37 protein-coding genes, 1 tRNA gene and 11 pseudogenes (2 of these 49 cut by a window edge) are annotated in these 57671 nt (G+C 30.6%); 21 read left to right on the forward strand and 28 right to left on the reverse strand.

All coding sequences use genetic code 11. The features are described from left to right. Together TERY_RS17250 and TERY_RS33405 are read right to left on the reverse strand one after the other, a co-directional pair. Positions 1-92 (reverse strand): annotated as a pseudogene (locus TERY_RS17250) (IS701 family transposase) (it extends 1178 nt beyond the left edge of the window). 714 nt (positions 93-806) lie between these two features. Next, positions 807-1889 (reverse strand): annotated as a pseudogene (locus TERY_RS33405) (IS630 family transposase). A gap of 102 nt (positions 1890-1991) precedes the next feature. On the opposite strand from TERY_RS33405, the gene TERY_RS33410 reads away from it, so the two are divergent. Further along, positions 1992-2270, forward strand: coding sequence for a cytochrome P450 (locus TERY_RS33410; RefSeq protein WP_155994471.1), 279 nt, complete (start codon positions 1992-1994; stop codon positions 2268-2270). Here TERY_RS33410 and TERY_RS30975 read toward each other — a convergent pair. Then, positions 2217-3137 (reverse strand): annotated as a pseudogene (locus tag TERY_RS30975) (IS630 transposase-related protein). The gene TERY_RS33410 and the pseudogene TERY_RS30975 sit on opposite strands and share 54 nt — an antisense overlap. A gap of 98 nt (positions 3138-3235) precedes the next feature. On the opposite strand from TERY_RS30975, the gene TERY_RS33415 reads away from it, so the two are divergent. After that, positions 3236-3454, forward strand: coding sequence for a cytochrome P450 (locus TERY_RS33415; RefSeq protein WP_370497261.1), 219 nt, complete (start codon positions 3236-3238; stop codon positions 3452-3454). Between the two features lie 355 nt (positions 3455-3809). Here the strand turns inward: TERY_RS33415 and TERY_RS17260 are convergent, their stop codons facing one another. Both TERY_RS17260 and TERY_RS37295 read right to left on the reverse strand, forming a co-directional pair. After that, the gene (locus TERY_RS17260) at positions 3810-4013 is read right to left on the reverse strand and encodes a hypothetical protein (protein ID WP_044136890.1); all 204 of its coding nucleotides are present in this window, start codon (positions 4011-4013) and stop codon (positions 3810-3812) included. A 1334-nt stretch (positions 4014-5347) separates the two neighbouring features. Next, entirely contained in the window at positions 5348-5488 is a 141-nt protein-coding gene (locus TERY_RS37295) for a hypothetical protein (RefSeq protein ID WP_370497393.1), read from the reverse strand. A gap of 651 nt (positions 5489-6139) precedes the next feature. Between TERY_RS37295 and TERY_RS17265 the strand changes: the two genes are divergently transcribed. Together TERY_RS17265 and TERY_RS17270 are read left to right on the forward strand one after the other, a co-directional pair. Beyond that, positions 6140-6637, forward strand: coding sequence for a hypothetical protein (locus tag TERY_RS17265; protein ID WP_044136891.1), 498 nt, complete (start codon positions 6140-6142; stop codon positions 6635-6637). After that, complete coding sequence (locus TERY_RS17270) at positions 6606-9815, forward strand: glycerol-3-phosphate acyltransferase (protein ID WP_370495732.1); 3210 nt, start codon at positions 6606-6608, stop codon at positions 9813-9815. The genes TERY_RS17265 and TERY_RS17270 overlap by 32 nt, the downstream gene beginning before the upstream one ends. Before the next feature lie 325 nt (positions 9816-10140). Here the strand turns inward: TERY_RS17270 and TERY_RS30990 are convergent, their stop codons facing one another. Genes TERY_RS30990 through TERY_RS37305 form a run of 3 tightly spaced genes read right to left on the reverse strand, consistent with a single transcriptional unit; the run spans position 10141 to position 11036 of the window. After that, the gene (locus TERY_RS30990) at positions 10141-10641 is read right to left on the reverse strand and encodes a transposase family protein (RefSeq protein WP_011613008.1); all 501 of its coding nucleotides are present in this window, start codon (positions 10639-10641) and stop codon (positions 10141-10143) included. An 11-nt stretch (positions 10642-10652) separates the two neighbouring features. After that, positions 10653-10805 (reverse strand): helix-turn-helix domain-containing protein, encoded by a 153-nt coding sequence (locus tag TERY_RS37300; protein ID WP_370497263.1) that lies wholly within the window; start codon positions 10803-10805, stop codon positions 10653-10655. A 30-nt stretch (positions 10806-10835) separates the two neighbouring features. Beyond that, positions 10836-11036, reverse strand: coding sequence for a hypothetical protein (locus TERY_RS37305; RefSeq protein WP_370495728.1), 201 nt, complete (start codon positions 11034-11036; stop codon positions 10836-10838). A 685-nt stretch (positions 11037-11721) separates the two neighbouring features. On the opposite strand from TERY_RS37305, the pseudogene TERY_RS37310 reads away from it, so the two are divergent. After that, a pseudogene (locus tag TERY_RS37310) lies at positions 11722-11950 on the forward strand (DDE transposase family protein); the annotation flags it as partial. Between the two features lie 42 nt (positions 11951-11992). Here TERY_RS37310 and TERY_RS17285 read toward each other — a convergent pair. Next, positions 11993-13262 (reverse strand): annotated as a pseudogene (locus tag TERY_RS17285) (IS701 family transposase). A gap of 92 nt (positions 13263-13354) precedes the next feature. On the opposite strand from TERY_RS17285, the pseudogene TERY_RS37315 reads away from it, so the two are divergent. Beyond that, positions 13355-13597: pseudogene (locus TERY_RS37315) on the forward strand (transposase family protein); the annotation flags it as partial. A 188-nt stretch (positions 13598-13785) separates the two neighbouring features. On the opposite strand, the pseudogene TERY_RS17290 reads toward TERY_RS37315, so the two are convergent. Next, a pseudogene (locus TERY_RS17290) lies at positions 13786-14793 on the reverse strand (IS630 family transposase). Between the two features lie 104 nt (positions 14794-14897). Here TERY_RS17290 and TERY_RS17295 point away from each other — a divergent pair. Continuing rightward, the gene (locus TERY_RS17295; protein ID WP_011613010.1) at positions 14898-15158 is read left to right on the forward strand and encodes a transposase family protein; all 261 of its coding nucleotides are present in this window, start codon (positions 14898-14900) and stop codon (positions 15156-15158) included. A 780-nt stretch (positions 15159-15938) separates the two neighbouring features. On the opposite strand, the gene TERY_RS33420 is transcribed toward TERY_RS17295, so the two are convergent. The 3 genes from TERY_RS33420 to TERY_RS35295 are packed head-to-tail and all read right to left on the reverse strand — an operon-like array spanning position 15939 to position 16673. Next, positions 15939-16322, reverse strand: coding sequence for a transposase family protein (locus TERY_RS33420; protein WP_011613011.1), 384 nt, complete (start codon positions 16320-16322; stop codon positions 15939-15941). Next, positions 16323-16511, reverse strand: a complete 189-nt coding sequence (locus TERY_RS35290) for a hypothetical protein (RefSeq protein ID WP_011613012.1) — start codon at positions 16509-16511, stop codon at positions 16323-16325. 18 nt (positions 16512-16529) lie between these two features. Then, positions 16530-16673, reverse strand: coding sequence for a helix-turn-helix domain-containing protein (locus tag TERY_RS35295; protein ID WP_370495735.1), 144 nt, complete (start codon positions 16671-16673; stop codon positions 16530-16532). A 678-nt stretch (positions 16674-17351) separates the two neighbouring features. On the opposite strand from TERY_RS35295, the gene TERY_RS37320 reads away from it, so the two are divergent. Continuing rightward, positions 17352-17483 (forward strand): transposase family protein, encoded by a 132-nt coding sequence (locus TERY_RS37320; RefSeq protein WP_370495737.1) that lies wholly within the window; start codon positions 17352-17354, stop codon positions 17481-17483. Positions 17484-17938: 455 nt separating this feature from the next. Beyond that, complete coding sequence (locus tag TERY_RS28520; protein WP_081432477.1) at positions 17939-18073, forward strand: transposase family protein; 135 nt, start codon at positions 17939-17941, stop codon at positions 18071-18073. Between the two features lie 1077 nt (positions 18074-19150). On the opposite strand, the gene TERY_RS17310 is transcribed toward TERY_RS28520, so the two are convergent. Then, positions 19151-19363: a hypothetical protein gene (locus TERY_RS17310; protein WP_044136893.1), complete on the reverse strand. Its 213-nt coding sequence runs from the start codon at positions 19361-19363 to the stop codon at positions 19151-19153. Between the two features lie 420 nt (positions 19364-19783). On the opposite strand from TERY_RS17310, the gene TERY_RS26430 reads away from it, so the two are divergent. Continuing rightward, positions 19784-20752: a methylglyoxal synthase gene (locus tag TERY_RS26430; protein ID WP_011613013.1), complete on the forward strand. Its 969-nt coding sequence runs from the start codon at positions 19784-19786 to the stop codon at positions 20750-20752. A 283-nt stretch (positions 20753-21035) separates the two neighbouring features. Here TERY_RS26430 and TERY_RS17320 read toward each other — a convergent pair whose 3' ends face one another. After that, positions 21036-21317: a hypothetical protein gene (locus TERY_RS17320; protein ID WP_011613014.1), complete on the reverse strand. Its 282-nt coding sequence runs from the start codon at positions 21315-21317 to the stop codon at positions 21036-21038. Positions 21318-22687: 1370 nt separating this feature from the next. Between TERY_RS17320 and TERY_RS35300 the strand changes: the two genes are divergently transcribed. Together TERY_RS35300 and TERY_RS17330 are read left to right on the forward strand one after the other, a co-directional pair. Continuing rightward, positions 22688-22834, forward strand: coding sequence for a hypothetical protein (locus tag TERY_RS35300; RefSeq protein ID WP_196797103.1), 147 nt, complete (start codon positions 22688-22690; stop codon positions 22832-22834). Positions 22835-23272: 438 nt separating this feature from the next. Beyond that, entirely contained in the window at positions 23273-24310 is a 1038-nt protein-coding gene (locus TERY_RS17330) for an IS630 family transposase (protein ID WP_011610772.1), read from the forward strand. 285 nt (positions 24311-24595) lie between these two features. Here the strand turns inward: TERY_RS17330 and TERY_RS17335 are convergent, their stop codons facing one another. After that, positions 24596-25777, reverse strand: a complete 1182-nt coding sequence (locus TERY_RS17335) for a tetratricopeptide repeat protein (RefSeq protein WP_011613015.1) — start codon at positions 25775-25777, stop codon at positions 24596-24598. 607 nt (positions 25778-26384) lie between these two features. Here TERY_RS17335 and TERY_RS31030 point away from each other — a divergent pair. The 5 genes and pseudogenes from TERY_RS31030 to TERY_RS17365 all read left to right on the forward strand — a co-directional run bounded on the left by TERY_RS31030 (position 26385) and on the right by TERY_RS17365 (position 33969). Further along, positions 26385-27203: pseudogene (locus tag TERY_RS31030) on the forward strand (IS630 transposase-related protein). Between the two features lie 575 nt (positions 27204-27778). After that, positions 27779-28738, forward strand: coding sequence for a glycosyltransferase (locus TERY_RS17340; RefSeq protein ID WP_011613016.1), 960 nt, complete (start codon positions 27779-27781; stop codon positions 28736-28738). Positions 28739-29248: 510 nt separating this feature from the next. Next, a pseudogene (locus tag TERY_RS26435) lies at positions 29249-30518 on the forward strand (IS701 family transposase). A gap of 348 nt (positions 30519-30866) precedes the next feature. Continuing rightward, a pseudogene (locus TERY_RS31035) lies at positions 30867-31907 on the forward strand (transposase). Positions 31908-32379: 472 nt separating this feature from the next. Then, a complete protein-coding gene (locus TERY_RS17365; protein ID WP_044137735.1) occupies positions 32380-33969 on the forward strand; it encodes a hypothetical protein in 1590 nt (529 codons plus the stop codon). Positions 33970-34905: 936 nt separating this feature from the next. On the opposite strand, the pseudogene TERY_RS31040 reads toward TERY_RS17365, so the two are convergent. Continuing rightward, positions 34906-35696: pseudogene (locus TERY_RS31040) on the reverse strand (IS630 transposase-related protein). A 1314-nt stretch (positions 35697-37010) separates the two neighbouring features. After that, positions 37011-37781, reverse strand: a complete 771-nt coding sequence (locus TERY_RS17380; protein WP_011613019.1) for a helix-turn-helix domain-containing protein — start codon at positions 37779-37781, stop codon at positions 37011-37013. Positions 37782-38055: 274 nt separating this feature from the next. Between TERY_RS17380 and TERY_RS17385 the strand changes: the two genes are divergently transcribed. Both TERY_RS17385 and TERY_RS17390 read left to right on the forward strand, forming a co-directional pair. Further along, positions 38056-38958: a DALR anticodon-binding domain-containing protein gene (locus tag TERY_RS17385; protein WP_011613020.1), complete on the forward strand. Its 903-nt coding sequence runs from the start codon at positions 38056-38058 to the stop codon at positions 38956-38958. 390 nt (positions 38959-39348) lie between these two features. Beyond that, entirely contained in the window at positions 39349-39774 is a 426-nt protein-coding gene (locus TERY_RS17390) for a DCC1-like thiol-disulfide oxidoreductase family protein (protein ID WP_011613021.1), read from the forward strand. 657 nt (positions 39775-40431) lie between these two features. Here the strand turns inward: TERY_RS17390 and TERY_RS17395 are convergent. The 6 genes from TERY_RS17395 to bchI all read right to left on the reverse strand — a co-directional run bounded on the left by TERY_RS17395 (position 40432) and on the right by bchI (position 45476). Continuing rightward, positions 40432-41238, reverse strand: a complete 807-nt coding sequence (locus tag TERY_RS17395; protein WP_011613022.1) for a hypothetical protein — start codon at positions 41236-41238, stop codon at positions 40432-40434. A gap of 329 nt (positions 41239-41567) precedes the next feature. After that, a complete protein-coding gene (gene ruvC, locus TERY_RS17400) occupies positions 41568-42059 on the reverse strand; it encodes a crossover junction endodeoxyribonuclease RuvC (RefSeq protein ID WP_011613023.1) in 492 nt (163 codons plus the stop codon). Positions 42060-42278: 219 nt separating this feature from the next. After that, on the reverse strand, positions 42279-42407 hold the full coding sequence (locus tag TERY_RS31045) for a GUN4 domain-containing protein (protein WP_081432559.1): 129 nt from the start codon (positions 42405-42407) through the stop codon (positions 42279-42281). Between the two features lie 174 nt (positions 42408-42581). Then, positions 42582-42800, reverse strand: coding sequence for a hypothetical protein (locus TERY_RS33430; protein WP_155994473.1), 219 nt, complete (start codon positions 42798-42800; stop codon positions 42582-42584). Positions 42801-43370: 570 nt separating this feature from the next. Next, the gene (locus tag TERY_RS17405) at positions 43371-43673 is read right to left on the reverse strand and encodes a hypothetical protein (protein ID WP_044136896.1); all 303 of its coding nucleotides are present in this window, start codon (positions 43671-43673) and stop codon (positions 43371-43373) included. Positions 43674-44411: 738 nt separating this feature from the next. Beyond that, positions 44412-45476, reverse strand: a complete 1065-nt coding sequence (gene bchI / locus TERY_RS17410) for a magnesium chelatase ATPase subunit I (RefSeq protein WP_370495744.1) — start codon at positions 45474-45476, stop codon at positions 44412-44414. A 776-nt stretch (positions 45477-46252) separates the two neighbouring features. On the opposite strand from bchI, the gene dapB reads away from it, so the two are divergent. After that, on the forward strand, positions 46253-47080 hold the full coding sequence (gene dapB, locus TERY_RS17415; protein ID WP_011613025.1) for a 4-hydroxy-tetrahydrodipicolinate reductase: 828 nt from the start codon (positions 46253-46255) through the stop codon (positions 47078-47080). Positions 47081-47082: 2 nt separating this feature from the next. On the opposite strand, the gene TERY_RS17420 is transcribed toward dapB, so the two are convergent. Further along, positions 47083-48042 carry a hypothetical protein gene (locus TERY_RS17420; protein ID WP_011613026.1) on the reverse strand — a complete coding sequence of 320 codons (960 nt, stop codon included), beginning with the start codon at positions 48040-48042 and terminating at the stop codon, positions 47083-47085. 1191 nt (positions 48043-49233) lie between these two features. Beyond that, on the reverse strand, positions 49234-49905 hold the full coding sequence (locus TERY_RS17425; protein WP_011613027.1) for an Npun_F0813 family protein: 672 nt from the start codon (positions 49903-49905) through the stop codon (positions 49234-49236). 844 nt (positions 49906-50749) lie between these two features. On the opposite strand from TERY_RS17425, the gene TERY_RS17430 reads away from it, so the two are divergent. Continuing rightward, positions 50750-50823: transfer RNA gene (locus tag TERY_RS17430), tRNA-Arg, on the forward strand. A gap of 1103 nt (positions 50824-51926) precedes the next feature. Here TERY_RS17430 and cax read toward each other — a convergent pair. Next, positions 51927-53045: a calcium/proton exchanger gene (gene cax / locus TERY_RS17435; RefSeq protein WP_011613028.1), complete on the reverse strand. Its 1119-nt coding sequence runs from the start codon at positions 53043-53045 to the stop codon at positions 51927-51929. Positions 53046-57074: 4029 nt separating this feature from the next. Beyond that, on the reverse strand, positions 57075-57671 hold the 3' end of the coding sequence (locus tag TERY_RS17440; protein ID WP_011613029.1) for an HAD-IC family P-type ATPase. Its footprint extends 1899 nt past the window's final position; the window shows 597 of its 2496 coding nt (coding positions 1900-2496); the start codon falls outside the window, past its right edge; it ends in the stop codon at positions 57075-57077.

Genomic DNA, 57671 nt, shown 5'->3' on the forward strand with positions numbered 1-57671 from the left:
GTTTTTTGGGCTTTTGTTTTAAAGACATTGTTAAAGCGATCGCACCATCGATGGAAACAAGAGGGCATGGCCACTGAAGTTGTTTCTTTCATCAAACTTTTCCCAGGCCAGTAATTAACGTAAAATACATATCAGGTATACATTATACCCTTTTTTTTACTATTTTTTCACTAAAGTCCCGGTAATTATGAGAAAGTAATTTTAAAAATATGTGGTTTAGTAAGATTAAGAAGAGGAGAATTAATATTATTATAAATCATACATTTTGCTTTTTCTGAAAAAATCAATAAAAAACTAGATAAAAATGGTAAATAACTAACAGTAACTATCTGTAATACTATAAAGCCCGTAAAAAATGACTATCTGGTGGAGCTGGCGATCGCTCCCCAAAAGATAGTTACAGTAAATGCTTGATAATTTTTGGAGATGTCTAATTAAACCCCAACTGACTGTCAGCTATTCAAATACTTATACTCTTACCTTGATTTCTAGGGATATTGCTAACTACTCTCTCTCCTATTTTCCATCGACCATAAAGAAGTTCAAATTGGTATTGATGGGGTTACTCCCATAGCTAACTTCACATATAAAGGCACATTTTTAATTACCATGAAAATCGTCTAAAAGAAATTTACGATCAAAAACATCCAAACTAAGGAATTTGAATAGGAGATGGTTGTTATTCTTGCTACAATAAGTATCTCCATAAAAGGTTCTCAAAGCCTTAAACTGCCGTTCCAAAATCGGTATTTTTTGAGAGGTCTAATAGCTATCATGAGTTTTAGTAATATTAATATATAGCAATCCTAAATAGATTGTGGCAAAATTACATACTGAAAAAGCTTTGAGAAATCAAATATTTGACCATCTGCAAAAAACTTAAATAGCCACTTAACTACTTTAAAAGAACTGCAAAGATGATAAAATTGTCTGATGAAACTTTTAGTTTGCAACCAAATATCTTCAACAGGGTTTTGTTCAGGAGCATTTGGGGCAAATGAGCGTACAATTTATCAACCATTCTTCTTCAGGTAAATCTTGATTAATTAACATCAGATATTCTCGAAATTCTTGAGAGTTATGATAAGTTGCACCGTCCCCAAATATTGCCAATCTTTTTCCTGGTCTTTGCTCTTGTAAATATTTAACAAATTCATTCTTTTTTTCAGTATTTCCATTCTTATATTCTTGCACAATGAATTCCTTAGTTTGATAATAATTGGCTCCATAATAAGTTTGTCTTTCTTTTTCATTTTTTTATCGGAATTTCTATTCTTTTATCTGTTCTTCCCCAAGTATAGCTATATAGATCACCCCATAATAGATGACATTCATCAATCATAAACACTGTAAGATTTTCAGATTCTATTTCTGGTTGCCATTTAGTCAATAATTCCTCTATTTCTTTTTTTTTTGCTTTCACTAATTCATCATTTTTAGCGGGATTTTTTTTTGAGTTTTTTTCCAAGTTATTCCTGCTTCTTTGAGTAAGTTATAATAACTTTGATTAGACTCAAAAACCACATCATATTGCTTCTTTAAATATTTTTGTAAATCTGACAATCTTAGGTAATTTTGTGCCCTCAACCACTCAATTATTTGCTCTTTTTCTTCGGCCTTTAAGTAACCTTGTGTTCCAATATAATTGAAGCTTTAAACTTTCACTTGCCATGAAACAGTGCTTGGTTTTTCCATTCGCTTTCTAAACTGCTGAGTTACATTTAATAATTCTTTGACTTCATGATAGGATTTTCCCGACAAAATCATTTTTACAGCTAAGGCTCTTTTTATTTCTTTTGACTATGCATGTGTGATTGATAAAATCGTCTAGTTCATCTATAATATTCATTACTTTGTATTTTGACTGGAGATGTTATTCTTACTATTATATCTGTTGCGACCTATTTAGGATTGCTATAGTAGTCTAAGTATACCACTACGGATAATTAAGAAGTTATAAGTATTCTCTGACTTAATTTCAGCATTTAGCAATGTCAAACACCTTTGTTTCGACTGTTATACCAATAAGTCCTAGTACTAGTCGTCGGTTAACTAAATCTATTGTAGTTGATAATATCCTCTATAAAAAAGCCTGGACTTTAATTACAGAACCTAAAATAACTTACACTATGCCGGAACACTTTGAGCGACCAGAGACATTTGAGCTAGAGCGTTTTTTCCCAGAACATATAGTTATTTTAAATAAGAATGAGACACTATCTGGCACAATAATTACGAATAATTTTATCAAGAGATGTATTGATAGGTAAATACATTCTAGCTCTTTTTAATGCACTAAAATCATGTTCTTAGTCATTTAAATCAGCAGAGTATTTTGGCAAAAATAGTAATTAGTGACTCCCTACTTCTACTAATTCTCTAATAACGTTTTTTCGTAATTAATGGTGAATTATCCATGCAGCAGTACACTGGGCATTTTTAATGATGGTAATAAATGTTTATCTAACCATTGTTCAAATCCCACGGTATTTAGGGTTCCTTTAAATATAATTGGTGGTATTAAATATTTTTCCTTTTTTCTTCTCCCGGCTACTAAATTTTCTCTTTTACCTCGTTTTACCTCTTGCTCACCATAAATTTTTTCCCTTTTTTTGACCAGGTATAAATACCGTCTTGATTATCTTAAAATCCTGATTCATAAATAAATACAAGGCTTTTAATTCCAAATATTTTGATAAAATTTCGAGGGAAAGCTGATAATATTTTATCCTTTATTCTCTATTTCTTTCTCTATAACGAAGTTTTTTTTCAAGGAAAATTCATTATTTTTAAGGCATAAAATATAGCTGGTTGATTAACTCCAAATTTTTTAGCTCTGTCTGACAAAGAAAATTCATTATTTTTAAGGCATAAAATATAGCTGGTTGATTAACTCAAATTTTTTAGCTCTGTCTGACAATGAGCGACTCTGGATTTGGTTTTACATCTTTTTCTAATTCTTTCCAATCTAATTTTATTTGACTACTTTTTACCTTAGTTGCTGAAACTTTTGGGCGAGATAACTATCTATATATCGAAGCTCTTTCTATCCCAAATGTATGAGCTGCTTTGGTAATCGTACCGCCATTTTCTACAAAATTTATGACTTTTTGCCTGAAGTCTAAACTGTAAGGCATAGTTCAAAATAGTTTCTAGTTGACTTGATTTTATTATATTCAATTTTTGTTTCAATCTTAATTAAAACGACTATAATTAAGGTTAGATATACAAATTTATCACTTTTGGGGGTGGAGTACACCCTTGTTTGGGAGCGCAAATGGCAATGGTGATTAGTAAAGTTTTTGCATCTCATCTGCTAAGAATATTTAAGTGGAAAATCACTCTTTCTATCCAAAGTTTGTTCGTTGTCCCATTAAGAAAATTAGAGATGATTATCAAATTCAAATTCAAACTAAAACTAAGAATTAAATATGCCATTCTAGTGCTGCCGTAAGTATGAATATATTTATGAACTATACACAAATGCTAATAATTTACTATTTGACGATAATGTAGTAAATATTACAGAAAATATTTACCTGATAAGTAACATAGAGTTTGATATTACTGTTAATTTTAATGGGATAAAGTAATAATAATAAGAGAACTAATTTATAATATTCAGTTAGAGTTAGTTGATCAATTCCCGACCTTAATGCTATTTCTAAATAGTCGTGCTTTGCTAGCCGAAGCCTCGAACACAAGTATTCTTTAATTTTGACCAAAAATTTTCGCGGTTGGTTAAATTCAGGAGAATAGGTCAGATATATTAACCATCTTTATTTAGTGCTTCTTCGAGCATAGTTCTTCTAGACGGGAACTTGATAATCTGGTAAGTTTTCCATTACTGAATACGCACCAAGCCATAAGCTAGGTAATAAAACTTGTTCAATAAAAACTTGGAAAACATTTTTACTCCTACCACCATTAATGGTCATAATTCCAGCAAAACCAGACAAAAAAATTGTACTAATTAATGTTAAGTTTGTTCCCCTTTTAGAGACGAGTATCATAAAACCTATCTCCTTTGAGAGAAAAACATAGATTTTTTCATGGCTAAATTTATGATAGTTTCATCTCTCAAAGACTAGGTTGTCCGGCTATCAATATTTAATGTTTTCCCCATAATCAAGTCTTTTTTTCTAGATTTTTTTTTAGTTATAGCTTGATATGTACAAAAAGTTTTTTTCTGTCAAGTTAAATTTTTGAATATCAACACACAGAATAGAATGACTTACAGTTATTCCTGTTTCGCTTTCTATTTAAAAATATAAGTCTTTGAAAGTAGCATCTGGTTTTTCCTGAACTAACTTTTCTAAATTTTTTATTCAAAACCTTTTAAGTTAATTTATGAGCCTAACTAGGAGGATAAGATTTTGCTTGTATATGACCATTATCAATATATCTCTTGATTGATGAGTTTTTGTACAAAACTCTTCGCCACTTAAAGACCAATAGCTAGTTGAAAAATTGAACTTATTTGAACAAAAAAAGTTTCAATAATTTTTTCTCAGGTCATGATAATAAGTCTTCATAGTAGTGGATAAATTAGATGTTTAATAATCAATGTGAAGTGATGCTATGAACTTTAGTGATCGTCTATAATAAATTATTTTATTGATTCACTCATTACTATTATTGTACCTCAGTATCCTCAAAAGTACTGTAATTCTCACTCTTACATCTCCAAAAATTATCAAGCATTTACTGTAACTATCTTTTGGGGAGCGATCGCCAGCTCCACCAGATAGTCATTTTTTACGGGCTTTATAGTATTACAGATAGTTACTGTTAGTTATTTACCATTTTTATCTAGTTTTTTATTGATTTTTTCAGAGAAAGCAAAATGTATGATTTATAATAATATTAATTCTCCTCTTCTTAATATTACTAAACCACATATTTTTAAAATTACTTTCTCATAATTACTCTCTTTCAATCTCAATCTTTTTCGTGCCACTCTAAATATCTTTATCAGTCTTATTATATGTTCTACAAATATTATTTTTGAGCTTTTTTTTGATTGTCTTTCTTTACTTCTTCTGACATTTTATGGCTTCTTTTTTTTGTTTAGCGTGTTAATTTTTGACCATCTTGATATCCTTTATCTCTTTGAAATCTTGGTTCTCTACCCAAATTTTTTGTGGTTTTTTTGAATAACTTTATATCACTTTTTGGACTTCTTTATCCTCCTATTATATCTACAATTTTTTCTGCCTTTTCTGTGATTACTATCTGATTTTTAAACTTATTACTTTTTGGCTTTCCTGAATAATACTTTTTCTGTTTATCATCATTTTTTTTGCTTTTCCCTATCCTGCTCTGTACTATCAACTATCAATTCTCTTTATGTCAAAGCCTCTTTTATCCATAAATATTCGTTTTCTTTTCCCGAGAATTCCTCTAGTAAACTAGATGGTAATAATTCCCTCAAAATATCTATCCAAAGCCTGAAAAATATTATTTGCTGTTGATGAGCTAACTCCAAATATTGCTCCTAGTCCCTGAAATGTTGGTACATGATACAAATAATATAAGGTCAACATTATCTCTTCTGTCTTGCTTAAAGACTTTTTTCTTCCTCCTCCTGCCTTGATTAACCTTTTTTCTTGGCTGGCGCTCCCCTATCTTTTTTTTTCAACTTTTTGAGGGTTTTCTATTAATTTTATTAGCTGTTCATCTGTAATACCAATAATTCTTTTTGTTTCTTTTGGGTGGTTATAAATATATTCTAATACATTATTCATTTGGAAACAGGGTATATATAATTGGCCACTACAATTTTACCTTAATTTTTATTTTGGAGAGGTCTAAAGCACTCACAAATAAAGACATTAGCCTTTCGGGGTTTAAAAACTTGTCTTTTTTTCGAGCTATCAAGCTCACATATACTAAAACTCTGGGAAAACTTAAGTAGAAAAATCAACAGTTAATTGTTACTTCTACTTTCTCTGAACAACCCCTTACTGAAAAAAAACTTAGATAGCAAGTCTTAAACAACAAATACATGCTAAAGTTAACCTGCAACCACAAAAGGTTGTTAAATATTAATGTCTAGACAAGTCTTATAAAAAAATAAAATTTATTGCCTATAACTATAGTGCTATAGTAAAAGTAAATATTACTAATTATAATTATTATGACTTATATTGGAACTAGAGAAGCTGCTTTTTTATTAGGTATCTGTTGTCAACGAGTCAGAGCTCTACTTTCTCAAGGTAGAATAAAAGATGCTTATAAAGATAACGGACTTTGGCAAATTCCTCTATACGGAAAAATGCCTATTGTCATACCAGGTAAGAGAGGTCCTAAAGGTGTTTGGTGTCATCACAAACGGAAGCATCCAACTAAAATTCATGTCAATCAACATTTTATTAAAGTGAATGCTAAAAGAATTAATGAAGATCCTCTAATGACTCCTGACCAATTAATACCAGTAATTACCTTGAAGCAGACAAATCGTAACGATATGGGTTATCAGATGGTTCTTGATGGTCAGTGTCGTATAGTTTATAAACCCTATGAACCCTTACCTTGTGGCGCACATTTGTGGATTGAAACTTACAAGCCAGTGCAGTTTGTGGATACTCGTTTTAAACCTAGGAGTGCTAGGCGACCGTACAAAGATATCTGTTGATATGCAAATATTAATTCCAGCATTATTTCTAACTGTCTGCTTTGGTCTAGGCTCTCTTCCTCTAACTAATTTAATAGTTAAAAATCTGGGAAATATTAACCTAACAAAAGTTGGTACAGGTAACCCTAGCGTGGCAGCCGCATTTGTTCACGCACAAAAATCTGTGGCAATATTTGCAGTCTTAGCAGAAATTATTAGAGGTATTACTCCTGTTTTAGTAGCAAAATTATTATTTCCAGAAATTTCTACTTGGCAATTAGTAGGATTAATATTTTTAGTGGCAGGTAGATATTTCATTGCTCAAGGTGGCGGTGTTACTAATGCTAGTTGGGGCGTTTTGATTTATTCTCCCGTTGTTGCATTGGCTTCGGGAATTACAGGTTTTTCAATATTAGTCATAGGTAAACAAGTCTTTCCTCACAAGAATCAAAATATTCAAAAATGGTCGGCTCGTTTGGGATGTCTCAGTAGTTTTTTCTGGGTTTTATTCTTTCGCACCTCAGCATCTTTATTAGAATTATTCGCAGCAGCAGGATTAGCAATTTTCTTAGTAGTAATAAACTTTTTCCAGAGTGATGATATGGCTTTACAAAAACGACCTATATTTTCTCTCAATAGTCAACTTGATGCTAAAATTTGTGGAGAAAAAGCAGCTAGATTAGCTTTACTAAAAAAATCCGGTTTTAATGTTCCTGAAGGTTTTGTTTTACCTGCAATTGAAAATGGAAATAGGAAATTGGTTGTGGAGAGTGAAATGACAAAAGCTATTCCTAATACTCGACTCCCAACTGGCTTTTTCTCAGTAGGTAAAATTTTAGATAAGTTAGATAAAATGTCTGGGAGTTTTCCATTAATTGTTCGTTCTTCAGCAGTAGGGGAAGATAGTGATAATAGTTCTGCTGCCGGACAATATGAAACTATTTATCCTGTGACAAATGAAACGGAATTATTAGAGGCAATTAATATTTGTCGTCAGTCTTATTGGTTACCAGAAGCTATTGCTTATCGGCAACAAAGAGAAATTCCTGATGGGGAAATGGCGGTTTTGATTCAGCCTTATATTATGAGTCAAGTTGCTGGAGTAATGTTTACTAGAAATCCTGTGGATGGTAGTGCAAAAATAATTATTGAAGCTTTGCCTGGAGGTGCAGCAAAAGTTGTGGGTGGGCGGTTGACTCCCCTACATTTAGAAATTGATAAAAATAGATTTCACGAAATTAAAAATTCCACAGTCAAAGGTAAAAGTTATCCTTCTATTAATGAATATGCTGATTTTTTTACTAAATTAGAAAATCAGGATATTTTACTTCCAGAAATTATTCAAGAATTGGTAAGTAAAGCAGAAGCTATTGAAGAATTTTTTCATGGTTTGCCTCAAGATATTGAATGGTGTTGGGATGGGGAAAAAATTTGGATTTTGCAAAGTCGCCCAATTACTAATCTGAGACCTATTTGGACTCGAACTATTGCAGCAGAAGTAATTCCAGGGGCTATTCATCCTTTAACTTGGTCGATAAATCGTCCTCTGACTTGTGGGGTTTGGGGAGAAATTTTTACTATTGTTTTAGGGGAAAAGGTAGCAAAGTTAGACTTTACTGAAACGGCAACTTTACTGGGTTCTCATGCTTATTTTAATGCTACTTTGTTAGGGGAAATTTTTAGAATGATGGGATTGCCGGAACAGGGTTTAGAGTTTTTATTACGAGGGCAAAAAATGGGAAAACCTCCTTTAGAAAAAGTCTGGTCTGCTTTGCCTGGTTTATGGCGTTTGATTCAAAAAGAAATGGCAATTGATGACGAGTTTGAGCGTGACTATCATCAAATTTTTGTTCCCGCACTACAAAGTTTGGAAAATAATTTTCAACATAATTTTCCGGAAAATTCGTCTCAGTGTTTATCAGAATTATTGGTTCAAGTAGAAAGAATTCAGGAATGGTTAAAACCGATTACTTTTTACAATATTTTGGGTCCTATAGGTTTAGGGATTAGGCGATCGATCTTCGGTGTTTCTGAAGAATGGTTACCTACTGATACTGCTCCTGAAATTGTTTCAATTCGAGAATTACAAAGGTTGGCAGTTAAGTTGAAAATGGCAACTAAATCTGATGTAGAAATAGAGGCAGAATTTCAGCAAAATCAGGAATTACAATTGGAGTTTCAGCGATGGTTGAAAAGTTATGGTTACTTGAGCGAGGTTGGTACGGATATTGCTGTGGTAACTTGGGGAGAAAAGCCGGATAATTTCCGCGATTTATTATTTGCAATGGCTCGGAAAGGTGAGAGAGAAAAAGATAATTTTTCGGTAAGGTCTTTAAATTTTTGGCAGAGTTGGCGACTGGGAAAATGTAGAAAACGTGCTAGAACTAAGGGTAAAATTGCTGAAGTTTATGGAAAACTTTTGGCTGATTTACGACGGACGTTTTTGGCAATGGAAAATTATGGATTAGAAGCAGGAATTTTTGAGCAAAAAGGAGATATTTTTTATTTGGAATTTGCCGAAGTTAGGGAATGGATTTTATCTACAGTGGGTTTGGTCTCAGAAGGAAACCTAAAAAAGTTTAATACAGAAGCTCCTGTAGGTTTGGTCTCAGAACAAAATCCAACAAATAGTTTAGGAGTCTCGGAACAAAACAGAAAAGGATTTAATGTAGTTTCTCCCCACACTTCTCAAATTCCCCAAACTTCGCACAAGCAAGTGATTATCAAGAATGAAATAAGTTATCTCAATCTCAGAGAACTTATCCGTCAAAGGCAGGAACAGTTGGAAAAAGATGGCGATCGCCTAGTTCCCTCTGTAGTTTATGGGAATGTATTACCCCAAGAAAGTCAGGAAACTTTCTCTAGTGAGGAAAATGTTTCTTTTTTACAAGGGATACCAGGGAGTGTTGGGTGTGTGGAAGGTTATATCAAGGTTTGTCGGAGTTTAGAAGTAAATCTTACTGAGGATGAAGGTTTAATTATAGTTGTGCCTTATACGGATGCTGGTTGGGCGCCTTTGTTATTGAAGGCAAAGGGTATTATTGCTGAAGTGGGGGGGCAGTTATCCCACGGAGCTATTATTGCGCGGGAGTATGGCATTCCGGCAGTAATGAATATTTCTGGAGCGATGACTCGTTTACAGGATGGGCAGAAAGTTAGGGTAGATGGGTTTCGGGGTACTGTGGAATTGTTATTTTAAGTATTTGGATACTCACAAGGAAAAGATGCAGTAAATAATTTTAAAAAAACTCCTAAAATTAATTCAACCAATTTTAGAGAAAAATCCAGATTTGGGAAAAGATGATCAAAAATTCCCGATTGGTGTCAGAATGAAAGTCTTTTTGGATTAGACATCTCCAAAAATCAACAAAGCCTTTCCTTGACTTGATCTTAGCCTAGTTGCCATATCAAGCATCTTTGGTCCTAAAATACGCAATCATAAATCTTTGAGATATTTTCTCTTACTAATTCAACATTTATTTCCCCCCATTTTCACTTTATTCTCTTAATTTATTATCTTCTTTTTATACTAATATTAATGCTCCTATTCTTAATTTCACTAATCCACATACTACCATTATTACTTTCTCATAACTTTTCTCTTTTAATCTAAATCTTTCTCTCGCAATTCCAAATATTTTTAGTAATCTAATTACATGTTCTACGAATATTCTTTTTTGGACTTTTTGTTGATTTTTTTCTTTTATTTCTTCTGGCATTTCTTTTTTTCTTGGTTTCTTTTTTGGTGTACTTGTTCTTTCTGCTCCTTGATCTGCCTTATCCCCTTGAAAATATTGATTATCCTTAAAATTTTCCCGTTGTTTGTTTAATAAATTTATATCACTTAATGGTCCCCTTTCTCCGATAATTACATCCACTATTTCTGTTCCTTTTGGTGTCGTTATTATTTGATTTTTAAAGGTATTATTTTTCTTTTTTCCTGAATAATATTTTTCTGGTTTTTCAGATTCTTTTGGTCTTTCTCTACTTTGTTCTGAGCTATCTACTATTAATTCTAATTCCATTAACGCTTCTTTTACCCCTTCTCATTCATCTTCTTTTTTTTTACTTGTTCTAATAAACTAGCTGGTAATAAATCTGGTAAAATATTTATCCAGTAATGAAATATATTATTGGCTGTTGATTCACTAACTCCAAAATTTATTCCTAATAATTGAAAAGTTGGTATATGATGTAAATAATATAGCGTTAAAAATACTTATTCTGTTTTAGTTAAAGTCTTTTTTCTGCCTCCACCTGGTTTAATTAAACTTATTTCTTTCTCGGCAATTACCTGGAAATTTTCTGATTCTTTGATAATTGCATTTTCTATTAATTGTGTTAGCTGTTCATAAGTAATCCCTATAATTCTTTTTGTTTCTTTCGGATAATTATGAATGTACTCTAAAGTTTTATTCATTGGTATAGCTACCTAAATAAAATTATAAATGAACATGACAATCTTATCTTATTTTCTATTTTGGAGATGTCTATTGAAAACTATTTCGAGGCAAAAATTATCTATAAAGGTGTAAAAAAATTGGAAAATAGCAATTGCAGTTTTTTTATAGATGTTTATATGGCTTATTAGAGCTATTAACTGAAGAATTTTTTTTTGAATTTACTCATCTTAACAGTATTTGTTTCGGGAAATTTTGAGAATTATTGGCAGAAAAATTTCCTGATTAAGTTAACATAATTCAGCTAGATAACAGTGGTTTGCATAAAGTATTAATATTAAATATTACTGAGAATATAGTGTGACTATTTTAAGCTGCTTATAAACCACAATTTAATCCAATAGAAAAGTTATGATAATACATCAAGGAAGATTTTAAGTGGATTAATTTTGGCAGTATAGAGGAATTACAAAATGCTCGTTCCTAAAAGTTTAAGTAAGTTAACCCAAAAAGTAATAGCTCGAATCACTGGCTGGGAATTTATAGAAAGGTTATGGCAATACATCAAGGAAGATGTTAAGTAGATTAATTTTGGCAGTATAGAGGAATTACAAAATGCTCGTTCCTAAGAGTTTAAGTAAGTTAACCTAAAAAGTAATAGACATCTCCAAAATAGAAAATAAGGTAAAATTATCAAAACCATTTATGTATACAGTCTCCCAAATAAATCCAACTTTAGGATATATTTATAATTATCCAAAAGAAACAAAAAGAATTATTGGTATTACTTATAAACAGCTAATACAATTAATAGAAAATGCCCCTAAGAATAGAATAAAAAAAGTCGGCAATCGCCAAAATATAAAAAAGATTAATTAAAGCAGGTGGAGTCATAAAAAAGAATTTAACAAGGGAAGAAGAAATAATTTTCACATGATTTTATTTACATCAAATACTAACGGGACTTTAGCAAATTTCAAGCCCAAACAAACCCTAAACTCTCTTTATGAGCGGTAAATACGTCGATGTTTTCATCTAACCACTCAACAAAACGATAAGATATTGCGGTACGAAATGCTTCTAAAGTATCAGTAAACGTATTTAATGGTTTGTTAGCCCAACGCCTTCTTATACCTCCTGTTAACTGATGCCAGATAATAAATGTATAAGCACAAAATACTAAAATAAAATGCCTTTTAAGGCTGATTTTATCTCTGACTTGATATTCTCTTAATCCTAACCATCCTTTGGCTTCCCTGTAGAAAACTTCCACCCAATTTCTTTGAGAATAAGTAGAATATATCCACTCAGGAGTTACATATTTGTCTTCTCTATTAGTGATATAATAGTTAATATCAGTGGCCTCAGAAAAACTTTTAGCATTCATAACGATAGCTATAGTTTTTTGACCTGACATCCTAGATATTTCTACTTCTAATGTAGCTACCCAAACTTCTCTAGCATTTTTTGTACTTAGTTGAACTAAGTTGAAAGCTTTCTGAGGTATACTTTCTGCCAGCTTGTCTAATCTAATTTCCTCTTTAATGTCATCTTGTTTTTTAATGATGACTTTTCGATTTTTAGCTAATCCTCCTATATAAGTTAAACTTCTTTTCTCTAGTTGATTTAAGAATGATGTATTGTTACCATAGCCAAATTTCAATTAACACAATTTCTGGTTGGTGTCCTCTGGACAAACATTGATCTACTAGAGACATTGCACTCGTCTGGTTTCTTGACAAATTCTGGGTCTTTTTTTCCTTTTGGAAAAGAATCAGCTTTCTGATACAAAGCTATGTCTAAAGGTAGACTTTTAACTCCATCATAAAGATGAGTTGTCACCACGACTACACCATTATCTGTTTTTCCTATTTCTCCTATATATTGCCGCCCTACTCCTGCAGTAAAATTACCACTTTTTCTGTGGCCTGAATCGTCTATAATTAAAGCAATAGGATCGAGAAGGTTTTGTTTGGCGACGTTCCCACATTACTTGAAGACGACGCTCATTCACAGCATCTACAGACCAATTTGCTCGAACTAGAAAATGCCGTAATTTGTGGTACGTGTGACCTACAGTGTTGTTGGCAATTTGAGACAAGTTTTTTCGATCGCTTTCTCAAGAGTAATCCTCCTATATATTCCCTAAACCCTGTTTTTTGGGCTTTTGTTTTAAAGACATTGTTAAAGCGATCGCACCATCGATGGAAACAAGAGGGCATGGCCACTGAAGTTGTTTCTTTCATCAAACTTTTCCCAGGCCAGTAATTAACGTAAAATACATATCAGGTATACATTATACCCTTTTTTTTACTATTTTTTCACTAAAGTCCCGCTAAGTTTTCAAACATTAGGAATTAACTTTGATATCAGTGAATCAAGTGCTAATAATATTTTTCATTACTGGATAGATATTCTCAGATAATTACTGCCAGCAAGTTTATTAGAAAAAGTAAAAAAAGAAAATGAATTGGAATGGGTAAAGGAGATATTAACAGAATTCTAATTAATTTTAGATATTACAGAACAAGGTAGAAGAAGACCAAGTGAATATAAAAACCAAGAAAAATATCAAATATGAAAAAAGAAAAATTATACTTTTAAAAATTAAATAATAACGATACCAAAAGGAACAGAAATAGTGGATGTAATAGTAGGAGAAAAAGGTCCAGTAAGTGATGTAAAAATATTAATAAAACAACCGAATAAACTTGATAAAAAACAAAAATTTTAAGGAGATAAAGCTGATGAAGGAGTAGAAATAAGTACCTAGACAAAATTAATTGTATATTCTGTACCAAAGTTTTTGAGGATTTTTTTCACTGCATTTACTTGCATTAGAATAACTCTCATAAGCTTCGCTTTCTAACCATTTATATTTGATAAAACGCCACCAAATTTCTATAATATTTAACTGTGTAGAATAAGTTGGTAAAAAGAATATTTATAAACCTTTTTCTCTCCATTCATCTTCTTGATCCCAGAAAAGATTGTTTTGATGTATTGAAGAGTTATCCATTACTAAAACTGTCTTTTTATTTACTTTTTCACAAAATTTGTCTATGTAAGCTATCACAACATCACTATTTATACTACAGCTAAAAGTGTAAGCCTCTAGCTCATTAGATTTACTAAGAAATCCTAAAACATTTAGTCTTTTACTTTGTTGACTTTTGATTTCTATTTTTTGATTTGTTTCTTGCCAAGCATAAGGAATATAGGGAATTAAACAAAACCCACTTTCATCTAAATACCTAATTTCTATTTCTCCTTTTTCCTCTTGCCTTTTCAATTGTTCTAGCTTCTCAACTTTCCTCTCGTAAAAACCGGGGATAGGTTCACCGCCTATTCTTCTTTTTATTCTGTACCATCCCATTTTTCCTAATTTTATTACTCTTTTAATTGTTTTTTTACTGACTTTAATTTTCCATTGCTTTGGGATTTTTTCTGGGACTTTTTCAAGACTTTTAGGAGTTGCTTTTACCCAGTCCTTTATCTGTTGTTCTTGTACTGAATTAAAGGTCTTTTTTCTGCCACGACCAGGCTGGTTATATAGTCCTACCAAGTTTGATGATTCCCATGAATTCAACCAATTATAAATTGTGTTACGACTTACTTTAAATATTTTCATCAATTCCAATATCTTATATCCCTTCCAGCTTAGTTGAATACAATGTGCTCTCTGTCTTACTTGATAATATTTGCTCTGGAAGTGTAAATTCTGTCTAACATTTTCGACGTTTCTCTTGTTAACCCCTTAATATGTCTCATTCTCACTTTATGTTTCCTGATTGTTTTCCAGGGAGATTAGCAAACTGGCTGCCACTTCGTCCTCTGGCTGGGGGTGCTGTGCCATCGGCTGAAAGCCAAGTACGAAGATAATGGCACTTGTGCGATCGCTAACTTTTTCCCTCTGGACATTATTATCTAATACTTTTGTTAAAAATATACAATTAATTTTGTCTAATCACTTAACTACTACACAAAAAAAGAAATCAAGAAAAAAAGAAATTCCACCAGAAATCAAAGAAGAAAATCAAGAAAAAGCCAAAAAAAGAATATTTTTAGAACATGTAATAAGATTAATTAAAATATTTATACTTCCTCGAGAAAGATTCAGATTAAAAGATAATAATTATTAAAAAGTACTTTTAACAATATGTGGTTTAGTGCGACTAATAATTAGCTAATTTATATTAGTAAAAATCATCAAAAACTGAGATAAAAATAATAAATTAAAGTCTAATAAATATTTGAATTAGTAACACGAAGTATCTCTGATACCCATAAAACTGTACAAATTACTATCTTCAAGGTGAGCTAACGCTCCACTAAAAATAGTTAGTATAAGCGTTTGAGTATTTTTGGAGATATCTAATAGCTCGAATCACTGGCTGGGAATTTATAGAAAGATTATGGCAATACATCAAGGAAGATTTTAAGTGGATTAATTTTGGCAGTATAGAGGAATTACAAAATGCTCGTTCCTAAAAGTTTAAGCAAATTAACCTAAAAAGTAATAGCTCGAATCACTGACTGGGAATTTATAGAAAGGTTATGGCAATATATCAAGGAAGATTTTAAGCGGATTAATTTTGGCAGTATAGAGGAATTACAAAATGCTCGTTCCTAAAAGTTTAAACAAGTTAACCCAAAAAGTAATAGCTCGAATCACTGGCTGGAAATTTATTGTTAATGCTTTATCAATAGCCAATATTTAGGTAGCGATCGCCTTTCAGTATTAGACTTCTCCGAAAATAGTCAAATCAATACTATAACTATCTTAATTGGAGCGATCGCTATTTCAAGAAGATAGTTGATTTTTACAGTCTCATAGGTATTAGAGATAGTTAGTATTAATATATAGCCCTAATTATAGTATTTTCAGCCAAGAATTTTTTCAGAAATTATTGGCAAATTTATTAAGACAAAATAACCGTCTCTATTCCCAGTCTTACAAGTCCACAAATAGTCATTATTATTTGCGTATATTTATCAGAATTTAGCCTGAATCTTTCCTGGGCTACTCGAAATATTTTGAGTAATCTAATTATATGTTCTACAAAAATTCTTTCAGATGCCAGCTCTTTATTTTGAGACTTTTCCTTACTGGTTAATTCTTGAATATGGGGCTTTTTTTTAGGCGTTTTTATTGCTGGTTCTCCCACATAAGCTTTGTCCCTGGTAAATTTTTGTTCTTGATGGAATTTTTCTTGGATTTCACGAAAAAAATTTATATCACTTATTTGGCCTATTTTTCCAGCTTCGATATCAACAATATCTTTACCATTGGTTAACACAATCATCTAACTTTTTCTTGTATGACTTTTTTTCTTTCCTGAGTAATATTCTTTTTGTTCTTCAGATTTTTCTGGCCTTTCTATACCGTGTTCATAGCTATCTATGATTAACTCACACTCTGTTAAAATTTCCTTAATAATTTCTTTGTCACTTGAGTTTTTTTTTACCTGTTCTAGGAGACTTGATAGTAACAACTCCCCAATTATTGGAAACTAATAATTAAAGATATCATTGGCAGTAGTTTCACTGACTCCAAATTGAATTCCTAATAGTTGAAAAGTTGTCAAATGTATTAAATAAGTTAAGGTTAAAATGATTTGTTCACAAGAGTGATAATTTAGGTGATCTACCACCACCAGAAGCGATTATTCTAACTTTTTTAGCTGTGGCTATTTCTTGCTTCTTCGATACAAAGTTTTTCTGCTTGTTTTAATAACTTTTCTACCTATTCATACTTGATACCTAATAAACGTTCTGATTCTTGTGGAAGATGTCTGAATATACTCAAGTATATTAGTCATAATTTACCTACAAAAATTTCCATTTTTTATTACTCTATCAAAATTTATTGATTTTTCGGAGATGTCTATTTAATATTGAAAAATTGATCGCTCCTAATCATTTGTAAGATTCTTTTTAAAAATGGTATGATTTAGATTTATCATGATTAGTTTATATCAAAAATAAAAAATTAATTTCATTTTCATTAGACCTCTCCAAAATAAAAATTAAGGTAAAATTGTAGTAGCAAATTATATATAGTCTGTAGACCTCTCCAAAATAAAAATTAAGGTAAAATTGTAGTAGCAAATTATATATAGTCTGTTTCCAAATTAATAATGTATTAGAATATATTTATAACCATCTAAAATAAATAAAAAGAATTATTGGTATTACAGATGAACAGCTAATAAAATTAATATAAAACCCTCAAAAAGTTGAAAAAAAAAGACAGGCGATAGCCAGCAAAAAAAAGGTTAATCAAGGTAGGAGGAGGAAGAAAAAAGTCTTTCAGCAAGACAGAAGAGATAATATTGACCTTATATTATTTGCATCATGTACCAAAATTTCAGCGAGTAGAAGCAATATTTGGAGTTAGCTCATCAACAGCAAATAATATTTTTCAGGCTTTGGATAGATATTTTGAGGTAATTATTACCATCTAGTTTACTAGAGAAATTCTCGGGAAAAGAAAACGAATCTTTATGGATAAAAGAGGCTTTGCCAGAAATAGAATTGATAGTTGATAGTACAGAGCAAGATAAAGAAATACCAAAAAATAATGATAAATAGAAAAAGTATTATTCAGGAAAGCCAAAAAGTAATAAATTTAAAAATCAAATAGTAATCACAGAAAAGGCAGAAAAAATAGTAGATGTAATAGTAGGATAAAAAAGTCCATAAAGTGATATAAAGTTATTCAACAAAACCACAAAAAAGTTGGATATATAAGCAAGATTTTCAAGAGATAGGGGGTATCAAAATGGTCAAAAATTAACACGCCAAACAAAAAAAAGAATCCATAAAATGTCGAAAAAAGTAAAGATATAGAATCAAAGAAAAAAGGTTAATCAAGGCAGGAGGAGGAATAAAAAAGTCTTTCAGCAAGACAGAAGAGATAATGTTGACCTTATATTATTTGCATCATGTACCAAAATTTCAGCGACTAGGAGCAATATTTGGAGTTAGCTCATCAACAGCAAATAATATTTTTCAGGCTTTGGATAGATATTTTGAGGTAATTATTACCATCTAGTTTACTAGAGAAATTCTCGGGAAAAGAAAACGAATATTTATGGATAAAAGAGGCTTTGACAGAAATAGAATTGATAGTTGATAGTATAGAGCAGGATAGGGAAAAGCAAAAAAAAATGATGATAAACAGAAAAAGTATTATTCAGGAAAGCCAAAAAGTCATAAGTTTAAAAATTAAATAGTAATCACAGAAAAGGCAGAATAAATTGTAGATATAATAGGAGGATAAAGAGGTCAAAAAAGTGATATAAAGTTATTCAAAAAAACCACAAAAAAATTGAATACATAAGCAAGATTTCAAAGAAATAAGGGGTATCAATATGGTCAAAAATTAACACGTCAAACAAAAAATAAGAAGCTATAAAATGTCTAAAAAAGTCAAGATATAGAATCAAAAAAATCTCAAAAAATAATATTTGTAGAACATATAATAAGACCGATAAAAATATTCATAGTGGCACGATAAAGATTGAGATTTAAAGACAGTAACTATGAAAAAGTAATTTAAAAAATATGTAGTTTATCAAGATTAATAAGAGGATATTTTTTATTATTATAGGTCATAAATTTTGCCCTAAAAAAAACAATAAAAAACTAGACAAAAATGGTAAATAACTAACAGTAACTATCTGTAATACTATAAAGCCTGTAAAAAATGACTATCTGGTGGAGCTAAAGCCTGTAAAAAATGACTATCTGGTGGAGCTGGCGATCGCTCCCCAAAAGATAGTTACAGTAAGTGTTTGATAATTTTTGGAGATGTCTATTTGTTATATGAACCTATGCCACTAATAAAATGCGATTAATCTACATAAGTATAGTGGCAAGCACTACAAAAGCACCAAAACAAGTATAAATACGCCCCCATATTACAACTAGGCGACGATATTTACCTTGATACCAGGCAAAACAACCCTCTTGTTGAAAACGAGGTACAGAAATTTTGATCCCTCGTCCTGGTTTCTTTTTGTCTTTCCAAAGTCGTTTGGGCAGTTGAGGTCTAATCCCTCTTTGATACCTTGCTTGTCTTTGTCGTTGACAATCATATCCTTTATCAGTGGTAATAACTTGGAATCGCTTACGTGGAGGGCCCCGTTTTTAAGTTTTCACACTTAGTACTATCAATTAAGGGAATTAGCTGTTCTCTTTCATTGCCATTAGAGGGGGTAGTACAGTTAGCTACTGGTAATCCATTTTCTTCTCTCAAGGTATGAATTAAAATCCCCTTCCTTTTATGGCCATAAGCTACATCCTCTCCTCTACCCTGACCGGGGTAAAAAGAGCCGTCCACGGCTGTGTAGCTCCAATTAATTAGTCCTTAGTTTTCTGGAATTCCTAAAATTCGTCCTTGTAGGTATTTGAGAGTTCTATCTTCTTCCTAACGCTTCAGCCATCTGTGTACTGAACTCTTGGAGGCCCAAATCTCTCAAGCTGGTACATCACAACAATGACAACCTATTATTAATATGTAGAGAAGAGTATGATTTTACATATCGTACGGGGAGTATGAGGCACACGTTTACCTCTTTTTTGTGGTGAAATAGGAAAAATATCTTCAAATAACTTCCAGTCTATGTCACTTAATCCTTTAAATTTACCTAGCATCTTTTTTCAATTTACCATAACTGAGTAACGCTTATCGTAGTATCATCATTTGACTATTAGTGGGATAGATTAGTATAATTAAGCAATGCTATAACAGGAGATAAGTATGGAAGATAATGCAAACTATAAGAATGCCGTTGATATTTTGAGTACAATATCTATTTTAAAGGAATCCTTTTCTGTTACTGAAATAGAACTTTTTGTAAAGCTGACAAACTTTCAAAGATATAAAGCAAAAGTTAAGATTATCTGTCAAAGTGAGCCAGCTATCTCTATCATTTGTCTGATCACCGGCGAGGCTCGTGTTATTTCCAATGATTACCAATTGGCAATATTAAGAGAAGGAGATATATTTGGAGAATCAATGTTTTCGAATGAATGCATTCGTACGGCTAATGTGATTGCGAGTACAGATGTCTCTGCTATCATATTTACAGTAGAAGATTATGAAAGACTAACTAGGATTTCTCCAAACATTGCTCTAAAGTACAAGCTTTTTTTTGAGGCAATTTATAAATATCACAAAAGAAAAGATGATAAGTTTTTCTCTGTTGATTCCACAAAGTATCTTGCCCTTATTGCTCATAATGAAATGAAAAGTAGCTTGGTTGAGTTTGTGAAAGAACATATAAAATTGATTACTAAATTCCCACTTGTGGCTACAGGTACTACGGGACTCCTTCTTCACCAAGCAACAGGTGTGGTACTTTCTCGAAAAGTAAAGTCTGGACCTTTAGGAGGGGATCAAGCCATTGGAAGCATGATTTCCACAGATAATATTTGTGGTGTATTGTTCTTTCGTGATCCTCTTTCTTCACACCCTCATCATGCGGATATTGAGGCCCTATCAAGATTATGTGATGTCTATCAAGTTCCTTTGGCTACCAACCCTTCTACTGCTAAGGCTATTTTATTGTATCTAGACAATACTCCTTTAGAAGGTAAGCATAATTTCAGTTTAGCATTGACAAAATATCAAGAAAATCAAAGTCGTATAGTTCACGGGGGGGTGACAAGCAGCTTGAAACCATTGGGAGATAGTGATTATCCAGATATTCACTCTGTCAAAAATTGACTTTTTTTTGAGAATGATAATTATTCTTTCTAAGATATGGGTTAGCGATATAGCTGCCGCCACCATCCTCCGTCAAGGCTAATTCACATCACCGAAATTAGGTTGATTTATTATTCAATAATAAAATTACATCACATTAATGTAAATCAATTAAAAAATTTTTAATAATCAGATAAATGGCTAGACATTGACTGTAAATAATTAGATATTATCTAACATTGACAGAGCTTTTAATCCCCTTTGATAATCAGACTTTTTTTTGAGGACTAAGCTTTATTATCTGTTAAACAATGTCAACTAAATAATTCCCAGCAAGTACCCATAATTCACTATATATACCTACCCAAAAATTACTATGTCTTCTGTCTCTTCGTCCTGGTTCGTTTAATCGACAAATATATCTTTGACATTCTAATTTTTTAATATAATTACCATGATAAAATGAAGCAGTGTAAGCAATGGCTACTAATAGAATTAAATTAGTCAAACGTTGTATATTAGCCTGACTACCTTCTAGGTTATATCCTCCTTTCTTACAATCAGACAACATAGCTTCAATACACATTTTCGACCGATAATTTTTGATAATTTCATCTTTTCAAGATTTGTCAACAAGTACCAAATTTCTTTCTCCATTTTATTTTTATATTTTCTTTTCCAATAGGTAACTCAATTAAAATATCCAAATCCTTTTCGACCGATAATTTTTGATAATTTCATCTTTTCAAGATTTGTCAACAAGTACCAAATTTCTTTCTCCATTTTATTTTTATATTTTCTTTTCCAATAGGTAACTCAATTAAAATATCCAAATCCTTTTTTATGAGTAATATTAATGTTACTTAAAAATATTTAAGTTCCCACAGATACGGCTAAATCAGTGAATTGCTGGTACTTTTTACCAGTTTTTATATAGTGAAGATTCATTTTTTTCCTAAAAACAAAAGAATTTTTTTGAGGTAATTTTAGCTTTTTTAGCCAGTTTTATAACTCTACACAATGGAATTATCGATCTCCAATAACTACAAGCTTATATTTTTTTATAACCGTAAAAATAGTTTAATAAGTAAATTTTTTTCTGCCAAATTACTAGAGCTTTTTTTATTCAAAACTAGCCAATAAATAGGTGATGCTCGTTACTAGCCAATAAATAGGTAATGCTCGTTTTTTATATATGAAAGCAATAACGAATATATTACTATCTTTCCATTGTTTCTTATCTATGGTAAAAATCAATTTACTACCATCGGGAAATTATAGACTAATAATCATAATTATCATCGGCAACTACAACAAGGGAAAGCTCAAAAATATAATGTTAAAAATCTTTGTATATGTTTCCGGCGACTCTCATATTTAATTGGTAAAGGAAAACAGGCAACTAATCTTTCTATTTCAACAGTTTTGTGAAAAGTTAATAACCAAACTAAAATTTTTCAAGTTTGGAATTGACTTTCAGTCAAAGATTATTGAAAATCTGACTCAGATAATGAAAAAAAATCCATTGGGGTCGGTCTATTTATATAAGTGGACTGAATTTTTTTACCATATAATGTGATTTGTCGCTACCACAAAGGTTGACACAAAAATGGTAATATTGGTTAGTGATCTCTAATCTACATCTTAAAAAGAATAATTATTATTCTCAGAAAAAAAGTCAATTTTTGACAGAGTGAATATCTGGAAAACCATTATCTCTCAATAGTTTCGAGCTGCTTGTCACCCCGTGAGGTAGTTAACCTAAGTAAGCCCATTTCCGGTTATCCGTTTATAGGGTTTGGTTATATTCAGAACAGGACATAAAACTTTCACTTCATCACGACTCCTCTCCTAAACGTCCCAATTCAAGAGGACATCCTTAAATTCCACCTTAGACCTAATGAGTCCTTAATTGTTAACTGCTTTTAAGTCGTTGGCATTTTTAAGGTCGTGGCAATGACAGGGCAACAGTTGTTTATTCTTAATTGTAGCGAGCGCCTAACTACAGAAATTGAAAGCAGTTTGCTCTTTTTTTTCTCTCAATATCCAATCTTACAAAAAAATAGCGCGATCGCGCCAGAGCAAAAGCTGTTAGATCTCTAACCCAAAGACGATGTAAAAAAAAATATTACTCTGGAAAAAACAAAAATCATGCATTAAAAAACAAAATAATAACTACATAAAGAGGAACATAAATAGTAGATTTGATAATTGGATAAATAGGGCAATAAAGCGATATAAATTTACCCATAAAATAGCCAAAAAAATTTTATAAAAAACAAAAATTTTAGAGAGATAAAGGAGCTCAAGAAACTGAGAGAACTAGGATATCGAAAAAAGTCTATAAAAAAATAATTTTTCCCATAAATTCAAGAAGATAACAATAAAAAATATCAGAAAATAATATTTGTGGAAAATGTAATGTGGAACATCTAATTAGGTTGATAAAAATATTTAGAGTAGCCAGAGAAATATAGCAATCCCATATTGGTCGCAACAGATATAATAGTAAGAATAACAGATCTAAGAAAAAGACAAAAAATGAATATTATAGATAAACTAAATGATTTTATTAATCAAACAAAAGAGTCTAAAGAAATTAAAAGGGCCTTGGCCGTAAAAATGACCTTGTCAGGAAAATCCTACCATGAAGTCAAAGAATTATTAAATGTTTCTCACAGTTTTATTAGTGAATGGAAAAACCAAGCATTATTTCATGGTGTAGAAAGTTTAAGGCTTCAGTATCAAGGGAGACAAGGTTACTTAAAAACGGTCGAAAAAGAGAAAACAATTGAGTGGTTGAGAGCACAAGATTATCTTAGGTTATCAGATTTAAAAAACTACTTACAGGAGCAATATGATGTGGTTTTTGAGTCTAATCAAAGTTACTATAACTTGTTTAAAGAAGCGGGCATAAGTTGGAAAAAAACTCAAAAAAAGAATCCTGCTAAAAATGATGAATTAGTAGAAGTTAAAAGAAAAGAAATACAGGAATTTTTAGCTAAATGGCAACCAGAAATAGAAACTGGAAAGCTTACAGTGTTTATGATTGATGAATGTCATCTTCTATGGGGAGACATATTAGGTTATGCTTGGGGAAAAACAGATGAAAGAATAGAAATTGCAATTAAAAATGAAAAAGAAAGACAGACTTATTATGGAGCTTTAGACTATAAAACCAAGGAATTTCTTGTGCAAGAATATGAGAGTGGAAATACTAAAAATACTATTGAATTTATTAAATATTTGCAGAAGCAAAGACCGGGCAACAAATTGGCAATATTTTGGGATGGGGCAACTTACCATAACTCTCAAGAATTTCGAGAATATTTAATGACAATTAATCAATACTTATCAGAAGAAGAATTGTTGATAAATTGTACAAGATTTGCTCCCAATGCTCCGGAGCAAAATCCTGTTGAAGATATTTGGTTACAAACCAAAAATTTCAGTATTACTTTTTATCATCTTTGCAGTTCTTTTAAAGTAGTTAAGTGGCTATTTAAGTTTTTTGCGGATGGTCAAATATTCAATTTCCCAAAACTTTTTCAGTATGAAATTTTGCCGCAACCTACTTAGGATTGCTATATTCAGATTAAAAGATAGTAATTATCAAAAAGTAATTCTAACAATATGTGGTTTACTCAAACTAAGAATAGGAAAATTAATTTTAGTCGAAAATTTCAATAATTGAATTAATAAAAAGAAAAAAAGATGCAATAAAACATTTAGTTATTAACAATAAGTACCTCAAAGACTGATAATGGTGTACAACTAGCTAAAAATGCTTGGCAATTATAAAAAAGCTAAAGTCAAACGAGACAAAAGCTTTAGCAATTTTTGAATATGTCTAATAGTCCGTAATTAACTTACCTGTCTTAACCTCCGTTCATCATAGACCATACTCAAATTATGAGAAATTATTTCCCAATAGACAGGATAACTTTCTTGAGTATAAACCTCTTGGGCTCTAACAAAACAAGCGATCGCCTGCTTGAGATTATTTTGTTTATCTCCCATCATCCGATCTAGATAAACATTTCCCAGATTATTTTGAGTAGTTGCCCAGTCTAGGGGAAACTGTTCCTTAGTCCGTACTTTAAGAGCAAAAATATAACAAGCGATCGCCACTTCAATATTTTCCTTTTTTTCTCCAGCAATACGTTCATGGTAAGCACTACCCAGATTATTTTGAGTAGTTGCCCATTCTTGAGGCAACTTCTCTAAACGCCTCACAGTTAAAGCTTTCTGATAACAACTAATAGCATTTTCCAAATTTTCCTTTCTTCTTCCGGCAATACGTTGTTGATAAGCATTCCCCAAATTATTTTGAGTAGTTGCCCATGTTTCAGGCAACGCAGAATTAGTTCTAACTTCAAGAGCTTTATCATAACAAGCGATCGCTACTTCTATATTTTCTTCTAAGTTTCCAATAGTACGTTTTTGGTAGCTACTACCTAAATTATTGTGAATAGTTCCCCAAATTTCTGGAAATTCTTGACAGCTTAAAACTTTTAAAGCCACTTCATAACCTGCTATTGCTATTTCTACATTATTACTTTGATTTCCCAAAGGAAATTGTAGAATTAGGTTACTAAAACTAATAATATCTAGAGCGATATTTTGCGCTAATTTTTGCTCCATTTTTGGCAAATTTTCACCAGCCCAAGTTTGTATAACTTTGAGAAAATTTTTATTAAGTAGATCCTGATTATATTCTAATAATGAATAAATATTTTCTAGTTTTACATCATTATCAGATATTATTTGTAATACCTGCATCAAGAAAATTATATATTTTTTTTCATCTACAGATAGGGAAATATTTTTTAAATTTATCTCTAATATTGCTGCCAAATTTTCCAACCATTGAGCATGCAAACCATCTATTTTTCTATTAAACTTTGCTATTTTTTTCATGACTTGAACTAATCCCAAATCTAGTAAATCTTGATTAGCTTGTAAGATTTTATTTTCATTACCAGAAGGTGAAACTAATAAGGACTGAACTAGACCGATGTAACTAGAAATTTGTGGTTGATGCATATTTTTTACCTCAGAGTTTTGTTTGCTAGACTCCGCTATCTATTTCTCATAGTAATTCCTAAAAATAATGTAATACCTTGCTCAAGACTTAAGTAATTAAGTAATAAATAAATAAGTAAAGTTCAGCAATATTTTTAACTATTCTAGGGAAAAAATCTAATTACTCTTATTTCCAAGAAGTCTAATTTACTACTAAACTTGTATGGAATGCCCTTACTTACTCTCAAGAAGATTTAGCAATAATTTTGATATTTGCTATGAGGTAGATATTTTTTATTTATTTACAATTGATGGTTACCTTGATAAAAAAACTTTTAAAGAAAAATTTATAGTTAGTAAAAATATTAGATGGTAAGTTTGTATAATTTCAGAGTTAATTAATACAGTAATTTACTGTTAACTCTTGTAATATAACCGATTTAATTCCCTTCTTCTTTCAGACCAAAACAGGCTTTTTTTTATAATATTGATAAATTTACTATTTACTATCAAATACTTTTATAGTCGTTTTAATTAAAATTGAAACAAAAATTGAGTATAATAAAATCAAGTCAACTAGAAACTATTTTGAACTATTCCTTACAGTTTAGACTTCAGATAAAAAGTAATAAATTGTGTATAAAATGGCGGTACAATTACCAAAGTAGCTCATACATTTGGGATAGGAATAGCTTCAATATATAGATAGTTATCTCGCCCAAAATTGTCAGCAACTAAGGTAACAATTAGTCAAAGAAAATTAGATTAGAAAGAATTAGAAAAAGATGTAAAATCAAATCCAGAGTCGCTCATTGTCAGACAGAGCTAAAAAATTTGGAGTTAATCAAGCAGCTATATTTTATGTTTTAAAAATAATGAATTTTCCTTAAAAAAAAACAACTTTGTTATAGAGAAAGAAATAGAGAATAAAGGATAAAATATTATCAGCTTTCCCTCGAAATTTTATCAAAAGATTGGGAAGTAAAAGCCTTGTATTTATTTATGAATCAGGATTTGAAGATAATCAAGACTGTATTTATGCCTAGTCAAAAAAAGGGAAAAAAGTTTATGGTTAGCAAGAGGGAAAACGAGGTAAAAGAGAAAATTTAGTAGCCGGGAGAAGAAAAAAGGAAAAAGATTTAATAGCACCAATTATATTTAAAGGAACCCTAAATACAGTGGAATTTTAATAATGATATGATCAACATTTATTACCATCATTAAAAATTTCCAGTGTACTGCTGCATGGATAATTCACCATTAATTACGAAAAAACTTTATTAGATAATTAGTAGAAGCAGGGGGTCACCAATTAATATTTTTGCCAAAATACTCTCCTGATTTAAATGGCTAAGAACATGATTTTAGTGCATTAAAAAGAGCTAGAATGTATTCACCTATCAATACATCTATTGATAAAATTATTCGTAATTATTGTGCCAGATAGTGTCTCATTCTTATTTAAAGTAACTATAACTTATGTCAACTATCTCTAAGCCTATTTAGGCTCATTAAGTATTGTATATATCTAAAATTAATATTTATATAAACTTCATGGAGTATTAGTACATCTAGGTAAAGCTTTTTTGCTTAAATTATAAAATTTTATAAAAGTTACTAGAGTAGGAAGTGGAGGAAGCAAAACTAACAGGTAAAGTCAAAAAAAGTCTGTGAAAGTAAAAGAGTCAAAAGTCAAGAGTTAAAAGTTAAGAGCCAAGAGCCAAGAGTCAATAATCAAGAGTTAATTTTGTCTTTAAATACCAAATAGTGATAATCTATTTCAAAATTATAATCTTTGAATTGCTAAGTAAGTATTTCGTCGTCAGTTATGAGTTATTAACTCATTATCACACCGAAAAAGGAATTAGTCTCCAAAGAGAATTAAAATCCATAAATAAATATGAATAAATATGAATAAATATAAAGTAAAAAGTCACCAACTAAATTCTTGACAAAACTGAATACTTAAATTTTTAGATTCTATTAAGTTTCTTGAAGTAAACACTGCAAAATATCTATCCAATGACAAAACTAATTATTCAAATACCTTGCTACAACGAAGAAGAATGTTTAGGAGTAACTCTAACTGCTTTACCTCGAGAAATACCAGGAATAGACATCATTGAATGGCTAATAATTAACGATGGTAGTCAAGATCGAACAGTTGAAATTGCTAAAGAGTATAAAGTAGATCATATTATTAGTTTTCCCAGAAACCAAGGTTTAGCCAAAGCATTTATGGCAGGTTTAGAAGCTAGTTTAAAAGCAGGAGCAGATATTATCATTAATACTGATGCAGATAATCAATATTGTGCCGATGATATTCCTTATTTAATTCAACCTATTATTTTGCGCCAAGCAGAAATTGTAGTAGGTCAAAGACCAATCTGGGAAACTAAGCACTTTTCTTATACTAAAAAATTACTGCAACAATTAGGGAGTTGGGTAGTCAGAATAGCGAGCAATACAAATATTCCAGATGCACCCAGTGGTTTTCGAGCTTTTAGTCGTGAAGCCGCCATGCAACTTAATGTATTTAACTCCTATACTTATACTCTAGAAACAATTATTCAAGCAGGGCAAAAAGGTATAACAATAACGTCAATTCCTATCAGAACAAATAGTGTATTAAGACCTTCCAGACTAGTTAGAAGTACCCCTTCTTATGTATTGCGTTCTCTATTTACTATACTGAGAATTTTCTTACTTTACAAACCCCTACGTTTTTTCCTGATGTTAGGAAGTTTACCCTTGAGTTTGGGAGTAATTTCTGGTATTCGTTGGTTATTTTTCTTTTTTAGTGGATATGAAAAAACCAGAGTACCTACTTTGATTTTAGCAACAATATTAGTCTTGGTTGGATTTCAGTTATGGATATTAGGTTTAATCGCAGATTTAATGGCAGCTAATCGTATAATTATGGAAGAAATTCAAGTGCGAATGCGCAGGCAAGATTGTAATAATAATAATTACAAAAAGTAACAGAATTTAGGTTTATAATCTTGCTCCTAACTTTTTGAATTCGTTTTATGGATAAACTCTAATAACTTCTTAATGTTAATAGTAATTAAATACTTTATAGGATTCTGTAGGTAATTTTTTTACAGTAAATATGAGAATGAATAATTCAATAGTTATCTATCAATATTTAGAGTAATTTTAATTATTAACTTTATAAGAACTGATTTGTAAACTTAGCTGAGAGTATTAATATTATCTAGCTTTTAGTAATTTGGGGTTGACTGGAAAAACTTGCAAAACCTCAGCATAAGTAGGTAGGCATTAAAACTTGTTGCTATACAACAAAATGTAAATTTACTCTCAAATACACTGTCCAGAAGAGCTTGTAGTTACTTGAAAAAATTTCACATAGTTAAGGGATTTCTTTGCCTACTTAACTTAACGGGACTTTAGTGAAAAAATAGTAAAAAAAAGGGTATAATGTATACCTGATATGTATTTTACGTTAATTACTGGCCTGGGAAAAGTTTGATGAAAGAAACAACTTCAGTGGCCATGCCCTCTTGTTTCCATCGATGGTGCGATCGCTTTAACAATGTCTTTAAAACAAAAGCCCAAAAAACAGGGTTTAGGGAATATATAGGAGGATTACTCTTGAGAAAGCGATCGAAAAAACTTGTCTCAAATTGCCAACAACACTGTAGGTCACACGTACCACAAATTACGGCATTTTCTAGTTCGAGCAAATTGGTCTGTAGATGCTGTGAATGAGCGTCGTCTTCAAGTAATGTGGGAACGTCGCCAAACAAAACCTTCTCGATCCTATTGCTTTAATTATAGACGATTCAGGCCACAGAAAAAGTGGTAATTTTACTGCAGGAGTAGGGCGGCAATATATAGGAGAAATAGGAAAAACAGATAATGGTGTAGTCGTGGTGACAACTCATCTTTATGATGGAGTTAAAAGTCTACTTTTAGACATAGCTTTGTATCAGAAAGCTGATTCTTTTCCAAAAGGAAAAAAAGACCCAGAATTTGTCAAGAAACCAGACGAGTGCAATGTCTCTAGTAGATCAATGTTTGTCCAGAGGACACCAACCAGAAATTGTGTTAATTGAAATTTGGCTATGGTAACAATACATCATTCTTAAATCAACTAGAGAAAAGAAGTTTAACTTATATAGGAGGATTAGCTAAAAATCGAAAAGTCATCATTAAAAAACAAGATGACATTAAAGAGGAAATTAGATTAGACAAGCTGGCAGAAAGTATACCTCAGAAAGCTTTCAACTTAGTTCAACTAAGTACAAAAAATGCTAGAGAAGTTTGGGTAGCTACATTAGAAGTAGAAATATCTAGGATGTCAGGTCAAAAAACTATAGCTATCGTTATGAATGCTAAAAGTTTTTCTGAGGCCACTGATATTAACTATTATATCACTAATAGAGAAGACAAATATGTAACTCCTGAGTGGATATATTCTACTTATTCTCAAAGAAATTGGGTGGAAGTTTTCTACAGGGAAGCCAAAGGATGGTTAGGATTAAGAGAATATCAAGTCAGAGATAAAATCAGCCTTAAAAGGCATTTTATTTTAGTATTTTGTGCTTATACATTTATTATCTGGCATCAGTTAACAGGAGGTATAAGAAGGCGTTGGGCTAACAAACCATTAAATACGTTTACTGATACTTTAGAAGCATTTCGTACCGCAATATCTTATCGTTTTGTTGAGTGGTTAGATGAAAACATCGACGTATTTACCGCTCATAAAGAGAGTTTAGGGTTTGTTTGGGCTTGAAATTTGCTAAAGTCCCGTTAACAAGAAACTCAGCTTTTCAATATTTATTCTATAAATCAGCTCTAATAGAGATAATCGCATTAAAATGAATATTATACTTTATTAGCCACCGAATATACTGGAATTACTCGTATTTATAATAAAAGTAAAATCAGATAATCTGTTGACTAAAGTTTTAAATTGAGTAAGATATAATCCTACTATTACTTCTAACTTTTAATCACCAAAACCTAGAAATCTCTAACTATTAATAGTCATGAAATACTTTCTAAAAATATATAGCAATCCGCGCATAGGTTGCAACAGATATAATAATAATAATAACATATCCACTTCACTAGACAAAAAATTAATATTTTAGATAAACTAGACGATTTTATAAATAAAATATGCATAGTCAAAAGAAATAAAAAGAGCCAAGGCATGTCAAAATAATTTTTTTTTTGGAAAATGATAGTGTGAAATTAAAGAATTATTAAATGTAACTCAGCAGTTTTATTAGTGAATGGAAAAATCAAGCGTTTCATGGTGTAGAAAGTTTAAAGCTTCAATTATATTGGAACATAAGGTTACTTAAAAGCTGTCGAAAAAGAGCAAATAATTGAGTATATGAGGACACAAAGTTACTTAAGATCATCAGATTTATAAAAATATTTAAAAAAGCAATATTATGTAGTTTTTGAGTCTAATCAAAGTTATTATAACTTACTCAAAGAAGCGGGAATAACTTGGAAAAAAACTCACTCATATAAATCTAGCTGAAAATGATTAATTAGTGAAAGCAAAAAAAAAGAAATAGAGAAATTATTGGTAAAATAAAAATTATAAATAGAAGCTAAAAAGCTTGTAGTGTTTATGGTTTATGAATGTTATTTATTATGGGGCTATCTCTTAAGTTATGCTTGACGAAGAAAAGATAAACGAAGAGAAATTCCTATGAAAAATGAAATAGAAAGACCAACTTATTATGGAGCCAATTATTATCAAACTAAGAAATTTATTGTGCAATAATTAAAGAGTAAAAACACTGAGAATACTATTGAATTTGTTAAATCTTTAAAAGAGCAAAGACTGGGAAAAAGATTGGCAATATTTTGGGACGGTGCAAGTTATCATAACTATCAAGATTTTAGAGAATATTTGATGTTAATTAATCAAGAAAAACCCGAAGAAAAATGGTTGATAAATTGTCTAACATTTGCTCCGAATATCCCAGAACAAAACCCTGTAGAAGATATTTGGTTACAAACCAAAAACTTGATTAGTCAATTTTATCATCTTTGTAGTTCTTTTAAAATAGTTAAGTGGTTATTTAAATTTTTTGCAGACGGTCAAATCTTTGATTTTCCAAAACTTTTTCAGTATGGAATTTTGTCACAACCTAAATAGGATTGCTATATAATAAATTATGGACAGTAAACTAGAAACTGAATAATTCAATAGTAAACCATTAATATTCAGAATAAATTCAGTAGTTAACTTGATAAAAAAGATGATAAAATATCGTAGTATTTATAATCAAAATAAATATAAAATTATTTCAATAAAATCATATTATTACTTCTAAAGCTTGTGCATTAATTTCATTTAAAAACTTAAAATATTGGTATAAAAAATAGAGCTTAATATTTATTAAATATATAAAAAATACGAATAATATATAACAAATTTATATATACAAAATTAGCAATAAAATTTTCTATATTTGGTATAGATTAGAAAAAATGTTAACAATAAAAACTATCAGATTATAGATATGAAAAATCCTAATATACCCATAACAAACCAAACTAAATTATCAGATATAGAATCTGATTCATTCTTGAGTAAAAATGATATAAATAACACCGAAAAAATTAAGATGAGAGACTTATTTGCTCAAGAAGCATTAGCTCAAATACCAAAAATTTTGACATTGCTAGACCGGAACTTACATAGTCCCACCTATGGCTGTTTTGACCGTAATTTTTGGCATTACAAAATTATAGACTTTCCCAGTGGAATGGCTCAAGAATTTGTCTTACCTTTAGCCTTAGCTTATAGTTTAAAAATTCCTAATAACCCATATTATCATCAGGAAATGATACATAAATGGGTAGAAGCAGGAATTTTATATACTTCTCATGCTGCTCATCCTGATGGTTCTTGTGATGATTATTTTCCCTTTGAACGAGCTAGTGGAGCTACAGCTTTTTCTTTACTAGCTAGTATTGAAAGTTATCAAACATTAGGATTAAATAACTATAAAATACTCAGTTTTTTTGAAAAACAAGCTGACTGGTTAGTTCATCATTATGAAAATGGCAAATTAGCTAATCATGAAGCATTAATTGTTTTGTGTTTAGAATCACTAAGTATATTATTGGAAACCTCAAAGTGGGATACAGCAAAAGCAAATCGTTTGTCAAGATTATTAAGTTGGCAGAGTCAAGAAGGATGGTTTACAGAATATTCCGGTTTTGACCCTGGTTATCATACTCTTACTATATCTTGTTTAGCCAGAGTTTATGAATTAAATCCTAGTGAAAAATTAAAATCTATTATCATTAAAGCAGTCGAATTAGCTACCCAATTTATTCATCCTGATGGCTCTTTTGGTGGAGAATATGCTAGTCGTAATACTTATAACTTTTTTCCTCATGGATTTGAATTAGTCGGTAAATGGTTACCTGCTGCTTTGTGGATTAACGATCAATTTTTAATAGGCTTAAAAAATGGTTTAGCTCCTTGTTATGCTGATGATCATATTATTGGTCATCATACCTGGAATTATTTATTGGCATGGCGAGATTTTATTACTGAAAGACCTGTTAATATTAATCGTGATGTTGCTAGTCTTTTGTTAGAAGAAGCTAAAATATTGATTAAACGACGACCAGGAATAGAATTATATGTGAGCTTAAATAAAGGTGGTGTTTTTAAATTATTTCGTAACCAAAAATTAGTAGCTTCTGATACTCATTTATCCCTACAAGTTAGAAAAGGGAGAAAAATTCTTAATGCAGTTAGTCATCTGAGTGGTAATTATGATGTCGACATATCTCAGGATGAAATAGTTATTTCTGCTAATATGGGTTGGGCAAAACAAACTCAAATGTCATCTCTTAAGTTAATAATTCTGAGATTAGTAATGTTAACTTTTGGGCGTTTTTTCCCAAATTTAATTAGAAAAATATTACAAAAAATTTTAATTACTGGTAAACAAGATGCGCCTTTTTCTTTCAAGCGCCATTTTAAATATAAAGATGGAAGTTGGCATATTACAGATGAACTTTTTGCTAAGTCTTGGTTGGATGTAATTAGTGCAGGTATTGGTTGTGATCAAACCTCTATTTATGTTGTAATGAGTCGCACTTTTCAAATTAGTCAATTACAGTCTTGGCATGATTTAACAACAGAAATTAAAAAACTTTCCCCTGGCCAGCCCTTGAAAATTGAACGTAAGTTTTGACTTATATAACTTTTGTTTGAATAGGAAAAAGAGCAGAAAGTAGGGATGTTCTATGGAGTATCCCTATAATTAAATTTGATTTATTAAGATAATTGGATTTAATACAAATTCCCAAAAATAATCCAAGACTTTACTCAATATTTCAGTTATTCAGTCAGTAAGACTACAGCCGCCAACTACGATAGAGTATTTTTGAAAATTACAACCATTGTTAAATAAACAATTATTCTAAATAAGGTTTAATTGCATACTATTTTAGTTTATTATATAAACTTTTCCATTCTATAAATCATAATAACTACCCAAAATTTTTAGTTGATTTTTTTGTACTAACTGGGTAATTACTGGAGAAAAATTTATGATTTTAATTTGCTAAATAAACAATTATTCTAAATAAGGTTTAATTGCATACTATTTTAGTTTATTATATAAACTTTTCCATTCTATAAATCATAATAACTACCCAAAATTTTTAGTTGATTTTTTTGTACTAGCTGGGTAATTACTGGAGAAAAATTTATGATTTTAATTTGTTAAAAAATATTAGGTTGAACAGTATTTTTTACAACATTTCCTGTTTACCTCAAGCAGCTTCTACAGCAGGCTTAATTGAAACACTTCTACTACCTATTTGAACAGGAAAAGTTATCCAGCAGCTATTATTTTTTTGACTGCTCAAATTTTTTTATTTCCTAATACCATTAACACTTTTAAATCTAATATTAAAGTGCCACATTCTATACTACTAATTTATTCGGTAGTAGCAACATTTCCAGCTTTTATAAGAATAAATAAGTCTCCTAAACCTCTATCAAAAGTTATCTCAACAGGTACCTGATAGTCTGGGAAAAGATAATAGTAGCAAAGAGGTTGTGACCATCAGTAACTTCTTTTAATCTGGCAACACTTATAGTCATTTTAAATAATAATGAGACACTATTTGGAATAATAATTACGCATAATTTTATCAAGAGATGTGTTGATAGGTGAATACATTCTAGCTTTTTTTAACGCACTAAAATCATGTTCTTAGTCATTTAAATCAGGAGAATATTTTGGTAAAAATAGTAATTGATGATTCCTTGCTTTTACTAATTCTCTAATAACCTTTTTTCGTTAGAATTGGTAAATTCTCCATAATTAGTAAACTGGGAATTTTTAATGCTCGCAATAAATGTTCATTTAACCATTGTTCACATCCCACGGCATTTAGGCTGACTTTAAATATAATTGGTATCATTAAATCTTTTTCCTTTTTTCTTCTCCCAGCTACTAACTTTTCTATTTTTCCTCGTTTTCCTTCTAGCTCACCATCAACTTTTTTCCCTTTTTTTGACCAGGCATAAATACAGTCTTGATTATATTCAAATCTTGATTAATCAATAAATACAAGGCTTTTACCTCCAAATTTTATCAAAAAATTTCGTAGTTTATGATAATATTTTCTTCGTTCTTATCTATTTATTTCTCTATAACCAAGTTATTTTTTCCAAGGAAATTTTATTCTTTTCAGAGCATAAAATATAACTTTAGGATTAACTCCAAATTTTTTATCTCTGTCTGCTAATGAGCGATTATTTATTTGGTTTTATATCTTTTTCTAATTCTTTTCAATCTAATTTTCTTCGACGACGTTTTACCTTAGTTGCTTCCAATTTTGGGCGAGATAACTATCTAGATATCGAAGCTCTTCCTATCCCAAATATATGAGCTGCTTCGGTAAGCATACTACTATTTTCTACAAAATTTATTACTGTTTATCTTAAGTCTAAACTGTAAGGCATGGTTAAAAATAGTTTCTAGTTGACTTGATTTGATTCTACTCAATTTTTGTCTCAATCTTAATTCAAATAACTATATATTAGAGTTTTTACATTTATTTTCAAAAAATCTTTTATTCCCTGCCATTAATATTGCCAAAATTTTATCTAGAGAAATTTCTGGAGAAACTTTAATTTAGTCAGGCGTTTTTGGTTTTACTTCTGGTTATTGAACATTTTATTTTTAGCAGCTTAAAGCTAAACTTGTTACTTCTGTTGCCATAAAAAAAATTTCATAAATTTTGTGTTTTTTTCAGATAATTTTAGTCCTAAAATTTTTTGTATTTGTATCCTATTAGAGTTTTCCTTAACAATTCAATTTTTATGTTTTTCCTCTAAACTATACCAAATTTCAAAAAAGTTTTTTCACTGAGTAACAAGTCCCTAAGAACCCTTTTTCAATAACTATTAAAACTCAAATATTTGTATTTATAATTAAAGTTTTTTTGATAATTATAATCATTTTTGTAGCAGAACGTAATTTCTATCACTCGCCCACAATCCCATATTTAAGTTTATTTATTTTTCAATTAAATACTGAATACCATTTATCAAAAACTTTTCAACATTTTATTAGATAGGAAAGTAGGTTAGTAGAGTAGTCTAAATATTGCATCAAGGCGTCCGTAAAACATAATAATAATTATTATTATTGGGATATACTCAAGAATAAAAAAACATGAATTTTGTATAACTCTATTTGATTAACTTACATCAAATTTTGGTAATAATTTATCCTAAATTATCTATAATATAGATCCAACATAAAATTAAGGAGGCTAAACAATTTTATAATAGTACTTATTTTGACTTAATCTCTATAGCCCAATAAAATTTAATTAAAGATTTTCTTTGAGTTCTGTAGTCTAAAAAGCTCATCTAATAGTTCAATAAGTTTTTATATTCAACTACGGCCAAATATTTTTTTTTACTTTGACGTAATTCCTAACTAATTTATTAACCTTAAATTATCTATCCTTACAGTTATTAGTTTGCCATTTCTAGTTAAACAGGAATTAGCATTGCTAATACTTGAGAAATTATGGGAATTAATTCCAAAATAGACATTTTTTTCAAAATTTATCAACAAGGGAACATTAATATGTTGTGCAAATCGTAACCAGCCAAAATAGTCAGTTAAAATTACATATACAACCTTTGTTTACGTAGCATTTTGAAAAAAAATACCATCCTCAAAATGCTCAAAATTAGTTAGATTTTTTATTGGTTTTGAGATTCCATTGGCAAACAAATAAGATTATCATTCTGAATATAAACTAAGCCTTGCTGACGTAATTTACCTATGAGACGAGTCACAGTTACACGGGTAGAACCAATAGCGCTACCAATTTGAGTATGAGTCAAAGGCCAAGGTAGATAATAACCACTTGTTACTTCTAGGTTATCTTGACTAGTCCAGGGTTGCCCATATTCTTCAATTAATAGTGTGAGAAATCCAAATAATCGATCAATAGTACGACGTTGACCCAGAGTACTTAGCCACAAAAGCTTCCTTTGATGTTGATAGCGAAAAGCGTCTAAAACTTCTCTGCGGAAGTGAGGCCAGTTATCCAGTTCATGCCAATACATCCAAAGTACAGTTGTTTTATCGATATGAGCATAAGCTTGTAGCGTAAATGGTGACTGAGCTATTAGTTCAAATGGTTGACCAGCACCAACTAATCCTAGAAAAGGTTCATCTGAATTTGGACTTGTTTTTGATTTGCTAAGGTTATTATTACTAACATTTCGATTGGCACTTATGTTGGCATTACCTACCAGACGAATTGCTCCTTTCTGTATTAGATACAGCAAACCTGGGCGAGCGGGAATACGTTCATCTTTGCTGAAAGCTCTACTACGGTAGTGTTCTTCTGCCCAATCTATGATTAGTTGCCAAGTCAAAAATGGCCTGTTGTTCAGAGCAGAAGTATTAGTATTTTGTACATTTAGTGACATTTCTGGTAGGTCTGGATGTGAAGATAGTTGCATTTTTACTCTGTTTTAGTAAAAGTTGGACTTAAGTAATAACAATTGGATCAAGGACATAGGAGCAGATATAGCATAAGTTATAAATTTAGAAGGCGAAAAGTTAAATTTGCAGTACGAACTATAATTTGAGAGGCGTAAAAATGTCTTAGCCACCATGGTAACTATAATATTAATATTTTTGCTTATATCCGTTTTATTCCTTACCTCAGAGTAGCAAAAAACACATCTTTTTATGAATTTTGTAGGATAAATTTTATTCAAGGTGGTGGTAATTTTGACAATATTATCATTTCAGTGTAATGCGATACATTTTCTGCAAAAAGCTGTAAGTTTATATCGAGAGAAATTAGAATGGTCTTATAGCTGTGAAAAAAAATTAGAGGTTTTGGCAAGGATAGAGATAATTTCAATGAAACAAGTTAAAAATTGTGGAGGAATTATATATAAGTCAGCGATCGCTCTCAAATTAGCCCCAGTTTTGCAGCAACCAGCAATATATATTGCTACTGAGTTAGCTAAATATTGTCAAGAAATAGTTAGTCTTGAAGGAAAGAAAGATGCACTAAATTTTGAAGTTGAAGTAATTTCATCTGGTATGATTTTCTTTAAATTCACAGGTTTAAGTATAGCTAACTGGTTAAGTTTTTTAACTTCTGTTCCCCTTAAGGGTGAGAGGAAAAAGCTTCAGGTTAGTGTTGAGTATAAATCTGATGAAACTACAAATTTGTTTCTTATTCAGTATAGTCATGCTCGTTGTTGTTCCCTATTGCTTATGGGTGAAAGGGATAATTTGATTACTCTTGCTCCGACAACTCTAGAAAGCTATGGTCAATTTTGGTTTATGACAACTGCTGACCCCATACCCTGGCAAAAATCTCATGGACAATTACAATTTTTAGATTATGCTGAATATGAATTAATGGCTGAAATAGCCTCTAGTCTAGATTACATCTACTGTATTTCTAGTTTCAAAAAAACTATAAATTGGGAGAAAGTAGCTAATTCTCTGAGTAACCGTTTTCAAGCTTTTTACCGTCAGTGTCGTATATGGGGTAAAGTTAGAGTGGAAAATCCAAAGTTAGCACAAGCTAGATTAGGTTTAGTTTTGGCAACTCAATCTCTACTCAAATTTTTATTAGAGGAAAAGTTAGGTGCTCCAGCTCCTCTAGAATTTTAGGAGAATTTATATAACTGAAGTTATTGAGGAAGTATATTATCATTTTTGGAGATTGGTATCAAGGAGCAGCATGACTAAAAATTTTACCCACCCTAGTTTGATTTTAATTATGCAGCATTAATTATAAGGGATTTAGTCTGACAATGTATGTAATTAATTTTGTGACTTGCTTACCTTCAATACAAAAATTTTGCTATTCTTTGAGATCATATTTCTGAATAAATAATATATATAGACTATTATTTATGTTTAAATAATCTCTGTAGTTTTTCTAGTTATTTTTACTATTTTTCAAAAGTAGCATAACTTTTGAGAAGCAGTATTAAGAAAGACATTTTTGTCTACTACTTAAAAAATGATAGTTTTTACACTTACGGAGGATTTTTATATATGAGTTATGTTGTAGTTTACGACGGTAACTGCAATCTATGTGTCACTTTAGTACAGGTATTAGAAGGTATAGACAAGGGTCAATTATTTAAGTATATTCCTATGCAAAATGATCAAGTATTGAATCAATTTAGTATTACCGCTAAAGATTGCGAAATGGGAATGATTTTAATTGATACTAATGAGCCAAAATATCGGTGGCAAGGTAGTGACGCAGCCGAAAAAATAGGACAATTATTACCTGGGGGAGATATTTTTGTAGCGGCATATCAGAGTCTACCTGGGGCTAAATGGATAGGCGATCGCTTTTATGAGCAAATTAGAGATAACCGTTATACTATATTTGGTAAACGTTCTAATACTTATAATTCAGTCTATCCAGTTGGTTGTAAAACTTACTTATTTCAAGAACAAGATTCTATCTAAAGATACAGCCTATTCTGAGTCAAGTTTCTTTAACTCATAGCAAATACCTGAGTATATAAAATAGTTCAATCGTAAATATTCAGGTTAAATTTGGCATAATAAAACCAAATAATTTAATCAAGAAAACAGGTAATACAATGCTTCAGGCATAAAATTAGACTTTTACCATCGCTAAATATCTTATTTAACAAAGGCTGTAACTTAAAAAAATGCTCTTCCAAAGTTGGCTCGTTTGGCATAATATTTAAAAAAAATTTGTTTAAATGATAAGTAGAATTAAAAAAATTTTATATAATATGTCTCTTTCATAAAAAAGATAATTTATGACAGAAAAAATGGTATCAAACCTATTAATTATGGACCCTGACTCCTAACCCTTGACTTCCAAGAAATAGTCTAGCTATTTGTAGCAAATATTGAGCAATTGGGTGCAATTATGATCCTGCTGAAAAGCCCAAAATTATGACTATAGGAAGCAATTTCCATCTACACTTGAGATTGCTTCCTTAGACTTAGCTACAGTTGCTGTCATGGACTGACAATAACTAATTAATGTAAATTAATATTATACTAAATTTCAAGAAATTTTTCTTAAACTTTTTTAATAACAGAAGAGGAGATATATTCTGTACTTATTACTTCCTACTACCTTAAATTTTAAGTTTCAGAAGGAGAAGATTGATTTAAAAAAGGAGTTAGATAAGCAACCAAGGCACCAATAAGAAAACCTACAACATTACGAGTCAATGGCAACCAATCTGAAGTTCTTGATACTACTGGACCAATTCCAAAAGCTATAAACAAAATTCCCCACAATGGAGAAAATATTAATGCCCACTGCCAAGAAAAAGCTTGGTTTGGTTTACGAGGTTGAGCTGCAAAGCCACAAATTACTCCGCCAATAACTGATGTAATCAAAGTTAAAATCCACTGCTCCTGTGGTAAACCAGGTACAACATTACAACCACCCTGGCGTAAACAAGTTTTGATAGATTCTAATGATTGAATAATAGATTGATCTTCACCTTGGTCTCGCACAAAAAATTGATTACCATATCGAGTTTGCAACTCTACCCAAAATGTCCTGGGAAGGAATTGGTAAAGACCGCGACCCACATTAAAATTAAGGATATTACCACCACGGGGGTCAGCTACTAACAATACACTTTTACTATCAAGTTCCCAAAAATCTTTAACTGCTCTACCAGGAGTACGGTCGAATTGAGTTAAAACTCTCAGTTTCCAACCAGTTTCTGTTTCAAATTTCTCTAAGTCTTTGGCTAGTAAGTTTTCTTGAATTTCTGTTAACGACCTGGCTAGGTCAATTATTGGTGTTTGCTCTTTAGGTAGTAAATCTGGATTGTTATAAGCTTGGGCAACTGTTGGAGTTAGAGCCAGAGTAGATAATGCCAGGAAGATTGATGCAATTGAGACAAAAAAACTTTTTGAAAAAAACTTTATCATTTTGTTTCTTTTTAATCCAAAAGGTGGACAATAGATACTTTAACTAAATAAAGAAATAAAAAAATTATATTTCTTTACAATTATTTACTTTAACTCACAATTTGATCAAGTGTGAAGTTAATTTTAAATATTTGTTAGACTTTTGACTTAATAGTATTCTCTTTTGTCAAAAAAAATTATAATGTGTTAAGGATCACAATCATCTATTTTTTCCGGTTAACAAAGCTGGAGTTACGAATATATTACTATCCGCCCCATCCAGAATCTATCTTGAAAGTCCTATTTCAAGCCAAAGTTACTCAACATAAAGCGTGGGGTTAAAATGTGACTTAATTTAACCAACTTGCTGTTAGAGCAACTGCTAAAGCATCAGCAGCATCATCTGGTTTAGGAATTTCCTCCAAATTTAATTCCCTTGCTACTGCTTGTTGCACATCATATTTATCTGCATTGCCATAACCTGTTACTGCTTGCTTAATTTGTGCGGGTGTAAACTCAATTAATGGAATTTCATTTTGTGCTAATGCCAATATTAAAATTCCTCTAGCTTGGGCAACTAAAATTGTATTACCCATACGATAAAAGAATAACTTTTCTGTAGCTGCCAAGTCTGGTTTAAAGTTATTTAGGATAGTATGTAAATCTTCATATATTGTGACGAGACGTTGCCCCATTTCTTGTTTTTTTGTAGTTTTAATTACCCCAAAATCAACCAGAGAAGTAGAATCTATTTTTTCTGTTTTTGAATTATAAATACACTTAATTAATCCAAATCCTAGTACCGCTAAACCTGGATCTAATCCGAGAATTAATTTTTCCATTTTTAGACTTTTAATTCTTATAGTAAATCTACTGTTGAGAGAGAACAGGATATAATTATAAATCTATTATCAAATATTACATTTTTCTAGTTTTTTCCCTACATAAGGAGGGGCAAAATTCCAAACATGAGAAGTAACTCTAAAGGGGAGATATCCGTAAAGGGCTAAAATTTTATATGTAATATTTTTATATCTTTTATATTTCTCGCCCCACCCTACTTACTTGATAAATATATCCTTGATAAATATATCAGCGATCGCCACGTTGTAAATTCCTGGTTTACCTACTAATTTTATCCAGATCTGTTTTTGAATGCTAAATCCAAATTTGCCATTACTATAGTTAATCCAAAATTAATTAATTTTATCTAAGTCTCTACAAGGTATATTTTTGATATCTTCTAAATCAAACCAGTACTTTTTTTCTCGCCCTACTAATGAAAGTAATATTCTTAGTATTTATTCGTCTGCTTATTTAAATTTATCAGATAACAGTAAGTTTTTTAAAGCTGTGTAATTTATTTATTTATCTATTGAATTATGGCGAGAAGTCATGGAAAAATTTAGATTAGGAGAAAAGATACAAGTCACAATAACAAATATGAATATACCAGTTCCTATCAATAGTTCATTAGCTTCTCTTGTATAATAATTTTTGCCATAATGTTGAGAAATACGTCTTACACCTCGAATATGTAAGGTAGTTATTTGAGTCAGAATTATTCGATAAAGCTGAGACATTTGAGAGATAATACTATTTTGAAAAAATTTATTTGTGCTGATAAGTTGATGATTAGTAAATGGTGGCTTTTTAATATTCCACTTTTGAATAAAATATAGACATTCTGTTCTTATCTAACTCCGAATTTGTGGAAACTTATTTATCTAAAATAAAAAATAATAACCCAAACAATAATAGCTGTAATAAACAAAAATATCACCATGAATAAATTATTTGAGATTCTTGTTTGCATTTGAAAAAATTTATTTGTGCTGATAAGTTGATGATTAGTAAATGGTGGCTTTTTAATATTCCACTTTTGAATAAAATATAGACATTCTGTTCTTATCTAACTCCGAATTTGTGGAGACTTATTTATCTAAAATAAAAAATAATAACCCAAACAATAATAGCTGTAATAAACAAAAATATCACCATGAATAAATTATTTGAGATTCTTGTTTGCATTTGAAAAAATTTATTTGTGCTGATAAGTTGATGATTAGTAAATGGTGGCTTTTTAATATTCCACTTTTGAATAAAATATAGACATTATGTTCTTATCTAACTCCGAATTTGTGGAAACTTATTTATCTAAAATAAAAAATAATAACCCAAACAATAATAGCTGTAATAAACAAAAATATCACCATGAATAAATTATTTGAGATTCTTGTTTGCATTTGAAAAAATTTATTTGTGCTGATAAGTTGATGATTAATAAATGGTGGTTTTTTAATATTCCACTTTTGAATAAAATATAGACATTCTGTTCTTTGCATAGCTAAAATAAAATCTTTCAAAGAGTACCATAAAATTTTAATTATCCCAGTAGATAGCTGCTCATAATTTTTTTTATCGGCAAACTCTGAATATAATCTAGTATCAGCCAATTCATTAGTTTTTTTTAAGTTGGTTTTTAATTCTTGTCAAGATTTCAAAAGCTCTCTTCAGTAGTTACTTAAAAACTCAAAAAAAGTAAACTTGCCACAATTAAATTGAAAAACTCCACCTTAGTATTGATAAATTAGTTACTTTCACAAAAGTAAAAATAAAAATATAAAAATTGATTTATATATATAAATAGTTTAATTAACAAAATTTTTATAGTAAATGGGTAGAAAAAGCATTAAATAGACTAAGCTTTTTCTTAACAACTAAATTTCTGATTTATCAGCAGAACTACCCAGAATAATAACTGCTAATTGCTCTATTAAAAGATTTAATATTTTGGATAATCTTAAAAATCACCCATGATTTAATTATATTCTGGAGAAGGTCTGATACAAATTTTTTCTACCAATTTCATCAACTTAGACTATATTACTTAATCTTAATAAGATTGTATGATTTCATTCTTGAGTATAATATTTAGCCATACTTAAAAAATTTGGTATTATAATTATTAAATATGACAGTATAACCAAATGTCTGTAATAATTCAAAAACTATAAATAATATCCAAAACTATTGCCCCAACTCCTCAAAACCCCTATTGCAAAAAGCGGTATAATTCTAGAAAACATAAAAATTTTAGTTTTATATGATTAATTTTTTGCCCTCGAAAAACCCGCTTTTCTAAATCCATTTTTCCCTAAAAAAACTAGACTACAATTATATTAATTCTCAAACTATTGTTCTACTTCTGCCAATCCAAAAACTCTATTAAAAACTTTTTTTACCTTATCACCAGAGTCAATACTTTCCAAAGGATCTTTTCGTAGTCGATGCCGTAAACACATAGTAATAACACGACCAACATCCTCAAGACTCACTTCTGTATTACCTTCAAAAGCAGCTAAAGCTTTTGCAGCACGATTAGTAACAATATCTCCCCGTAAACCATCTACATCTAACTCAGAACAAACCTGAGAAATTTTCACCCGTAAATCATGGTCAACTTCCACAAATGTCAACTTTTGTTGAGCATCTACAAGCTTATTTTGTAATTCTTCCTGTTGTGATGTATACTTTCCTAAAAACCCTTGAGGATTTTGATCAAAAGCTGAACGTTGTTCAACAATTTCAACTCTTAAGATAGGATCTTTGACAGTTCGGATTTCAGCATGCATTCCAAATCTGTCCAGTAACTGAGGTCGTAATTCCCCTTCTTCTGGGTTTCCCGAACCTACAAGGACAAAACGAGCCGGATGGCGTATAGAAATACCTTCTCTTTCCACAGTATTCCAGCCACTTGCCGCCGAGTCAAGCAAGACATCAACTAAGTGGTCATCCAAAAGGTTGACCTCGTCAACATACAAAATACCACGGTTAGCCTTTGCGAGTAAACCTGGTTCAAAAGCTTTCACCCCTTCTGATAAAGCTTTTTCAATATCAATAGTACCACATACCCGATCCTCCGTCGCCCCCAATGGTAAGTCCACCATTTGGACTTTTCTTGTAAAAATCGGAATTTCTTCCTGCTTTACTAATCTATCTCGCACAGAATCACTCATCAAATCTGGGTCATAAGGATCACTATTAAAAGGGTCATCAACAACAATTTTAATTTCTGGCAACAGGTCAGCTAATGCACGGATAGTGGTAGATTTACCTGTACCCCGATCACCCATGATCATTACCCCCCCTATTTTGGGGTCAATTACATTTAATAGTAAGGCCAGTTTCATTTCTTCCTGACCGACAATGGCGGTGAAAGGGAAAACAGCTCTACTTCTTGGAACGGCTGATTTCACAGATGTATTTACATTTTTATTGGCTTTAACGGTTGAACTCACTGTATACTCTAAATTATAATTACTAATTTTTATCTCAATTTTGGTTGAAAACCCGTGCTCACCGAAACAGGAGTCTTGGGATGAAAACCAATCAATATTGCAATTTAACACTTCAAATGTTATACCTTGAAGAGTTAATCAGCAAGTAATAAATACTTAAAAAGGAGTACGCTCCATCAGTAAACTAGGCTTTAAACCTAATATTTCAGTAAAAATATTTTGGGACTTGAACTCGCAGTATCATTCTCTGGAGCAACTATAAGACTATCTGAGAATACATCTTAAATATTAGGTAATATTAGGTGCTCAAGAAATAGAAAGTCTTTGTCAATCATGTCAGAGAATATCGCTATGTTTGAATACAGCAGCATGATGTCAATTGGAATATTGATGCATAAGTAAACTAGATAACCCCTGCGACTATTACTATAGAATCAATTGTGACAAAACCTGTAATACCAATTTTAAAAATGCCTGAATTCAGAATAGTTCTCTAGATGGTAAGAATTTTATGATACTTAGTTTGTAATATTCTTTTTTCAAAATGTTATAAAATATAGACTCTACCCAAATAAGCAACAGAAAATCTCTTAAGGTGCCGAGTTCCATAGTTCTCTATAATTGCGGAAGCATAAAGTAACTATAGACAAGAAAGGGTGAGAGAAATTCCTCGTTATTGGATTGAGTGAGGGGTAGTTCAATGCAAATGTTCATTTTCAGTATTAATTAAAATTATGATCAGCCAAACTTCCACTCCTGTGATTGTTTGTGGAGCTGCAGGTAAGATGGGTCGTGAAGTAATAAAAACTGTAGCAAATGCTAGTGATATGACTCTGTTGGGCGCAATAGAGTGCCAGCCAGAGTATATCGGTCAAGATATTGGTGAGCTAATTGGTTCTGGTCCACTAGAAGTACCAATTCTAAATGATTTGCAGGGAATTTTAGTAATGGCAGCTCAAGAGAAACAACCTGCCGTAATGGTTGATTTTACTCACCCAGATAGCGTTTATGAAAATGTGCGTTCTGCTATTGCTTATGGAGTCAGACCTGTGGTCGGAACGACAGGTCTGAGTCAAGAGCAAATTCAAGATTTGGCCGAGTTTGCTGAAAAAGCCAGTATTGGTACGTTAATAATTCCCAACTTTTCTATTGGTATGGTTTTGCTCCAACAAGCAGCGATCGCTGCTTCCAAGCATTTTGATCATGTAGAGATTATTGAGTTGCACCACAATCAAAAAGCTGACGCCCCTAGTGGCACTGCCATTAAAACAGCACAGATGTTATCTGAACTAGGAAAAACTTACAATGTACCTAATGTAGAAGAAACAGAGAAAATAGAAGGGGCCAGAGGTTGTTTAGCAGAAGAAGGAATTCGTATCCATAGTGTACGTTTACCAGGTTTAATTGCTCATCAAGAAGTAATATTTGGGGGACCTGGCCAAATTTACACTTTACGACACGATACAACAGATAGGTCTTGCTATATGCCTGGAGTTTTGTTAGCCATTCGTAAAGTCCAATCTTTAACCAAGCTCATTTATGGTTTAGAGAAGATACTTTAGTTTTAAGAAGAACTGCTGCGTCTACTACGTCTACTTTGGCGGGAACGAGTTGAGATATCGTATTCTAGCACTGCACCTATTGCAAATAGAATTGCAGTAAATACAAAAAATACCTCTAAGAGACCTCCACTTTCATATTCTCCAGTAGTCTGGGAATCTGCCCACTTAAAATACATATCAGCAATGTATAATGAAAATGTAGCGCCAGCAATCATCCGCCAGGACTGAGAAAAACGTCCTCCCCAAAAGGCTAGAAGTAGAGCTGTGGCAATAATTAGTAGAAATACATCGGCAATAATATAGAATAAATTCAACCAAAAAGAAAAAGGTTCTAATTTATTATCTAGAGCAAGTACCCAAGATGGAGCTAATTGAGCTGATTCTATTTTTATTGTATCTAGCTCTTCCAAAACCGTAGTATCTGGCGTAGACAATAAACCAAAAAACGAAGGGTCAGCTACAAAAATAGCCAAAAGAACTCCTCCAGCCGCGACTAAAGCCAAAACCACCCACTGCCAAAATTCTAAATTTAGCTTTTTGGCAGTTATAGCTAGAGTCATACCCCAAGCTAAAAATATGTAGGAAAAAACGTAAAATATATCTGCTAATGATACATCTGGGTCCAGTTCCCAGATTAATTCCCAGCAGCCAAACACAAGACCACCAATAAAGTAAAATAATAATCCTAAACTAATACCAATCCAAACATTTCGGCCACTAACCATTTGAGGACTTTGCCAATTTCTGAAGCTAATTATAGTGGCTATTAAGTAAGCCCCTAGTTCAAATATATAGGTGCCAACAGAGTACCAGGATGGTAATTCTTCTCCTGGTAGAGGTACACTAAATAATAGAAAAAATAATAGGGCTAATACACCCCAAATAAGACCTGTCATTACAATAATCTGAGCTGAAAATAAGGACTTAGTAAGAGTAGATAATTTTTTTGAAGTGCTGCTCATAGAAATATTCTGATTAAGGGCTACTGTCAACAAACATTTTATCCCTATTACTCAACAATTGTAGTTTTATTTCCTCCGAGATAAAGATAATTTTAATCAGGATAAAATAGATTTATAAATTAGAAAAAATAATTCTAGGTTTAAGGGTTTATAGGCTATAAAATATACAGTATTTTTGCCTTTTAACATTAATTAAATCTGCTGTTTAAACATCTCAATACTATCTCATATAATTTTATCAGCTAATGATTGATTACTATTCGACCAACTTTATTAATATCATTATCCATTTGACTCTTCTCCTCTTCTATAATCCCAGCTAGTTAATTTTAGCAAAATCCTTAAAGTTAATTTTTTTATAGTTGACATTTGTTTTTTTATATCAAGGAATTATTCATTTAATCTGTAACAACATCATAACAAGATAATTATGATTCAATTATAGTTCTTAGTATTAGTTGTGCTGCTGCGTGAATTTAGCGAAAAATTTGGTAAAAAGTAAAGTCTCGCCCGCCCATCCGGTGACTTTTTAGTTGTTTTTTTTGAATAGAGCTTTTATTTTGTCATTATTTATAACCTAATCGCAGAGGGGCAGTTCCAGACAAAAAATAGATCTGGAGATAAGGGATTTAACTAGCATCAAGTTTTATGATCATGACAAGAAATTATAGAGGCCTATAAAACCTCAACCCAACCTTGAGTTTGTCGTCATAAGAATATTCCCCATGGTTAACAGTCAAAGAAGAACTCAAAACTCTATAGTAATTATTATTTCTGTATACTTTTACAAAGTTAAATTAGTCCATGGCAAAACTCACTTTAAAAGATAATTCTCCAACACAATATAAGCTAAATTTACTTAATTTTTTGTGCTATTCACATAAGAATATCGGAATGACAACTAATTTAGTATTTATACAGACTAAAATTTCCTGAAAAATATACATTTTTCTGAAGTGAAATATCCTTATTAATTTTATCAAAAAATAGAAATATTTTAGTATTTATACCAGTTTATGTATGCAAAAACAAAACGGATAGCTAGTTTTCATCTCTACTCTAAAACAGACATTGCTCTCAAACTAACTTTTTAATAATACTTAATTATGTAGTAAAGCTATACTTAGGTTAACCTCCATATTTATTTAATTTTCATCAAAAACTCAGACTTCTGTTCACAAGCTATAAAGATTACTTAATTGCCCATTGTTTACCTTCAGGGAATTGATTTAGCCAATTCATAAACTGAGTTCTTTCAGGAGTATCCATAGGTTCTAGGATTTCGTCAATACCTTCAGCAAAATTGGAATTGCCAAAATATTCTTCCCCTAAACGATAGACCTCTTGTAGTAAAGTATAAAGATGACCTTCTTGCCAGGAAGGTAGTCGTAATTTTGTCAGAGGATCGTCTATTAATAAAGCTTTAATTGCATTCGCAGAATCTGCATCAGGAAAATTTTTCCCTTGAAGGACTTTACTAAAATCCTTTTGAAAAGATTTAGCCTGTCTATTGCCCAATAAATCTTCTACATCAAAGTAAACTGCTTGTACCAACAACAAACAACCCTGAATACAAGCAGAAGCAACAGTTTTATTCTCTTTTGAGTCTTCGCTAGCAAGTTGATCCAAGCGAATTTTAACCCAAACACTATATCGCTCAGGCTCTTCTAGCAAAACACAAGCCTTACCATGATTATCTGTTAAATCTCGCCAGAAAGCTCTCGCTTCTTCCGCTTGTTCTCCCTTAAAAACATTGATTAAGCGAAACGTTTGTCCTTGATAACTAAGAATAGGGATCTTTTGATCCCGCTTTGGGTGTGTAATACTTGTAATTTCAACATCTTGCCTTTTGAGAATAAACATGACACTTTAATTAGACTCTCATCATTATCTATTATCTGGGGTATCTTGGTGTAATTGTAATTCTTTCTCAGAAACGACTCTACAAAAATCAGTACACAATCTATGATTATTTGACTGACTATATATTTCTTTTTCTGTTTTATTCTGGCAGTGTGGGGAGTCATTACTCCAAAGGCTTTATAAGCGATCGCCTTAGTGGAGCACAAATCTAGCCCTCTGCTATAGCTAGATTTTTATCTGCATTTAAGTCTATATTGCAACTGAAACCCCATACCCTATTTCCTACTTACTCTTCTCTACCGAAGGTAGATATAAGAACATTAGGCAATAGGCTAGAATTTAGAATATTCAACTTCAAGATAGAGAATAACATTTTTATTATGCCCAAATTAATGAGAGTTGATATAACTAGAGTGTGAAAATCTTAAATTTTATAGTCTAGAAACGAGCAATGCTTGTGGACATATCAATATCTGTCACTTAAGTTACAGCTTAGTTGATAAGTTAGTTGCATAAAGCTATAATTGAATATTATATCTATGATTAATGGGAGTAGAAGAATGTCAGTTCCTGGGGACTAATATTTGATTAATTGAATATCAATTATGGACTTGCCTATTTCGTGACATTCTTTTTTTTGACAGTTGGTATTATAAATATTTTATGCTATAGTCAATAGACAATAATTAGATATGGAAAAGTATTTAGTTAATTTCAATGATTGTAGCTAGATTAAAAATCTTCCAAGTAAATAAAATTTTTATTTCTTTTTCTTTAAAGCCGATATTATCTTAACCAAGTATAATAACTTTAAGATATAGTATTAATATATTAAATAATGATTGGGTGCGTAACTCAGTTGGATAGAGTAGCGACCTTCTAAGTCGCGAGTCGCAGGTTCGAATCCTGCCGCACCCGTAAATGAAAATTAAAAGTGCAATAGTTTTTATCTCTATCTATCAAAAAAAACTATTGTTTAGAGCTTTTCATCAATGATATATAGATCAGGACTTATGCAATTAATTATAGTAATTGTAGTTAGAAGGTCTAGAATAATGGTGTAATTATAGGCCACACATAGTATTAATGTCTAAGTCCTATAGAGGTTGATATTATTATGTAGTATTTTTATGCTACGTAACATATGAAGCTTTGTCTAAATTCTAATTTTCTCCAAAATTCTCAACAAAGATCTACAAAATATCTAGTGTCTAGTTGCAAAAGTTAATTTATTTACACAAATGTTAATAGTCATATTTTTCTGGATATATAAGAAAACAATTGAGGACTTCACAGATTCATAACTTGTTAGAGTCGATGGGGCGTATAATTAACCACCCGCACCTCTTATTCAAAAGCTATCGTGGGACTTTAACTCAATAGGCTACATAGATGATCTTAACCTTCATTGGCACAATTATAGACCTGTTAATTCCTTAATTCTGGTTTATAATTATTAAATTTTTAATCTAGTCTTAGACTTAAATTCTACAGAATCTACTAATGATTACTAATGATAAAGTTCTTCTGAAAATCGACAAATATTATTAGGACATAATACTCTAAAAATTATCTAGGAAAGATATGACTGCTCCTTTGTAGAATTGAATATTTACCACCATATCTTTTGTAGGATTGAATATTTAACACCATATTCTTCTAACTTCAATGAAATAGAAAATTATTGTTTTCTCATTAAAAACCGAGTGAGTAGGGACACCCTGATGCAATGTCCATAGGAAAGAACAATAGAATATTTACTAAAGTGATAAAACTTTATACTTCACCCGCCTCAGAAAATTCTGTAAGTGAATTAGCATTAACGGTACTTTGACATTTTTATAGTACGAAAATGACTTCAAAGGGTTGAGGGAAAAAAGAAATATGCAGCTATTGTTAAACATGGCTCAAACAAAATACAAAAATGGAAACAAGTAGATGAGAATATCAAACAATTGCTATGTAATGGTTTGATACTATTTTGTACTTATGTGTTGCTAAAGTATAATTAATTATAAAGTCTAACTCAATCCTTTAATTACAGGGTGAAAATAAAAGGCCAGTCCTAAAATAGTATAAGCTGCTAATAATAAAACCCCTTCTAACCAGTCAGAACGACCATCAGAACTGACAGAATTAGCAATTAATACTGCTACTACTACTGCTACTAATTCAAAAGGATTAAAATTCAAATCCATTGGTTGACCTAGCAATGAACCAGTCAGAATTAATACAGGTGCCACAAATAACGCAATTTGTAAACTAGAGCCAACTGCTACACTTACAGATAAATCCATTTTATTTTTCATGGCAACAGTTACTGCTGTAGCGTGTTCGGCAGCATTACCAATAATTGGTACTACAATTACACCAGTAAATAAAGCAGTTAATCCTAATGCAGAAGTAGCTTCTTCTAAAGAATCAACCAATAATTCTGATTCAAATGCTACTGTTAAAGTTGCTATTAATAACACTAAAATCCACAGTAACAAATTAGGTTTATGTTCGGCATTTTCTTCTGATTCACTATCAGAATCTAAATCCTGTGATTCACTTCCTACTATACCAACTTCATATAAGTAAGAGTGAGTTTTCATGGAAAATAGTAAGGTAAGTATATAAACAGTAATTAATACTATTCCTACTGCGACAGACAAATTTTGCATTGTATTACTACTAATACCATTGGAAGTAGCATTCACTGCTGTTGGTACTAGAATAGCAATTACAGCTAAATTCATTGCTGAAGCATTTAAGCGAGCTACTACTGACTGAAATTTTTGTTCTTTGAAACGGAGTCCACCTAAAAACATTGAGAGGCCCATTACTAACAATAAGTTACCAATTATAGAACCGGTAATGCTTGCTTTAACTACCCTTACTAAACCAGCATTTAAAGCAATAATACCGATAATTAATTCTGTAGCATTACCAAATGTAGCATTTAATAAACCACCTAAGTTAGGACCTAGAACGACTGCAATTTCTTCCGTTGCTGTACCCATCCAACCTGCCAAAGGAATAATTGCTATAGCAGATGTAATAAAAATTACTGATGAACCCAATTCCATAGCATTAGCAGCTATTGAAATAGGAACAAATACTAATAAAATTGAAATTATTGTTTGTGCGTTTAGCATAAGTGTAAATTGGGGGTTTGGTAAATCATAGTTACGCCAAAATTAACAGACATAATTGATAAGTTTTCAGGTCATTTGCCTATCTGCAATTTATTCCCGAATTATATTCTCAATTAGAGGTTGCCACAAGTCTTGATTTTTGTCTATATCATTAGAGAAGGCAAAACAAATTAATATATCGAATCAATGAACGTTATTGAGAAATTATGCAAAAATATTCTCAAAGGAAGATAACTCAAGAATTTAGCCTGATTTTAGATGTTTCGGATCTGAGAAAAAGTGGTAATTTGACTATAGGAGTAGGTAGGCACTACAGTGGATGCCAGTCTAAACTACTCCTCTTGAGAGTAGGGCTGTTTTATTTGAGGTTTAAAATCAATAAAAGAAATAGTTTGACTTTGTATTAAAATTTTTACTAGTCAACTATTTTTTTATAAAATTATGTATATAAATATTTTAATTAAAAATATTCAAAAAACAATTATTTACGCAAATATTAAGGGTAAAATATATTAATTATGGTTAATATTAGTAATTACTATTTGTTGCATTTTTTGTTGATATACATAATATAGTGTTATCGGATATTTTGCCTTAGCTAATCAATTAATGGTTATATAAGTTTTTAATATTTATCCTGAAAGAGTACCATCATATTCAACAATAATAAGATAAATAAAAAGGAAATTTTTCTTGAGTTACTTTAGAACTTTGATGAATCGGCAAGACAATTATCTACGGGTGATTTATTTTTGCAAAAGTGGGTGGATTTTGATGGCAAAATTTGACGAAACACTATTAATAATTTTAACAAAATTTAACAAAAGTTTGTTTCAATAATTTCATTATTTAATCAAGATAGTAGGATTGTTTTGTACTTAAAATTATTGGCAAATAAAAAGTGTTTATAAATTTATCAATATTAAGGCATTTATAAGTAATTTTTTACTAAATAATAGTTTTTCTGTGATAGATTCTTTACATTTCTAGAAAAAGACTACTGAATTAATTGCAAAAAAAATAATGATTATTTAATTGCTGTAAAAAAAATAAACTTACTTTATATTAATAGATAGAATAGGTAAGTAATAATTTAAATTAAATTGACGTTTTCCATAAAAAAATAATAGTCATTTTCTAAAAATAGGAATAATAATTTCAGTTTTTATACCTGCACATTATATGGTTAATGGTTGGAAAAATGTTCAACATTTTATTCAAGTATAAAGAGGTTAATTGAGAGGTAAAAAATATTATGAATAAACTGTTTTTGATATAAGTAGTACGACAAAAAGGGTGAGTTTTTTTTATTTTACAATTAGAAAAATTGAAAAATATAAAATAAATTGTATTGGGTCAAAGATGTAATTTTTAAGTAGCCTCCATCTTCGATTTATGAACATTAAGCAGAAATAAATATATCTATTTTAAAAAACTATTGCTATTAATTTTAATAAGATTAATTGTTTTTTTAGTAACTGAAGCCCAAAGACGGCTTAATAGCAAATGTTTCAAAGTTTTGGTTTGATTGAAATGAAACAGCCATGCCCCTCTTTAGACCAGGACCTTTTCATTTTCAGCGATCGCCAAAAAAATCAAAGCACTATTTTTTTATTTTATCAAAAAAGATGGCTTAACTTTTATTTTAAATACATCATGATTAATACTACATTTGAGAGGTTGAAAAAATTCAAGTAATTCCAGAAAAATTAGGGTAAAAGACATAAAATTTGGGTAGTCTTAAGCATTATAGTCTTAAGTCTTTTAACCGGAAATTGTAGTTATAAATAAATAGAAATGTTTAGTTATAACAATCATGAGTAACTAATAAATATATTAAGTATACCCTCAAAAAAATTACCTCCATGTAGTACTCTTAGGAGAGTTATGATAGGAGTAAAAGAATCAGAGATACAATTTTTTTATGAAATAATATCAGCTAATTATTCATAGTATCAAGAGGATTGGATTGCAGTTGATGGTAAAAGCTTAAAAAATACTTTTATCAATTATGAACAAAACGGACAAAATATGTTAGTAATACTATCAGGGCTTAGTCTGGAAACAAAACTAATTGGGGTTTCAAAAACATTTGAGAATAAAAAAAGTTAATAAATTAAGCAAGTGCAAAAGCTGATAAGAGATAGCGGTTTATAGAATAAGACATTTACTTTGTATGCACTTCATTGCAATAAACAAACAACTCAGATAGTAATTGAAAGTAAAAATGATTATTTAACTACAGTAAAAGCTAACCAAATCAATTTATTTAATCGCTTAAAATACTTAGCAAAAGTAGAGGACTCTATCAGTAGATATCAAGAAATATAAAAAATTCATGGGCGCCAAATAAAGAAAAAATTTAGGATCTTTAAAGCCGAAAATATTAAACATAAAAATTATCTTCATATTCAAAGCTTTATAAAGGCAAAAAGAACAGGAATAATAGAAAAGCAAAAGTCTGAAGAAACTTTTTATTATTTTAGTAGTAAAGTATTACTCTCAAAAAAAAAAAGAAAACATTTAGGATATTTAAAGCCGAAAATATTAAACATAAAAATTATCTTCATATTCAAAGCTTTATAAAGACAGAAATAACAGGACTAACAGAAAAGCAAAAGTCTGAAGAAACTTTTTATTATTTTAGTAGTAAAGTATTACTCTCAAAAAAAAAGAAAACATTTAGGATATTTAAAGCCGAAAATATTAAACATAAAAATTATCTTCATATTCAAAGCTTTATAAAGACAGAAATAACAGGACTAACAGAAAAGCAAAAGTCTGAAGAAACTTTTTATTATTTTAGTAGTAAAGTATTACTCTCAAAAAAAAAGAAAACATTTAGGATATTTAAAGCCGAAAATATTAAACATAAAAATTATCTTCATATTCAAAGCTTTATAAAGGTAGAGAGAACAGGACTAACAGAAAATAAAAAGTCTGAATAAACTTTTTATTATTTTAGTAGTAAAGTGTTACTCTCAAAAAAAAAGAACACATTTAAGATATTTAAAGCCGAAAATATTAAACATAAAAATTATCTTCATATTCAAAGCTTTATAAAGGTAGAGAGAACAGGACTAACAGAAAATAAAAAGTCTGAATAAACTTTTTATTATTTTAGTAGTAAAGTGTTACTCTCAAAAAAAAAAGAACACATTTAGGATATTTAAAGCCGAAAATATTAAATATAAAAATTATCTTCATATTCAAAGCTTTATAAAGGCAGAAATAACAGGAATAACAGAAAATAAAAAGTCTGAATAAACTTTGTATTATTTTAGTAGTAAAGTATTAATCTCAAAAAAAATTGCTTCAAAAATCAGAGGACATTGGTTAATAGAAAATCAATTACATTGGGTAAAAGATGTGATTTTTAATGAAGATAAATCAAAGATAAGATAACTACAAGTAGCTCGAAATCTTTCACTTTTGTACACAATAATTATGAATGTTTACCGAAGTTTTGGTTTTGACTCAATAAAACAAGGAATATATTGGTCAGGAAATAATTGGAAAAAAAAATTAGCATTCTCTACTTAAATAGACAATAAAAATATATTTTTAGTAAAAAAAATTATATAAAAAATGATAATAAAACGATAATATATTCTTTAAAAAGCATTAGATTAAGTTTTTAATATCAAAAAATAGAGAAAGTTATTGTCTGAAAAAATCAGAATCAATTAAATTATAATCGAGCAATATTAGGAAGGAAAAACATGACTTTTCTTCAAAAATTGACTACTAATTTTGGAGAATGAAAAAGCCCTGCTCTTTAGAGTGGGTTAGGCTCGCTGTGAAAAACTATTATCAGGCCTATAGCTAGGTTGTTTCCCGGTGTCTAACAGCCGGGAAGGATGTCAAGGCCGTTTTGAAGTTCTAGAAGTACAAAGTTTTACTAGTTTATGGAACAGAGATTAATATTAAACTGCAACTCACTATACTTAAAAGTATTGTCAACCGAGTCTTTAAAATCCCTGCATTACTATTGCTGAGGGTTCTTGCTAATAGCTAAATCCTTACAAATTAACTAAGATCGACACCTAAAAATTTATCTAGAAGTTTGGTTCGCCATACATAGCGTAGTAATAAACACCAAACTAAAGCTACCCAAATAATCACAAGATAATCATGAGTACTTAGTAAAGATAGTTCAAAAAATTGACGTAGAGGGGGAACGGCTAAAATGACTATATAAACTCCTAGTAAAGCTAAGGCAACAAAAGTATACCGCCAGTCACCACTGTAAGTTTCTCCACCTACCCAAGCTTTTGTTGGAGGCTTCAAAAAAGGTACTAACAATAGACCACATAAAATCATAATTGTAACTAGGGCACTACGAGGAACAGAAAGAAACTCATTAACTTGGTCAAGGTCGATAACTAACTCATTTCCTGAAAATGGTATTGCTAAATAGGTTAGATAAACTAGTAAGGCTACAAGAGTAAGACTAAAAGTAGCAGGTAAAGTAAAATGTAGTAAGGAGCGTATCATACTACGTCGAGGTAAGATTCCTGGTTTAGCCCATATTGGAATACAAAAAGTAGGAAATCCTACTGATATTAGAGTTACAACTGCACTATGTTTATTTAATAGTGGGAAAGTACCACCGATAAATCCACC

The organism is Trichodesmium erythraeum IMS101 (genome assembly GCF_000014265.1).
GTDB lineage: Bacteria > Cyanobacteriota > Cyanobacteriia > Cyanobacteriales > Microcoleaceae > Trichodesmium > Trichodesmium erythraeum.

Excerpts from the sequence above, each read along its gene's own strand:
- TERY_RS33410 (WP_155994471.1), top strand. The coding sequence starts at position 1,992 with ATGTCAAACACCTTTGTTTCGACTGTTATACCAATAAGTCCTAGTACT.
- TERY_RS17260 (WP_044136890.1), bottom strand. The coding sequence starts at position 4,013 with ATGATACTCGTCTCTAAAAGGGGAACAAACTTAACATTAATTAGTACA.
- TERY_RS17265 (WP_044136891.1), top strand. The coding sequence starts at position 6,140 with ATGACTTATATTGGAACTAGAGAAGCTGCTTTTTTATTAGGTATCTGT.
- TERY_RS30990 (WP_011613008.1), bottom strand. The coding sequence starts at position 10,641 with ATGGAATTAGAATTAATAGTAGATAGCTCAGAACAAAGTAGAGAAAGA.
- TERY_RS37305 (WP_370495728.1), bottom strand. The coding sequence starts at position 11,036 with ATGAATAAAACTTTAGAGTACATTCATAATTATCCGAAAGAAACAAAA.
- TERY_RS17295 (WP_011613010.1), top strand. The coding sequence starts at position 14,898 with ATGGCACTTGTGCGATCGCTAACTTTTTCCCTCTGGACATTATTATCT.
- TERY_RS33420 (WP_011613011.1), bottom strand. The coding sequence starts at position 16,322 with ATGATTGTGTTAACCAATGGTAAAGATATTGTTGATATCGAAGCTGGA.
- TERY_RS28520 (WP_081432477.1), top strand. The coding sequence starts at position 17,939 with ATGTTGACCTTATATTATTTGCATCATGTACCAAAATTTCAGCGACTA.
- TERY_RS26430 (WP_011613013.1), top strand. The coding sequence starts at position 19,784 with ATGGAAGATAATGCAAACTATAAGAATGCCGTTGATATTTTGAGTACA.
- TERY_RS17320 (WP_011613014.1), bottom strand. The coding sequence starts at position 21,317 with ATGTGTATTGAAGCTATGTTGTCTGATTGTAAGAAAGGAGGATATAAC.
- TERY_RS35300 (WP_196797103.1), top strand. The coding sequence starts at position 22,688 with ATGACAGGGCAACAGTTGTTTATTCTTAATTGTAGCGAGCGCCTAACT.
- TERY_RS17330 (WP_011610772.1), top strand. The coding sequence starts at position 23,273 with ATGAATATTATAGATAAACTAAATGATTTTATTAATCAAACAAAAGAG.
- TERY_RS17335 (WP_011613015.1), bottom strand. The coding sequence starts at position 25,777 with ATGCATCAACCACAAATTTCTAGTTACATCGGTCTAGTTCAGTCCTTA.
- TERY_RS17340 (WP_011613016.1), top strand. The coding sequence starts at position 27,779 with ATGACAAAACTAATTATTCAAATACCTTGCTACAACGAAGAAGAATGT.
- TERY_RS17365 (WP_044137735.1), top strand. The coding sequence starts at position 32,380 with ATGAGAGACTTATTTGCTCAAGAAGCATTAGCTCAAATACCAAAAATT.
- TERY_RS17380 (WP_011613019.1), bottom strand. The coding sequence starts at position 37,781 with ATGCAACTATCTTCACATCCAGACCTACCAGAAATGTCACTAAATGTA.
- TERY_RS17390 (WP_011613021.1), top strand. The coding sequence starts at position 39,349 with ATGAGTTATGTTGTAGTTTACGACGGTAACTGCAATCTATGTGTCACT.
- TERY_RS17395 (WP_011613022.1), bottom strand. The coding sequence starts at position 41,238 with ATGATAAAGTTTTTTTCAAAAAGTTTTTTTGTCTCAATTGCATCAATC.
- ruvC (WP_011613023.1), bottom strand. The coding sequence starts at position 42,059 with ATGGAAAAATTAATTCTCGGATTAGATCCAGGTTTAGCGGTACTAGGA.
- TERY_RS33430 (WP_155994473.1), bottom strand. The coding sequence starts at position 42,800 with ATGTCTCAGCTTTATCGAATAATTCTGACTCAAATAACTACCTTACAT.
- dapB (WP_011613025.1), top strand. The coding sequence starts at position 46,253 with ATGATCAGCCAAACTTCCACTCCTGTGATTGTTTGTGGAGCTGCAGGT.
- TERY_RS17420 (WP_011613026.1), bottom strand. The coding sequence starts at position 48,042 with ATGAGCAGCACTTCAAAAAAATTATCTACTCTTACTAAGTCCTTATTT.
- TERY_RS17425 (WP_011613027.1), bottom strand. The coding sequence starts at position 49,905 with ATGTTTATTCTCAAAAGGCAAGATGTTGAAATTACAAGTATTACACAC.
- cax (WP_011613028.1), bottom strand. The coding sequence starts at position 53,045 with ATGCTAAACGCACAAACAATAATTTCAATTTTATTAGTATTTGTTCCT.